The following is a 54,666-nucleotide window of genomic DNA, read 5'->3' on the forward strand; positions in this document are numbered from 1 at the left end:
GGCCATCGGGTTCTTGTAGAAGTTGCGCAGGGCTGCCTGGAGTTCGAAGTCGAGCGGGTCGCCCGGTTCTTCGTACCAGAACAGGTCGTACTGCGACAGGGCCTTTGCATAGGCGATCGCGGTTTCGAGGTCGAAGCGACCGTTGGCATCGACGCAAAGCTTCTGGCCGTCCTGCAGCACTTCCATGATCGAGTCGATCCGGCGCAGATCCTCGTCGAGCGAGGCGCCGCCGATCTTCTTCTTGACGACGGTGTAGCCGCGATCGATGTAGCTGCGCATCTCGTCCTTCAGCTTGTTGTGGTCCTGCCCTGGGTAGTAGTAGCCCCCGGCCGCATAGACGAAGATCTTGCGGTTCGGTTTCCCGTCGCCGTATCGGTCCGCGAGCAGTTGGAAGAGGGGCTTGCCTTCGATCTTCGCGACTGCATCCCAGACCGCCATGTCGATCGTGCCTATCGCCACCGAACGTTCACCATGACCGCCCGGCTTTTCGTTGGTGAACATCGTGTTCCAGATCTTGTGCGGATCGAGGTTGTCGCCGGTGGCATCGACGAGGGATGCCGGATCGGCTTCCAGGACACGCGGAATGAAGCGCTCGCGCATCAGCTTGCCTTGGCCATAGCGACCGTTCGAGTTGAAGCCGTATCCGATCACTGGCTTGCCGTCGCGGATCACGTCGGTGACCACGGCGACGAGGCTCAGCGTCATCTTGCTAAAGTCGATGTAGGCGTTGCGGATGGGCGAACTGATGGGGATGGTTTTCTCGCGAATTTCGACGATCTTCACATTGGCTCCAGAGGTTTTGGGTTGAGGACCTGAATGGTCTGCGCCGTGCGCTTTTTCGGCCAATGCTCTTTTTCGCTGCTTCTATGCGCTGGAAGAACCGCCCATGAATCTGATATGGCTTGAAGACTTCGTGGCCCTGGCCGCCACCGGCAATTTTTCGCGCGCGGCGGAGGACCGCCACAGCTCGCAGCCTGCGTTCAGCCGGCGCATTCGCGCGCTGGAAGAATGGGTGGGTGCAGACCTGTTCGACCGCAGCTCTCAACCGGCCCAACTGACCGAGGTCGGCGAGTGGTTTTCAGGCGTGGCCCAGGAGCTGATCGCCAAGGTCGCACGGGTGCCGGGTGAGGCCAGGAAGGTCGCCGAAGCCAGTTCGGTCACCTTGCGCATCGCATCCACGCATGCGCTCTCATTCACCTTCCTGCCGCGATGGCTGCGAAGCCTCGAATCGAATACGACGCTCGGGCCCGTGCAACTGATGTCCGACGTGCTCCAGCGTTGCGAAGCGCTGATGCTGCAGAGCAAGGTCCAGTTCGTCTTGACCCACGCGCATCCGAAGGCGCAAGGGGCCCTGGATGCGGAGCCTTACAGGTCGGTCCGGATCGGTGAGGATGGCCTGATCGCCATGTCCGCGCCGGACGCCGAGGGCAAGGCGCGTCATCAACTCACGCCTCATGGGGGATCGGCCTTGCCGGTGCTTCAGTACACCGACGAGTCAGGGCTGGGACGCATCATGCGCGCCGTGATCGGCCGCCGCTTGGAGACGATGCCCGTTCAGATCGTCTTCACCGCGCATCTTGCCTCGGTCCTCAGGACCATGGTGCTCGATGGGAGAGGGGTGGCGTGGCTGCCGCGGACGCTCGTCGAGGAAGACATTGGCGAGGGGCGGCTGGTCACGGCAGCGAGCAACGACTGGAACGTCCCTCTGGAGATCAGGCTCTATCGCGACGCCGAGCCTCTCGGCAAGGCGGCCGATGCGTTCTGGAATGCCGCCGCCGGGAGGTGATCGTTGCTGGAGGCCCGGTCAGGCGCGCAGCATCAAGTTCAGCTGATCGACGACCTCTGCCCAATCGGCATCCTCGCTGATTTCCTCGCGCAGGAACTGCGCCTGTCCGGCACTCCAGAACGGCGCATCCGCCAGTTGGAGCGAATTGCTCAATGGACGGTGCTGAGCGACGAACTGCTCGATTTCAGCGGACGTGTTGCCGAGCCCAAGCTGAGCGAACAGATCCTCGATTGTGTGGTTGCCTGAGTCCAATGGAATGCTCCTCGGTTTGCTTCGCTCACCAAAAGCGCCAGAACGGGCGCCGACGCGGTGACGAAGACTCCAGCGTGGCGCTCATCGTCGACGGGGGACCAAAGCGGCGCCGCACTTCGGTTTCGTGGCGATGGGCGGCTCCTCTCGCATCGCGGTGGCCGCGCAGGGCCAGCAGGCGAAGCTGGTGCGCGCGATCGAGCAACTCTTCGTCGGACAGTTCACCGGGCTCAGTCATGCCGCAATTCTGCACAGGGCCGGGCTCGCAGGCCAGTGCCGGCTGTCTCGCAGTTGCTTTTTCATCAACCGTCGTGGCGGTGCGTGCGTGGCGCCGGGCTATGGCAAGCTTGCGTGCTTATTCGAACGAGGGCACCGTTTGCCGATCCTCCAGGGCATCCGACAGTGGGCGCGCCGCGTCAAGCGTGACGCGGTGACGCTCTGGTTCGCCTATCGCCACCCGGCGACCACGTGGGTCCCGAAGGTGATGGCTGCCGTGGTCGTCGCCTACGCGCTCAGCCCCATCGATCTCATCCCCGACTTCATCCCGGTGCTGGGTTATGTCGACGATGCGCTCTTGCTGCCTGCGCTGATCTGGGTGACGATCCGCATGCTGCCGCAAGACGTGCTCGCCGACTGTCGCAACAAGGCCGATCAGTGGTTGGACAGTGGCAAGGCAAAGCCTCGCAGTGCCTGGGGCGCCGCGCTGGTCATCGCGATCTGGACGGGTGTGACCGTGCTTTTGTGGGCCTGGTTGCGAAGGCACTAGTCGCTTCGCGGGGACTTGCCAAACAAGGTGCCTAAAAAGGAAAAAGCCCGCTACAAAAAATGTAGCGGGCTTTCCAGAGGCCTTGCGGCTTGTAGTGGCTCCTCGACCTGGGCTCGAACCAGGGACCTACGGATTAACAGTCCGGCGCTCTACCGACTGAGCTATCGAGGAACAAGCCTCAGATTATAGCGTGCTTTTTTTGGCTCCTTCGGCAGACACCCATCGAATCTGCAACTTCTTCACAAGAATTTTTGAGCATCGAGTCGCTGGAGAAAGAGCACGTAAACGTAATCGTTCATTTTTCGTCGCAGATGGCCATCAGTCGGGCCGCTGCGGCCTCGGGATGGGTATCTGCCACCAGTGCGCGAACCACCGCCACGGAGCCCACGCCCGTTGCCAGCACTTCGGGCATGCGCGCCTCATCGACGCCGCCGATGCCCACTTGCGGATAACCGCGCAGGAGACGCGCGTAGGCGCCCAATCGCGCGACGCCTTGCGGCGCCGTCGCCATCTGCTTCAACGTGGTCGGGTAGACGGCGCCCATCGCGATGTAGCTCGGACTCACGGCGTCGGCGCGCACCATCTCTGCGTAGCCATGCGTGCTGACGCCCAGCCGAAGACCGGAGGCCCGAAGGGTCTGGAGGTCCGCCGGCGAGAGGGCATCGAGATCTTCCTGGCCGAGATGAAGCCCGTAGGCGCGGGCAGCGATGGCGGCGCGCCAATGGTCGTTGATGAAGAGCAGGGCCTTGGTGCTTCGCACCGCCTCGACGGCTGCATGCACCTCGCGCTCGATGGCTTCGGCGTCGCCGGACTTGCAGCGCAATTGAACCGTGGGGACACCAGCGCGCGCCATGCGCGCGACCCATTGCGCATCGGGAAGCACGGCGTAGAGGCCGAGGTTCATGGGGCATTGGGGGAATGCGTCGTCTCGCGAGGACGGCGGGAAAGGGCGCATGCCGAAGTCGGCAGGGTTCTCGGGCCACGCATTCGCTTCGAACGAACCGGTGCGTTGCGTTTGTGCGCGCCATGCGTTGGCGAGGCATTCGGCGTCGACTTCGATGAAGCCGAGCGCCGCACAGGCCTGCTTCGCGCCGCGATACACGGCGTCGTCGGACGAGAAGGACGCTGCGGTGTCGGAGCTTTCTCCAAAACGCGGCGCGTGCGCCGCAACGATGGCTTGCGCGATGTCGTTGGAATCAGTCATTTGCGGTGATGGCGTCCATTGCATTGATCGAATTCATTGCGCTCATTGCGAAGCAGCGTGATGCCAGAACGGCGTGCCGAGGACCGGCGTGCTCGGCTGCGCGGATTCTTGTGCCGCCATCGCACCCGCACGATGCGCGTCCCGTCCGGCCTGCACCGCGTCCGCAAACGCACCGGCCATGGCGATGGGATCCTGCGCCAACGCGACGGCCGTGTTCAAGAGAACACCGTCGTATCCCCACTCCATGACCTGGCAGGCATGCGAAGGCAAACCCAGGCCGGCGTCGACGAGCAGCGGCACCGACAACCGTTCGCGCAGTACCTGCAACGCATAGGGATTGACGGGGCCGCGGCCGGTGCCGATCGGCGCTGCCCACGGCATCACCGCCTGGCAGCCGACGTCGACCAGACGCTGGCACAGGACCAGATCCTCGGTGCAATAGGGCAGCACCTGGAAGCCGTCGCGAATCAACTGCGACGCGGCGTCCACGAGGTTCAGTGTGTCGGGCTGCAGGGTGTAGTCGTCGCCGATCAGTTCGAGCTTGATCCACGGCGTGTCGAAAAGCTCGCGCGCCATCTGTGCTGTCGCGATCACCTCCTGGACGCTGTGGCAGCCGGCCGTGTTCGGGAGCACCGGCACGTCGAGACGTCGCAGCAGTTCCCAGAAGCCGTTGTCGCTGCCGGAAGCGGTGGGCGTCGCGGTCTGGCGTCGCAGCGAGGCTGTGAGCATCGCGGGCCGCGCGCGGCGGACAGCCGCTTCGAGCACATCCGGCGACGGATAGCGCGCGGTGCCCAGCAGCAGGCGGCTCTGGAAGGTCTGGCCGTACAGGACGAGCGGGTCTTGGGTGGATGCAGTGGTCATGGCGTTGCCTGGGTTCTAGCCGCCCGTCACGGGGCGGATCACTTCGATGCGGTCGTCCGGTTGCAGCGGGTGCGATGCGTAGTTCGAGCGCGGTACGAATTGACGGTTGACGGCCGCGGCAAAGGGCGGCGTCGCGTTGATGAGGACGAGCGCGTCCGACAGCTTCGCCTCGGGCGGCAGCGTGTGGGGCTCGTCGTTGATCAGGATGTTCATGGCGTTGTGGGTTCCAGGCTGGGCGCCATGTCGAAGCGGCTTGCAAGCGCGGAATGGCCGGTCGCGAGCAGTTCCATGACGACGTCGAGGATGGCGGGCGCGATCATGAAGCCGTGGCGATAGAGGCCGTTGACCTGGATCACGCCCGGCCGCGGCTGGCGCACGGCCGGAAGATTGTCGGGCAGGGTGGGCCGGCATTGCGTCGCGATCTCGACGATGCGTGCTTCCGCGAAACCGCTGTGCACCGAGTAGGCGGCGCTCAGCAGTTCGAGCGTCGATCGCACGCTGGCGGGCGACATGTCGTCCGATTCGATTTCGGTCGCGCCGATCACGAACACGTTGTCGGGCTTGGGCGCGATGTAGAGCGGATAGCGTGGGTGCACGAGGCGTGTAGGCCGCTGCAATGTCACCTCGGGCGCGTGAACACGGATGACTTCGCCGCGCACGCCGCGCAGGGCGTTCCATTGGGGGCGCGCGCCGAGGCCACGGCAGTCGATCACGCGTTCGGGCTGGCCGGGCTCGCCCGGTGTGAAGTCATCGGTGGTTCGGGGCGCGTGCCAGTGCAGGCGAACTTGGGACGACGCCTGCAGCGTCGCGAGCAGGGCGGCGAGCAGCGCGCGGTTGTCGAGCTGGCCTTCGTCGGGCAGCAACAGCCCCTGTGCAAAACGCTGGCCCAGCGAAGGCTCCAGCGCCGCGATGCCGGCCGCGTCGAGCGATTTCATCGCAGGCAGTTCGGGCACGACTTCGCCGGTACGCGCGAGGACACGGGCGAGGCGCGCGGCCTCCGATGCGTCCTGTCGATGCCACAGCACCAGCGTGCCTTCGCGCTGGAAGAACGCGGGCGCGGCCAGCGATGCAATCAGTGTCGGCCAGCGGTCGAGCGCGTAGTGGCCCATGCGCACCACCGAAGCCGGCGCGACGGCGGATTCCGCCAGCGGCGCCAGCATCGCAGCCGCGACGCGGGCGGCTGCGCCTTCGGCCTCGGGCCCGCCTGCTTCGAAAAGTTCAACCCTGCAACCGGCCTGCACCAACGTCACCGCGAGCAGGCGCCCCATGAGGCCGGCGCCGAGGATCGCGGCAGATCGGAACGGAAGATCGACAGCCATGCTCATATCAGTCCCACCGCGCGACAACCAAAACCCGCGCGCGCAAGAGAAGCCAGGAATACCGCGGAACCGGCTCCGCCGGGCCGCCGGTATTGCCCCCCGGAGAGGGGTGCCCGAGCCACACGAAGTGGGCGAGGCTGGGGGTAAGCTTCCGGCCATGACTATTGCATTTTCCCGCTACGCCCGCGTGCTCTCGATCGCAGGTTCCGACAGCGGCGGCGGCGCCGGCATCCAGGCCGATCTCAAGACTTTCGCGGCGCTGGGCTGCTACGGCATGACGGCCATCACCGCGCTCACCGCGCAGAACACGCTCGGCGTGTCGTGCATCCACGGCGTGCCACCGGCCTTTCTGAAGGCGCAGATTCAGGCGGTGGTCGAGGACATCGGCGTCGATGCCGTCAAGCTCGGCATGCTGCATGCGCCCGAGATCGTCGAAGTCGTGGCCTGGGCCATCGATCACTACAAGCTTCCGAACGTGGTGCTCGATCCGGTGATGGTCGCCACCAGCGGCGACAGGCTGATCGCTGCGGAAACCGTTCAGGTGCTGGTGCGCGACCTCTTTCCGCGCGCGGCGGTGGTCACGCCCAATCTGGACGAGGCGGCGCTGCTCATCGGCCATGCGATCGACGGCGTCGATGCCCTGGACGAAGCGGCCAGCGAACTGCTCGCGCTGGGTGCCAGCGCCGTCTTGCTCAAGGGTGGGCATCTGCCGGGCGACGACGTGGTTGACCTGCTGGCGGAGGCCGGCGGCGACAGGCTGCGGCTCTCGTCGGCGCGCATCGCCAGTCGCAACCTCCACGGCACGGGCTGCACGCTGTCGTCCGCCATTGCCGCCCACCTGGCGCTCGGCTACGCATTGCCCCAGGCGGTGGAACGCGCGCGCGGCTACGTGGTCGCCGCCATGGAGGCGGGCGCGGATGTCAAGGTGGGTGCGGGCCACGGACCTCTCAACCACGGCTTTGCGCCAATGCCGACGGTCCGCTTGCCGGCGACGGACGCGTGACCCACGCCAGCACGAAGGTGATCGCCAGGGTCGGCAGCGCGGAGCCCCACTGAGGCGCCCAGGCAGCGCAGCCGTGATAGATGGCGATGCCGCCGATCCAGATGGCCGCAGCGGCAATGTCCACGCGGCGCGCGCCGACCGCCACGACGGAGCCGCCCGAGCCCAATCGCCCGAGGATCACGCCGTAGAGCGGCACGAAGACCGAGCTCAGCAGCAGCAGGAAGGGTTCGAGCGAGTGCATCGGCAGCACCAGCGCGAAGCCGATGCAGACCACGCCGAGAAGCAGGCCCCAGCGCCGCACGCTCCAGCGCGGCTGCAGACTGTGGGCCGAGACCGAGCCTGAATAGACGTCGCCATAGGCGTTGTCGAGTTCATCGATCAGGATCAGGCCCAGTGCAACCAGCCCGCCTTGCGCCAGCAGCAGCGCCGTGACCAGGCCGGCGCCGGGCTCCGCAACGCTCACCACCATGACGCCGAGCGCATAGCACCAGATGTTGGCCACCGCGTAGCCGATCCACGTTCCGCTGAACGCGCCGCCCAGTCTGCCCGAACTGCGCCTGCCGTGGCGCGCGTAGTCGGCGACCAGCGGAAGCCAGGACACAGGCATCGCGATCACCAGGTCGAGCGCACCGAACATCCCCATGCTTCCGTCGCCCGGTCGCGTCCAGAAGGCGTCCAGGCCCTTGGCATGGAGCCGCGTCGCGAACTGCCACGTCAGCCACAGGAGAGAGAGCACCACCAGAGGCAGGCCGAAGCGACTGACGAAGCGGCGCACCAGCTTGACCATGGAGCCTGCCAAAAGGGCGAGCAGCACGGCGCCCCAGAGCAGCGTCGTCACCAGCGAACCCAGGCTGCCGTCGAGCGACCAGCCGAACGCCTGGCGGCCAATGGCCTGGGTGCCCTCGCGCATGATCACGATCTCGAAAGTGGTCCAGCCGATCAGCTGCAAGATGTTCAGCACCACCGGGAGGCGAGCAAAGGCGCTGCCGTAAGTGGCGTGCATCAGGCCCGCGCTGGCGAGCCCGCTCTCGCAGCCCAGGCGCGCGGTCCATGCCAGTAGGCCGGCGCCGATGCACGAGCCCAGCACGATCGCGAAGACCGCGTCACGCGTTCCGACCGCCGGCACCAGGTAGGCGCCGATCTGCATCACCAGCAGGCCGACCCCGAGGCTGAACCACAGCGCCATGTGGTCGTGCCACCGAAAGACGCGTCCGGCCTCCTGCAGGGGCGTCAGCGCCTCGTTGGCGCCGTTGCGTGCGGCATCGTTGTTCGTGTTTGCCATCCATTTGCTCCAATGCAAATTGTTTGGCAGGTGGGCGAGGCCCGGCGGTGGGACCGGCACGCGAGAAAACGTGGCGGCCGCCGGACCAGCTTCCCTGCGCGAGGATTACCTCAGTCAGGTTCAAAGGGACTCTCTCAGCCGGCCCACCGCATGGCGGGTCGGCACCCCTAGCGTTGCTTCAGTCTGGCGAAGCAGTGTGAATTGTAGAGCGGTGCGTTCCCCCGCAGCGCGGCGGCGTTCCGCCGGGGGCGACGGCAAGGGGATCGGGATTCAGGCGTGGCGGACAGCGGTCGGCGCAACGCCCTGTTTTTCCGAGCCCTTCGGTCGAAGGGCGGTTGGCGCATCATCGCGAACGAGCCGCGGGATGATGAAGCGCTGGCTCAAGCGCACAAGCGCCCAGAACACCGCCGTGATCGCCACGGCCAGAATCAGACCGGCGACGATGTCGAAGGGGAAATGAACCCCGACGTAGACGCGCGCCCATCCCGTGAAAACCGCGATCGCAAGCATCGCGAGCCCCGCACCCCGCAGGGAAGACCGCATGCAGAAGATCAGCGCAACGGTGAACATCACGGAGGCATGCGCACTCGGCAGGGAGCCGCGCGCGCCGTGCACGATGTGCGGCGGGCTCAGGCCGAGCGCGAAGGGGCGTGGCAAGTTGATGGCGTCCGCCAGCGCGTGGGCGATGAGTGCTGTCACCCCGGCGGCGACGAGCGTCCCCATGGCGTACGCCCTTTGCGGCGGGCGTCGCCAAGCCACCCAGCCCATGATCGCGACGCAGGCCCAGGATGCTCCTTCGGCGATGACTGACGCGATCCACAGCAACTGCGGATGGGGCGTGTGGCCCGCGGCCAGCCACTGAAAGAGGGAGATGTTCAGTGCCTGCATGCGGGCATCGTAGGCCCCCACGGTGTCGATAGCATGAATCGGATGTTCACACCTCGTTCAGGATCGCAACGATCTGCTTGCGGGGCGTCCCGCAGCGGCGAGGGGCTAGTGCCCGACGCCGAGCAGGGTGTGCAGCCGCGTGCTGGTCGTGGTGTATTGCAGGGGGATCGACTTGCCGGGGAACACGATCGCCGTCGCACCCCAGGCCGCCAGCGTGGCTTCGTGGAAACCGCAGACGATCAGCTTCCTCTTGCCCGGATAGGTGTTGATGTCTCCGACGGCGAAGATGCCGCGCTCGCGCGTTTCGTACTTCTCAGTGTCGACCGGCACTTGCTTGCGCACGAGATCCAAGCCCCAGTCGGCGATGGCGCCGAGCCGAGGCGAAATGCCGAGGCAGCCGACGAGGGCATCGAAGGGCAATGAGACAGCTTGCGCGTCGGGCGTGGCGATCTGCAGTTGGGCGTCGTCGAAGGCGACGGGCTGACCCACGGTCAGGCGCATCGTTCCTGCGGCGACGTGCTCGCGCAAGGCTGCGACAGTGGTGTCCTCGGCCTGGAAGACATCACGCCGGTGCAGCAGCGTGACTTGCTTCGCGATGGGTGCGAGCGCCAGCGCGGTATCGAGCGCGGCATCATCGCCGCCGTTGACCACCACGGTCTGGCCGGCAAAGCGAGCGAGTGCATCGGGGTGATAGAAAAGCCGGGTGCCTTCCAGGCGCTCGATGCCTTCGACGGCGATTCGCTTCGGAACGAAAGCGCCGACACCTGCGGCGATGAACACGGTCCTGGCGAGGAAAGCGCTGCCCTTGTTCGTGCCCAGCAACAGACGACCGTCACTCTGACGCGCGAGCGACGCGACCTGCTCGCCAAGGTGGAGTTGCGGCTTGAAGGGTGAGATTTGCTGCTGCAGCGATTCCACGAGGCCACGGCCAGTGGTCACCGGGGTGCCGGGAATGTCGTAGATGGGCTTGTCGCCATACAGCTCGACGCATTGGCCGCCGGCACGGGGCAGGGCGTCGACGATGTGGCAGGAGATTTCAAGCAGGCCGAGCTGGAAGGCCTGGAACAGCCCGACCGGGCCCGCGCCGATGATCAGCGCGTCGGTTTCAATGGGGCGTGCTGTCGTGCTCAGCGCACCAACTCCGAGACCTTGTCGGTCTTGTCTTTCCACTCTTCGGCATCGGGCAGCGCCGGCTTGCGCTTGGTGATGCTCTTCCAGCCATCGGCCACGGCCAGCTCGGCATTGAGCTTGATGAAGGCCAGCTGGTTGGCGGGAAGATCTTCCTCCGCGTAGATCGCGTTGACCGGGCACTCGGGAATGCAGACCGCGCAATCGATGCACTCGTCGGGATCGATCACCAGCATGTTCGGCCCTTCACGGAAGCAGTCGACGGGACACACGTCGACGCAATCGGTGTATTTGCAGCGGATGCAGGATTCGGAGACGACGTGGGTCATGATTCTTGGCTGACGGGAGAAATGATCGGGAAAACCCCGAATTTTAGGGCTTTGTGGCCGGGGGCCGCACGAGCACGGCGGCGGAGGTCCGGTGAGAGGCGGTGTCGACGAGGATCAGCGAACCGAGCGTGCGCGATTGCGTGAAAGGCAGCACAGCCAGCGGCTGCTGCAGGCTCAGCACCACGTCGCCGATGGCGTTGGCTTCGAGCTGGTCCGTCGGCTCGGAATCGAGCGTCGTGATGTTGACGCGATCCACGATGCGCGCCACCTTGGCCTTGACCCAGCGATGGCCCTGCAGCGCCCAGTAGACGCGGCCCGCCACGAGCGGCTCGTCGTCGAGCCAGGCGATGGTGGCCGTGATCTCGCGCGCCGGTTCGAAGGCGCCGGGCTCCAGCAGCCAGTCGCCGCGCGACACGTCGAGTTCGCGGTCCAGCACGATGCCGGCGCTGTGGCCCGCATGCACGGCCTTCGGCTGGCGGGTGTGGCTCAGCACCTGCGCCACGGTAGCGGTCTGGTTGCTAGGCAACACGGTCACGCGCTGTCCGGGCTCGATATGCCCGCTCGCGACGCGGCCCCAGAACACGCGGCGGCCTCGTGAGGTGTCGGCCGAGGCGGAGAACTTCTCGACCCACTGCACCGGGAAGGCAAAGGGCACGGCCTCGTCCTGTGCGGTGACCGGCAGTTGCTCCAGCAGTTCGAGCAGGCTGGGGCCTTCGTAGCCGGCCCAGTCCGGATGGCGCGAAGCGACGTTCCAGCCCTTGAGCGCCGAGATCGGCACCGTGGCGGCAACCTCCACGCCGGCGGCTTCGGCGAAATTCGCGAGTGCTTGCGAAATGCGCTCGAAAGCCAGTTCGGCGTCGTCGATGGCATCGAGCTTGTTAACCGCGAACACGATCGACTGCACGCGCAACAGATGACACAGCAGCGTGTGCCGGCGGGTCTGAGGCAGTAACTCGCGCTTGACGACTTCGCCGTCGCCGACCTCGGATGCCCAGGCGAGCTTGGTCGCATCGACCAGCACCACCGCCGCATCGGCGCTCGACGCGGCCGTGACCATGTTGCGCGTGTACTGCTCATGGCCGGGCGCATCGCCGATCACGAACTTGCGGTGCGCAGTCGAGAAGTAGCGGTAGGCCACATCGATCGTGATGCCCTGTTCACGCTCGGCAGACAGCCCGTCGGTCAGCAGCGCCAGATCGGTCTCGCCGCCGCGCTGGACGCCGGCCAGTTGATCCTGAAGCACCGTCTTGCTATCGACCAGCAGGCGGCCGATCAGCGTGCTCTTGCCATCGTCCACGCTGCCGCAGGTGATGAAGCGCAGCGCCGCGCCGGTCTCGGCGTGCAGCTTGGAGGCAGCCGGGGATTGGGTAGCGGTGCTCATCAGAAGTAGCCGTCCTTTTTGCGTTTTTCCATCGAAGCTTCGGACGTCTTGTCGTCCATACGCGTGGCACCGCGTTCGCTAACGTCAGCCGCCAGCGTTTCGATGACCACGTCGCCGGCATCAGCCGCAAGGCTGTCGACCGGGCAGGTGCAAGTGATGTCGCCGACGGTGCGGAAGCGCACGTCGCGGACCTGGATCTGCTCGCCGTCACGCGGCGGGGTGAGTTCGGTCACCGGCACCAGCAGGCCGCGGCGCTCCACCACTTCGCGCTTGTGCGTGTAGTAGATCGAGGGCAGGGCGATGTCCTCGCGCTCGATGTACTGCCACACGTCGAGTTCGGTCCAGTTCGAAATCGGGAACACGCGGAAGTGCTCGCCGGGCGCGAGGCGGGTGTTGAACAGCGTCCACAGTTCCGGGCGCTGGTCCTTGGGCTGCCATTGGCCGAAGCTGTCGCGGTGCGAAAAGATCCGTTCTTTGGCACGGGCTTTTTCCTCGTCGCGGCGGGCGCCGCCGATGAGCGCGTCGAAGCGGAATTCCTCGATGGCTTCGAGCAGCGTGACCGACTGGTGCACGTTGCGTGATTCGTCCGGGTGCGCCAGGCGCACCGTGCCGCGTTTCATCGAATCCTCGACATTGCGCACGATCAGTTCGGCGCCGAGTTCCTTGGCGCGGGCATCGCGGAAATCGGTCACTTCGGGGAAGTTGTGCCCGGTGTCGATCATCAGCAGCGGGTAGGGGATGCGGCCGATGCCGAAAGCCTTTTCCGCGCACTTGAGCAGCACCAGCGAATCCTTGCCGCCCGAGAACAGCAGCGTCGGCCGCTCGAAGGATGCGGCGACTTCGCGCAGGATGAAGATGGTCTCTTCTTCCAGTGCGTCGAGCTGCGCGTTGGAGAGGCGCGCGAGCGACTGCGATGTGGATTGCAGCAGCAGGTCGGTGTCGGTACGGGCGTTCATGAAGCGGGGTTCAGTTCGGGATGGCACGAATGGGGATGGCGCGGTTCGGAAGGGGAGAGACGGGTGAGACGGCGGACAGGGGCTCGAATGCAGCGGGCTCTTCGCCCTCGTGGCTGCCGTCGGCGGCCACGTGCAGTCCGCATTCCTTGGCGCTTTCCTGCTCCCACCACCAGCGGCCCGACCGGAAGTCTTCTCCGAGGGTCACGGCGCGGGTGCAGGGCGCACAGCCGATGCTCGGGTAGAACTGGTCGTGCAGCGGGTTGTAGGGCACGTTGTGGATGGCGATGTAGTGCCACACGTCGCCCCAGGTCCAGCGCGCCAGCGGATTGATCTTGACGCGCTCGGGCTGCTGCTCGATGAACTCGACCTCGGCACGCGCGCCGGACTGCTCGCGCCGGAGGCCCGTGATCCAGGCGCGCTTGCCGGCGAGCGCACGCTCCAGCGGCTCCATCTTGCGGATGTGGCAGCAGGCCTTGCGCAATTCGAGGCTGCGGTACATCGCTTCCTCGCCGTTTTCCTTGACGAAGGCGGCCGCATCTTCCTCGACCGGGCGGTACACCTCGATCTCGCGGCCGTAGTGCGTCTGCAGGCGGTCGAGCAGGCCCAGCGTTTCAGCGTGCAGCTTGCCCGTTTCCAGCACGAAGACGCCGCTCTGAACCTGGAAGCGATGGAGGATGTCCGTCACGACCATATCCTCAGCGCCCAAGCTGGAAGCCTGCGTGATCGGCGTGAATTCGGCCGCCGCGCCTCGCAGCAGCGCCACGCTCTCGGCGAGCTTGTCGTCGAAATCGGCGGAGGGCTTGGCGTAGAGCGAGATGGCGTTCATGTCGAAATGGCTGGGCGCGCAGGGCGCTGGCTGGTTGTGGAAGTTCAGGCGGTTTCGCGTTTGAAGATCGGTGTGGCTTGCACCGCGTCACCTTGATAGAAGGCCGCAAAACGATCGAACTGGCGCTGTGCGGCGGAGGCGTCGACGCCTTCCTTGAGCACGGCACTGGAGAAGCCGGTGCGCTGCATCTGCACGAGCTGGTCGATCAGCACGTCGCCGGTGGCGCGGATATCGCCCTTGAAGCCGAGTCGGCGGCGTAGCAGGAAGGCCTGGCTGTAGGCGCGGCCGTCGGTGAACTTCGGGAAGTCCAGGTCGATGCGTTCCACGTCGTCGAGGCAGACCTCGATCGCCAGCGGATCGGCGTCGTTGGCCAGTTGCAGGACGTTCGGGTCGCCGTTGTCCACATGGTCTTCGGCAGCGATGAGTCGAAGCGTCTTGTTCATGCGGCCACCTCGACCTTGAAGCGCGCGCCGTTGGCGGCGGCCTTGAAAGGCTCGATGCCGACGCGCCGCAGCGCGTCGATGAAGGTCTCGCCCGCCTCGCGGGTATCGCGGTAGGTGTTGAGCACGGCCTCGATCACGTCCGGCACTTCGGCCGCGGAGAAGGAGGGGCCGACCACCTTGCCGGGCTGCGCCGCACCGCTGAGCGCGGAGCCGTCGGAACCGCCCAGCGTGACCTGGTACCACTCCTTGCCGTCCTTGTCGACGCCGAGGATGCCGATGTGGCCGCTGTGGTGGTGACCGCAGGAGTTGATGCAGCCGCTGATGTGCAGGTCGATCTCGCCGAGATCATCGAGCTCGTCCAGATCCTGGTAGCGCTCGGTGATGGCTTCGGCGATGGGGATCGAGCGCGCATTCGCCAGCGCGCAGAAGTCGCCGCCGGGGCAGGCGATCATGTCGGTCAGCAAGTGCACGTTGGCGCTGGCAAAGCCGGCTTCGCGCGCTGCGAGCCACAGGGCATGCAGATCTTCGGCGTGCACCCAGGGCAGCAGCAGGTTCTGGTCGTGCGTGACGCGCGCTTCTCCGGCGCTGAAACGGTCCGCCAGCAGAGCGGCCGTATCGAGCTGGTCGGCAGAAGCATCGCCCGGTGCCTGCAAGCGGCGCTTGAACGACAACGTGACCGCGCGCAGCGCCGGGTTCTTGTGCGGCGCCACGTTGCGCGCCAGCCAGCGCGCGAACATCACGTCGTCGGCGGCCTGGGCGCGCAGATCGGCGTCGGTTTCCTCGGCGCTGCGGAACACGCGGGTGGCGAGCGTCGGCGGCACGAAGGAGGCGCTCACGCGGTCGAGCTCGGCCTGCGTGACCGTGTGCGGCGCGCCGTCGTGCTCGATGATCTGCTTGTACTCGGCCTCGACGTCGTCGATGTAGCGTTGGCCCTCGGCCTTCACCAGGATCTTGATGCGCGCCTTGTAGATGTTGTCGCGCCGGCCGTAGCGGTTGTAGACCCGAATCACCGCTTCGAGGTAATTCATGATCTGGCTCCACGGCAGGAACTCGCGCAGCACGGTGCCGATGATCGGGGTGCGGCCCATGCCGCCGCCGACCTGGACGCGGAAGCCCAGGTCGCCCGCGTCGTTCTTCACGAGGTGCAGGCCGACGTCATGCCAGCCGGTGGCGGCGCGGTCTTCCTTGGCGCCGCTGATCGCGATCTTGAACTTGCGCGGCAGGAAGGCGAATTCAGGGTGCAGCGTGCTCCACTGCCGCATGATTTCGGCGAAGGGGCGCGGATCGGCGATCTCGTCGATGGCCACGCCGGCGCGCTCGTCGCTGGTAATGTTGCGGATGCAGTTGCCGCTGGTCTGGATGCCGTGCATGTCGACCGAGGCCAGCAGGTCCATCACGTCGGCCGACTTGGACAGCGGGATCCAGTTGTATTGGACGTTCTGGCGCGTCGTGAAGTGGGCGTAGTGCGTCGGCAGCTTGGCCGTGCCGAGCTTGCCCTGCGTGGCCAGCGCGGTCTTGTAGACCTCGGCCTCGGGTTCGTCGTAGACGCGCGCGATCCTGGCCAGCACGCGCAGCTGCCGGCTCGACAGCTCGCCGTAGGGCACCGCGACGCGCAGCATCGGCGCGTAGCGCTGCACATACCAGCCGTTTTGCAGCCGCAGAGGACGGAATTCGTCCTCCGAGAGCTTGCCCGTTTGCCAACGTTCGAGCTGGTCGCGGAATTGCGCCGCGCGCAGGTGCACGAACTGGCGGTCGAAATCAGTGTATTGGTACATCGTGTTGTCAGTTGCTGGAAGGCAGTGCGTCCACGGCCTCGTCAACGGGATCGAGGAATGTAGAAGCGAGCCTTATGGAAACAAACTATTTTTTGGTTCGCGCTTTATGCGGATAAGCATATTCACCAGTCCCCATGCGGGTTTGCGGGCGATTGAATGCTTATTCCGGATAAGGCGAGCGACGTCCGGATCGCCGTTGGAGCGACGAGTCCGGGTCCGAATCCCGGGGTGATTCTAGGAAAGGACGCGCCTGCGCGTGCGCGTCATTGCGTCGCGTTGATGCCGCCGTCCAGGTACAGCACCTGCCCGGTCACGAAGGACGCCGCCGGTGCGCAGAAGAACACGGCAGCGCCGGCCACGTCCTTCGGGTCGGCCACGCGGCCGAGCGGGATGCGATCCAGCAGTTGCTTGTGCGTGTCGGGGTTCGCCAGCCAGTGGCGCGCCATCTCGGTGCGCACGACGGTCGGCGCAACCCCATTGACCGTGATGCCATGCGGGGCCAGCTCGGCGGCGTGCTGGCGGATCAGCATGACCAGGCCCCCCTTGCTGCTCGCGTAGGCCGAGTAGCCGCGGCCGCGAAGCCCCAATTGCGAGCGCACCGACAGCAGATGCACCTGTGCACCGCCGCGCCCGCCGGCCATTTGATGCTTCGCCGCCGCTTGTGCCAGGAACATCGCGGACTTGAGATTGACCTGGACGACCTCGTCGAAGGCCTCTTCGGTCACGTCCAGCAAGGCCTGCTCGCGCTGGATGCCGATGCAATTCATCAGCACGTCCAACCTGCCGAAATGCGCTGCGACGGCGTCGACCGACGCCTGCATGTCGGCAACCGAATGCGCGTCCATCGCGAGACCCAGTGCGTCGTGACCGGCTTCCCTGAGCGATGCCGCCAGGGCCTGCGCCTTGGCTTCATTCCGCCCCGACACCGCCACCTTGGCACCTGCCAGCGCCATCGCCCAGGCGATGGCCTCACCGATTCCGCCATAGCCACCGGGAACGTAGGCCACCTTGCCTTCGAGTCTGAAGAGCCCCGAGAGCTCGCGAGGGAAGTCGATGCGCGGCGTGAGTTCGTCCATGGGGGTCAGTCCATTAGCAGGCCGCCGTTGAGATCGATGATCTCCCCGGTGATGAAGCCCGAGAGCGGCGAGGCCAGGAAGCGCACCACATGTGCGAATTCCTCCGGCTCGCAGAAGCGGCCGACCGGGATGTCCTTCAGCAGGGCTTGCCGCTGCTGCTCCGTGAGTTGCTCGGTGATCATGGGGGTCTTCACGTAGGCTGGCGAGATGCCGTTGGCGGTGACGCCGAAGGATGCCAGTTCGCGCGCCAGCGAGAAAGTCAGCGAGGTCAGCGCGCCCTTGGACACCGAATACGCCGTGCCCGCCGTCAACCCGCCGGTCTTCGCCGCCAGCGAGCAGGTGTTGATGATCCGGCCAGCGCGCCGTGCCTTCATCGACGGCACAACCTGCTGCGACAGGTAGAACGCGCCGTCCAGGTTCACGGCCAGCACGCGCCGCCATTCCGCCGCATCGGTCGCTTCCGCCTTGTTGTTCGACAGGATGCCCGCGTTGTTGACCAGCACGTCGATCGGCCCCAATGCTTCGACGACCTGGGCGTGGCCGCTTCGCACCGCCTCTGCGTCGCTGATGTCGAAGCAGAAGGGCTGGGCGTCGGCGCCGAGTTCCTCCGCAAGGGCCAGGGTGCGTTCCCGGTTCGCATCGACGAGCGCGACCTTGCAGCCGTCCTCCAGCAGGAACCTGGCGGCCGCGAGGCCCATGGTGCCGGCCGCGCCGGTCACCAGCGCGACCTTGCCCTGCAAGGGCTTCGAGTGAAGTTCAGGCATCGAGCACGCTCTTCTTTCCAAACAGTCCGCGCGAGCGGAAGGTGACCACCGCGATGAACAGGAGGTACATCGACATCAGGGACCATTCCGAGGCGTAGGAGCCAGTGAGCCCGACGACCATGCCGACCATCAGCCCCGCGATCACCGCGCCCCACAGCGACCCCACTCCGCCCAGCACGATGATGAGAAAAGCCGGCACCACCGCGTCCACGCCCACATGGGGCCGGATTCCCCAGATCGGCGCCATCACCACGCCGGCGATCGCCGCCAGCGCCACGCCGAGCCCGAAGACGAACAGCCGCAGGCGCGACAGATTGATGCCCAGGGCGCGCACCATCTCGCTGTCGTGCGCGCCGGCCTTGATGATTGCGCCATAGGGCGTCTTCTGCAGGAAAAGCCAAAGCAGGAAGATCATCAGTACCGCGAAGGCGCTCGCGAAGAAGCGATAGCGCGAATAGATCAGGTCGCCCATCATCACTGCACCCGAGATCGCCTGGGGCAGCGGAATCTGCTTCTCGGACGAACCCCAGACGAGCCGGATGCCCTCCTCGATCACGAGCGCGGCGCCGAAGGTCAGCAGCAGGCCGTAGAGTGGATCGCGCCCGTAGGTGCGCCGCATGCACAACTCCAGCAGCATCCCGAAGATGCCGACGAAGATCGGCGCCAGCACCAGCGCGAACAGGTAGCGCAGCTCGATCGGCAGGGCCATGTACGCCGCCTGCAACGCCGGAAACATGCCAAGCTGCGGCGCGACGATGAAGAGCGCTACGTACATGCCCAGCGCGAAGAGCGAGCCGTGCGCGAGGTTGATGGTCTCCATCACCCCCACGATCAGCATGAAGCCCAGCGCGATCAGCGCGAACAGGAGCCCGAGCGAGACGCCGTTGACCAGATGCGGGACGAGCTGCGTGAGCATTTCTTTTCAGACGTCGTAGCTCGGCGTGGCGTCGTAGCTCTCGAGCTTGCAGGTGCCTTGCGCTTGCGTGTCCATCACGTCCTTCGGATTGGCCTGCGTGATGATCTTGAAGATGTCGTCCTTCTCCACCGGCTTGTCGTTGTACTTCGCCATGTAGATGGTCTGCTGGCACTGGTGCGTGACGGGGTCCATCCAGGCGTCGAAGTGCTGCAGCCGGTCCACCGCCTTCATCTGCCGGCCTTCGAGTTTCTTGATGACCGCGATGTTCTGCGTCGTGCCGGCTTCCTCGGTGCAGCGCAGCAGCTCGCGCGTCGCCATGTAAGTGTTGTGATAGACGTTGCCGGGAACGCGGATCGCAACGCCCGGGTACTGCTTCTGGTAGGCGGCGACGAACTCCTTCACGCCCGGCAGGTCGAGCCGGTAGTACCAGGTGGTGCCGAAGACGCCGAAGATCGCGTCGGGGCCGAGGCCATAGACGTCGGGCCAGTCCTGCTGGTTGTTGATCCAGGCCATCGATTCGTTGAGCTTGAGCTGCACCACCTGCTGGCGCAGCGCCTTGATGTCGTCTCCGCCGACCGCGGTGGCCACCACGTTGGGCTTGAGTTGTTGAAGCTTCAGCAGATAGGAAGAGAAGTCGCGCGTGTTCTGCGGAATCAACAGCTCGTCGATGATCTTGCCGCCGTTGGCCTCGACGATGTCGCGCGTGGCCTTCGAGGTCGTGTGGCCCCAGACGTAGTCGTTGGTCAGCAGCACCCAGTTGCGGCCGTTCGCCGTGATCGCGTTCTTGACGATCGCGTTGGAGAAATTGGTGCCGTTGCCGTCCCAGACGAACTTGGTGCGGTGGCAGTCCTTGCCGGCCTCGGTAGGTGAGCTGGAGTTGGTGTTGAGGAAGACGGTGCCGTACTTCTGCGCCACCTGCGAGATCGCGTTCGACACGCCCGAGTGCACCGCGCCGATCAGGAAGGCGGCCTCGTTGCGCGTGATCATGCGTTCGGCGATGCGCGAGCCTGTCGCGGGGGTGGTCTCGGTGTCCATGTGGATCGCCTCGATGCGCCGGCCGAGCACGCCACCCTTGTCGTTGAACTCCTTGATCGCCATCATCGCGCCCAGCCGCTCCTCGCCGCCGGAGGCTGCGTACATGCCGGAGGTGTCCATCGTGAGCCCGATCACCAGCGGCTTCTTCTGCGCTGACTGCGCCCAGACGCGGTTGTGCTTCCACGGCCCCATGAACGGGGCGACGCCGTAGAGACCGGCGCCGGCGAGCGCGAGGCCGGCGCCCTTGAGCAGCTTGCGGCGGGAATCCGATGGGTTGTCTGTCTTGCTCATGGTGTTTGTCTCCTGCAGTTGGTATGGACTAGCGCGGAACGATCTTCACGTCGTTGATCTTTTCCTGGGCCTCGAAGAGCGAGGCGATCAGCTTGTCGCCGAAGCCCAGGTTCACGGCCTGGACCAGGCTCTGGTGCGTGGCCTCGCCCATGAAGCTCGACACGGGCAGGGCCTCGGCCAGGTGGGTGTAGTAGCGCAGGTCCTTCTGCGCATTGGCGATACCGAACTTGAAGCCGTCGACGGAGCCATCGACCAGCGTCTTGGCGGTCATCATCTGGAAGATGCCGCAGTTGACGCCGCCGACCGACACCACGTCGTAGAGGCGCTTCAGGTCCAGCCCCGACTTGGCGGCGACAGCGAAGGCCTCGGCGATGCAGCTCGCGAAGCTCATGGCCATCATGTTGTTCACCAGCTTGAGCACGTGGCCATGGCCCGGCGGGCCGACGTGGAAGATGTTTTCGCAGAAGGCCTTGAGCACGGGCTCGATGGCCGCGAAGTCCTCGGCGTCGGCGCCGACCATGGTGTTGAGCCGGCCTTCCTCGGCTTCCTTCGGCGTGCGCGCCAGTGGCGCATCGATGAAGTTCACCCCCTTGGCCGCAAAGTCGGCGCGGATTCGCGCGCTCGACGATGGCTCGGCCGTGGAGCAGTCGACCACTCGCAGTCCCGGTCGTGCGGCGTCGAGAAGGCCGTCGGCACCGTAGACGATCTCCTCCACCTGCGGCGACCCGGTGACGCAGATGAAGACGACGTCGACATCGGTCGCCGTGGCCGCGTGCGTGTCGGCCTCGGTGGCGCCAGCGGCCAGCAGGTCCTCGAGGTTGGTGCGGTTGCGGTGCGCCTTGAGCTTGACCGGAAAGCCCTTCGCGAGCAGGTTCCTGGCCATGCCGTGCCCCATCATGCCGATGCCGATGAAGCCGATCCTTGCGGTGGTCATGGGATGTTCCTTGGAAAGTTTCAAACGAGACTGGTGGTGTGGCCGGCCCGGGCGTCGCGCCAGAGCCGGATGAGCCCGGCGTAACGGGCGCCGACGTGGTCGATGACCTGCGCGTCGTCGAGCCGGCGCGCGAACCATCCGGCGGCGGCATCCGCGAAGATCGAGCGGCCGACCGCGAAACCGCGACAGATCGCATGGGGCGCAGCCGCTTCGAATCCCTGCCGCAACACTTCTTCGCTGGCTTCCAGGCCCAGCAGCAACACACCGCGGCAGTGCGGGTCGTGATCCTGGACCACGGCGGCGATGCGCTCCCAGGCTTCGGCCGATGCGGAGGGTGGGAGCTTCCACCAGTCGGGACGAATGCCGGCCTCGTAGATCTGGCCCAAGGCCCGCGCCAGCGTGTCGTCGTCGGCGGGCATGTCGCGCGGCGGAATGACCTCGACCAGGAATTCGTGAAAGGTCGCGACGCTCGCGGCCTGCAGTTCGGTGAGGCGCGCCAGTTGCGTGGCGCGCAGTGCGGCTGGATCGTCCGGATGCCAGGCCACCAGGCATTTGGCGACATGCTCGGCCGGCCAGTTGCGCATCTCCAGCATCAGCGGCTGGGCCGACTCGAAGGCCAGGGGCCGCGAGCCAGGCAGTTCGACCGGCCGCGCGACCCACCAGCCCTTGCCGGTGAGGGCCGGCAGGATGTCGAAACCGAAGCGGGCGTCGAGGATCATCCCGGCGTCGAGGTCGCGATCGGCTTCAGCCCGAGCGACGCGGCGTGCGGCCTCGGCCACCAGGGATTTGAAAGCCTCGATGCGCTCGCGGCCGCCGCCATGCCGCGCGGCGAGTTCGTCGAGCTGGACCCGATGGTCGAAGGCCAGAATGCAGAGCTCTTTCCAGCGGCGGGTGCGGGTGCTGACGCGGTGCAGATGCTCCAGGTCCACGTCCTCACGCAGCCGCCGCGTTCGAGAGCCGACCGCCAGGAAATGCTGCAGTTCTGTCCAGCTCGGCATCGCCGGCGCGCAGCCATGGCGCGACACCACGAGTGCGCCGCAGGCGTTGGCGTAGGTGCAGCAGCGTTCCAGCGCCTCGTCCTTGAGCCAGCCTCGGAGGAATCCCGCCATGAAGGCGTCGCCGGCGCCGAGCACGTTGAAGACATCGACGGGGAAGCCCGGACCGCGCAGGCCGTCCTCGATCCGCTCGGGGATGGCGCCGTCGAATACCACGCAGCCCATGGGACCGCGCTTCACCACGATCGTGCCGGCCGTGAGCGAGCGAAGGCGGCGGATGGCCGTCAGAGTGTCCGAGCTGCCGCCCGCGATGTGGATTTCCTCTTCGGTTCCCACCACCAGATCGCACGACGGAATCACCGTCTGGAAATGCGCGCTGACCTGCTCCGAGGGCACGAAGCGTTGCTCGCCCATGCCGGGACTGGTCAGTCCCCAGAGCACGGGGCGGTAGTCGATGTCGAGCACCACGCGCGTCCCACTCGCTTTCGCTTGCCGAATGGCCGTGCGGCAGGCCTGGTAGGTCTGCGGCTGCGACAGGTGCGTGCCGGAGAGCAGCAGGGCGGTCGCAGAGGCGATGAAGCCGGGGGTGATATCGGCTTCGTCGATCGCCATGTCGGCACAGTTGTCGCGGTAGAAGACGAGAGGGAAGGTCTCGCGGTCCTGGATGCCGAGGAACACCAGCGCCGTGAGCCGCTTCGGATCGGTCTTCGCATGGCTCACGTCCACGCCCTCTGCCGCCAGCGTCTCGCGCACGAAGCGTCCGTTGTGCTCGTCGCCGACCCGCGTGAGCATCGCGGGCTTGAGCCCCAGACGTGCCACGCCGACTGCCGTATTGGCCGGCGACCCGCCCAGGTACTTGGTGAAGCTCAGCATGTCTTCCAACCGGCCGCCGATCTGCTCCCCATAGAGGTCGACCGCGGCCCGCCCCATGCAGATGACATCGAAAGGTCTTGTCATGACAGCTTCTTGGCTGCGGGCGTCTTGCGGGCCCGCGGGTGGCTGGCCTGCTCGGCCAGGAGATGTCCGGTGCTGACGACGAGTGCCTGCGCGAGGCACAACGGCGCTACCAGGGAACGGAACGGTTTCGATGAATCGTCGGCCAGCTCGAAGCAGACCGTGGCCGACGCCTTCAGCGGCGACAGCGGCCCATCGGTGATCGCGATCACCGCCGTGCCGCGCTCGCTCGCCGCCTGCGCCGCGTCGAGCACCTCCGGCGAGTAGTTGCGAAAGCTGGCGACCAGCAGCACATCGCCTGGCGCCACTGCGCGCAGGCTCTCGCGCAGCATGCCGCCGGCACCGTCGAGCAGGTGCGTGCGCAGTTCGAGCTGGCTCAACGCGTAGGCAAGGTAGCCGGCGACCGGAAAGGCCCGGCGCTGCGCGAGCACATGGATGTGCGGCGCGCTGGCAATCAGCTTGACGGCCTGCGTGAGGTCCGCCTCATGGATCATCTCTTCGAGCTGGCCCAGCTCGCCGACAGAGTCCATCGCCAGTTGATGCAGCACGCTGCCCGGCGCGCGCGCGCCGTTGGTCTGCTTGCGGCGCATCTCCACGATGCGTTCGCGGTAGCTCGACGAGCGCTCCACCAGATGGCCGCGAAAGACCTGCTGCATCTCGGAGAAACCGCCATAGCCCACCGCGTTGGCGAAGCGGATCATGGCGGACGGCTGGACCTCGGCGGCTTCGGCAATGGCGGCCACCGTGCCCAGCGCGAGATCATCCGGACGCTCCAGGGCGTGGCGGGCGATGCGCTGCAGCTGCTTCGACATACCGGGGTAGGCCTGCGCGATCCGGTTCTTCAGTTGCTCGTAGGTGGCGATCGGGTCCATGTCGAAAAAAATAGAATGAATATTCTTGAACGTTTCGATATTAGAACGTACATTCTGTTTTGTCCAACGTCAAATTTCAAGAATCTGGAGACAAGTCGTTCATGCAACTCGCTGCTGGTCGCGCCGCACTGTTTCCTGCGCCCATGGTCTTGCTACTGGCCTTCCTGGTGTCCACGCCGCTGTGGATTGCGCAGGTGGGGCTCTATCAGTACCTGGCGCTCGAAATCATGATCTGGATGATGTTCGCGCTGGGCTACAACCTCCTGCTCGGTTTCACGGGGTTGCCGTCCTTCGGGCACGGGGCCTACTTCGGCATCGGCGCCTACGCCTTCGGCCTGCTGCAACTCAAGGTGTGGCCCAACCTGTGGTTCGACCTGTTCGGCGCGGTGCTGATCGCTGCCAGCCTGGGCGCGCTGGTCGCACTGTTCATATCGCACCGGCGCGGCATCTACTACGCGCTCCTCACCATCGCTTTCGGGCAGGTGTTCTGGTTCGTCGCCAACAAGTGGCACTCGATGACGGGTGGTGAAGATGGCCTGCTCAATATCCGTCGACTGCCGGTGGACCTGGGCTTCGCATCCTTCAGCCTTGCAAGCAACAACGCGCTGTTCTATTTCTGCCTTGCCGTCTTCGCCGTGGTGCTCGTGGCACTGTGGCGGGTGGTCCATTCGCCGCTGGGACGCGTGCTGAGCGCGATCAAGCAGAACGAGACGAGGGCCGCTTTCGTGGGCTACAACGTCTGGCTCTACAAGTGGCTGGCCTTCACCTTGTCGGCTGGTGTGGCGGGCCTCTCGGGCGCGCTGTTCGCCATGGCGCAGCAATCGGCCTATCCCAACGTGATGAGCCTGCACAACTCGGGCTTCGTCGTGATGATGGTGCTGGTGGGCGGCGGCCTCGTCAGCTTCTGGGGGCCGGTGATCGGCGCGGCCTTCTTCATCCTCGCGCGCGACTTGCTGGGTGTCTACACCGAGACGTGGCTGCTCTGGTATGGCCTCATCTTCATGGCGATGGTGATCTTCAAGCCCGATGGCATCGCCGGGATCTGGCAGGCATGGCGACATCGGCCGTCGGCCGGCCGGCGGGTGTTGGCGGCCACGGCGGCGGTGCCGGTGGCATTGGTTCAGCGAGGTGCAGATGAAGCTGTTTGAAGCAACAGGACTGTCCAAGCGGTTCGGCGATCAGGTGGTGCTCGAAGACATCACGCTGGACTGCGAGGAGGGTGAACTCGTCGGCATCATGGGGCCGAACGGCGCGGGCAAGACGACCTGCTTCAACGTGCTCACGGGCCGCTTCAAGCCTGACCGGGGCACCGTGCGCTTCGCGGGCGAGGACATCACCGGACTCGCACCGCGCGAGATCGCACGCAGGGGCATCTCGCGTTCCTTCCAGATCATGAATCTGTTCGACGACTACTCGGCTCTGGACAACGTGCTGATTGCGACGCCGCACGTGCGCAAGCAAGGATTCAATCCGTGGCGCGACCTGGGCGCGGACAGCACCGCGCAGGACCTCGCCGCAACGGTGCTCGACAGCGTGGGTCTCGCGGGCAAGGAGCGCTCGCAGGCCAAGAGCCTGTCGTATGGCGAACGCCGGGCGCTGGAGATCGGCGTCGCGCTCGCGGCCGAGCCACGCATGCTCTTCCTCGACGAGCCGACGGCAGGACTCGGTGCGGAGGGCACGGCGCGCCTGGCGGAACTGGTGGCGCGCTTGAGGAAACGACTGACGATCATGATCATCGAGCACGACATGAAGTTTCTCTTCGGGCTGGCCGACCGGATCTCGGTGATCCACTGGGGCCAGGTCATTGCGCAGGGCACGCCGGATGCGTTGCGGCAGAACGAGTGGGTCGCGCGCTCCAATCTGGGGACGCTCGCATGAGCGCGGTCGCCATCTCGCGCGCGCAGCCGTTTGCGGAAGCAGGGCAGGCTGCGCTGCTTTCCATCGACCATATCGACACCTACTATGGCGAGACGCAGGCGCTGTTCGATGTTTCGCTGCGCGTCGGCGCGGGCGAAGTGGTTGCGTTGCTCGGCCCGAATGGCGCGGGCAAGACCACCACGCTGCGCTCGATCCTCGGCCTGACGCCGCCCGGTGTCGGCACGGTCCATTTCGACGGCCGAGACATCACACGGGCGTCCACCCACGAAATCGCCCGCTGCGGCGTCGGCTGGGTGCCCGACGACCGACGCATCTTCCCGACGCTCACGGTCGCGCGCAACCTCGCGATCGCGCGCAAGAAGTCCCGTTTCCGCGCATGGAGCGAGAAGGAGTGCTTCGAGATCTTCAGCGCGCTCGAGTACCTCATGCACCGTGAATGCGAAAACCTCTCCGGTGGCGAGATGCAGATGGTCGCCATCTCTCGCGCTTTGCTCGGGTCGCCGGGGCTCGTGCTGTTCGACGAGCCGAGCCAGGGGCTCGCGCCGAAGGTGGTGCAAGACGTGATGAAGACGATCACGCGTCTCAAGGCCGAAGGCGTCGCGGTGCTGGTCGTCGAGCAGAACGTGCAGAGCGCGCTGGACGTCGCGGACCGCGTGTATGTGATGAACCTGGGCAGCATCGTCCACGAAGGCCCGGCCGATGCGCTGCGGCGCGACGCGACGCTGCGGCGCCAACTGCTGGGAGTGTGAGGACGATGAGTGCACCGCTTCTCCGCGTCGTACAGGTCGGCAAGCAATACACCCGCGGCCTGATTCGGCCGCAGGTCACGTTCTCGCTCGCAGCCGATTTCGAGGTCGCCGAGCCCACCGTGGTGGGCGTGCTCGGGCCCAACGGCTCGGGCAAGACGACGCTGTTCGAACTCATGACCGGCAGCAACCTGCCTGACGCCGGCCACGTGCTGGTCAACGGGCAGGACATCCACCGCGTGCGAACGCGCGAGCGCGACCGGCTGGCGATCCACTACCACCAGTCCTACCAGGTACGTTCGTTCCAGCGCACGCGGCCGAACTTCATGCTCGAACATTCGCTCAGCGATTCACCGCTGGTGCATCTGTTCGACGAGCCTCAGTTCAACACGCAGGACGGCTACATCGGCTTCATGCTGGAGTTCTTCAAGAAGCTGCGGGGCGCAGGGCGCGTGGTGTTCCTCTGCCTGCATCCGAACGAGCCGTATCACATCGATATCCTGCGCGAGAGCTGCGAGCGATTCATCTTCGTGCAGAAAGGCGTGGTGACGCAGGTGCCGAGTTTCGCGGCGCTCATGGGCGACGACCGCGTGCGTGGCTACCTCGGCGCACTCGCGCCGGTGCGCGAGCGATAGCTCGGTTAGAGCACGAACTGCGTCACCGTGATGTAGTGGCAGAGCGTGCCGCCGAGCACGAACATGTGCCAGGTCCCATGCGCGTGACGCCACCCCCGGGGATTGCGGTAGAAGACCGTGCCCGCCGAATAGAGCGCAGCGCCGACCATCAGCCAGGCCAGCCCTTCGCTGTCGAGCCGCATGATGAGCGGCGCGCCGACCAGGACGCCGAGCCAGCCCATGCCCATGTAGAGCAGCAACGATGTCTTCGGTGGCTCGGCGGGGCGCAGCTCGCGACCGATGCCGAAGATCGCCGCGCCCCAGATCGCGGCCAGCAGCGCCCACCCCCATGCGCCCTGCAGCGTGACCAGCGCAAAGGGCGTGTAGCTGCCCGCAATGAGCAGGTAGATCGCGCAGTGGTCCATCCGTTGCCAGAACAGCTTCATGCGACCGCGAGTGCTGTGGAAGAGCGTCGACGCCGCATAGAGCGTCATCATCGAGATCGCGAACACCAGAGCGCTGGCCATCTTCGCCGGATCGCCGTCCGGCATCGTCTTTGCGATCAATACGGCCGAGCCTGCCGTCGCCAGCAGCAGCCCGAGCAAGTGGCTGTATCCGTTGAAGCGTTCGCCGTGGTACATGGTGGCCGCCGAGTCATGTGGATAGAAGGTGTCCAGTGGGCCGAAGCATTGCTGCAGCCTGATGACATGAGACACGACTCCGCGTCGCCGCGCATCAACCGTTGGCGCTGGCGAATCGGCCAGCGCGCGGCACCTGCCTCTGTCCATCGACAGACCGTGTGCGTATGCACTCCGGTCATCGGCGAGGTCAGCGTCGGTCGCGATAGACCATCATCAGTTGACTTGCCGAGAACTTTTGCTCACTTCCGACCGGATCGGCGTCTTCGTCTTCATCGCCGGGCCCGCTGGAGCGGAGGGTGTGATGCGGTGTCGCTTCGACCTCCGTCGGGAAACGAAACGCGCTGAGATGGCGCGCCAGGGAGGGCTCGAAGTCGGACTGGGGCATGGCGAGCGGCATGGTGGATTCTCCTGTTGCCTTTGCCACTACCGTAGATGCGTCGGCCCGCTGCGGGTGTAGGCGCCTGGCGCCGCGCAACGACGCTTCGGCTGATTTGCGGCTTCCTGCGGTCCTACGAAATCGCTTCCTTGTCCGCCGTGTCGTACATCGCTTTGCGCCAAACGGCCGGGTGAAGTGAAATCGTGAACTGCTGCCCACAAGTACAGGAGACCTCATGCCAGCGTTCAACACCGTTCTCATCGACAGGGACGCCCAGCATCCGCGCATCGCACGGCTGCTGCTCAACCGCCCCGACAAGCTCAATGCCATCGGCAACACGACGCCCTCGGACATCCGGCGCGCGGTCGAATGGGCGCAAGCCGATGACGAAGTACACGTCATCGTCGTCGAGGGCGTCGGCCGGGCTTTCTGCGCCGGCTACGACCTGAGTGAATACGCCGAAGGCAAGGACCTCGAAGGCAGTTCCGACCATCCCTGCCGCCAGGAAAAGACACCTTGGGACCCGATGCTCGACTACGCCGCGATGAAGGCCAACACCGACGACTTCATGTCGCTGTGGCGCTGCGCCAAGCCCACCATCGCAAAGGTACACGGCTACGCGGTGGCCGGCGGCAGCGACATCGCCCTGTGCTGCGACCTGCTGGTGATGGCGGACGACGCGAAGATCGGCTACATGCCCACGCGCGTCTGGGGCTGCCCGACGACCGCGATGTGGACCTACCGCCTCGGCGCGATGCGTGCCAAGCAACTCATGTTCACCGGCGACACGATCACCGGAGCGCAAGCCGCTGAATGGGGGCTTGCCAACTTCTCGACGCCCGCCGAGCAACTCGACGAAGCCACGCTGCAACTGGCGCTGCGCATCGCGGGCGTGCCGCGCTCGCAGCTGATGATGCACAAGCTCGTCGTCAACCAGGTCTGGCACTCGATGGGCCTGGAGCAGTCGCAGATGTTCGCGACCGTGTTCGACGGCATCACGCGCCACAACCCCGAGGGAATGTGGTTCCGCCGCCATGCGGAGGTGGAGGGCTTCAAGAGCGCCGTTGAATGGCGCGACAGCGGCAGGGCGATTCCCGAGGGGGACGAAGCCAGGGCGCTGGTGAAGGATCTCGAAGCGCGGCTGGCCCGGGCCAGGGCCGCGCTCGACGGTGCGTAGGTCAGCAGCAGCGAGCGCCGCCCTTGCCGTACCGGCGCTCGATCACCCGCGCGCAGTATTCGCTGCGCGACAACACGGGCGCGCCCGGATGCAATCCCGCTGCATGCGCGAGGTAGCGCTCATAGTCCGGCATGCCGAAGACCTGGCGGCACACGGAGCAGATGCTTCGGATGTTCTGGCCCAGCCAGCGTTGTGCACCGGCTTCGCGTTCGTCGCTCATGGCAAGGCTCCCTGTGCGCCGGTCAGTGGCGGAATCTCCTGGGCGGTCGGCTTGGCCTGCTTCAGCGCCTGCATGCAGATCTTGGCCGCGAAGATGCACATCGCGACCACCAGCAGTACGAAGAATCCGCAGACGAACGCATCGAGGTAGTTGTTGAAGGCAACGCGCTGCATTTCCTCGATCGACTTGGCCGGCGCGATCACCTTGCCTTGCGCGGCCGCATCGCCGAACTTGTGCGCCAGTGCAAGGAAGCCGATGGCAGGGTCGGGATGGAAGATCTTCTGCACGCCCGCCGTCAGCGTGGTGACGAGCAGCCAGGCCGTGGGCACCAGCGTGACCCACACGTAGCGCTGGCGCTTCATCTTCACGAGCACGCTGGTGCAGAGCAGCAGGGCGATGCCGGCCAGCATCTGGTTGCCCACGCCGAAGAGTTGCCAGAGCGTGTTGATGCCGCCGAGCGGATCCACCACGCCCTGGTACAGGAAATAGCCCCACATTGCGACGCACAGCGCGGTGGCGATGAGGTTGGCGGGCAGAAATTCCGTGTTGCCCAGCGGCTTGTACACGTGGCCCAGCATGTCCTGGATCATGAAACGGCCCACGCGCGTGCCCGCATCGACCGCGGTCAGGATGAACAGCGCCTCGAACAGGATCGCGAAGTGATACCAGAACGCCTCCATCGACTTGCCGCCGAAGGCCTGCCCGAGGATCTGCGCCATGCCCACCGCCAGCGTCGGTGCGCCGCCGGCGCGCGAGAGGATGCTGGTCTCGCCGATGTCCTTGGCCGTTTGCGTGATCAGTTCCGGCGTGATGACGAAGCCCCACCCTGAGATCACCTGCGCCGCGCTGGCAGCCGTCGTGCCGATGACCGCGGCCGGCGCGTTCATCGCGAAGTAGATGCCCGGATCCAGCACGCTCGCGGCCGTGAGCGCCATCACCGCGACAAAGGATTCGGCCAGCATGCCGCCGAAGCCGATGAAGCGCATGTGTGATTCCTTCTCGACCATCTTGGGCGTCGTACCCGAGGAGATCAGTGCATGGAAGCCCGATACCGATCCGCAGGCGATGGTGATGAAGAGAAACGGAAAGAGTTTGCCCGAGAACACCGGTCCGGTGCCATCGATGAAGCGCGTGGTCGCCGGCATTGCCAGCATGGGTGCGACGTAGTAGATGCCGAGCGCCAGCGCGACGATCGTGCCGATCTTCAGGAAGGTGCTCAGGTAGTCGCGCGGCGCCAGCATCAGCCACACGGGCAGGCTGGCGGCGATCGCGCCGTAGATGATCAGCGCCCAGGCAAGCTGCGGGCCGGTGAGCGTGAACAAGGGCGCCCAGGTCGGGCTTTCGGCGACCGCACGCCCGAGAAAGATCGACAGCAGGAGCAGCACCACGCCGAAGGCCGAGGCTTCGCCGACCTGTCCGGGGCGGATGATGCGCATGTAGATGCCCATCAGCAGCGCGATCGGGATGGTCGCGAAGATGGTGAAGAGGCCCCACGGGCTTCCGGTCAGCGCCTTGACGACGATCAGCGCCAGCACCGCGAGGATGATGATCATGATCGCCAGCACGCCCACCAGCGCCAGCGTGCCGGGGATGGGGCCCAGCTCCATCTTGATCATCTCGCCGAGCGATTTGCCGTCGCGCCGCACGGACGCGAAGAGCACGATGAAATCCTGCACGGCGCCGGCCAGCACCACTCCTGAGAGGATCCACAGCGTTCCAGGCAGGTAGCCCATCTGCGCGGCGAGCACCGGGCCGACCAGCGGACCGGCGCCAGCGATGGCGGCGAAATGGTGGCCGTAGAGCACCCATTTGTTCGTCGGAACGTAGTCCATGCCGTCGTTGTGGCGGATGGCCGGCGTGGGGCGCGAGTCGTCCAGACGCAAAACTTTGTCGGCGATGAACTTGCTGTAGAAGCGGTAGGCGATGAAGTAGACGCAGAGCGCCGCGGTCACCAGCCAGACCGCATTGACGCTTTCGCCGCGCCCCAGCGCCAGCGCGCCGAAGGAGATGGCCCCCACGATGGCCACCGCCGGCCACAGCAAGAGGGATGTGAGCTTGTTCATGGCGCCGCTCCTCTCAAAAAGAACAGGTCCGGGCCGAGCGGACGTCAGACGACTCCTTGGGCGGTCGCCATCATCCTGCCGCGGCGTCCCGCGCGCAAGGCGAAGGAGTGTCCGGCCTGCAACCGGGCGAAATGACTACCGCCTAAGCGATATAGACCTACACACCCACAAGGTAATACATAAGTAGTCTGGAAAGGAACACTCAGGGAGCCGTCGTGCAACGATTGAGAAAAGGCGAAATGACACGGCTGCACCGCGCGGTCGTCATGAGCCGTCTCGCAGTCGACGCGGCACGCGGAGAACTCATCGAGGCGCTGGGCGACTGGATGTGCGGGAGCCACAAGCCGCCGCCGAGTCCCGAGGAGATCGCGGAGTTGGCCCGCCTTGTCGAGACACAGGAACAGGCCGAGGCAAACTACGCGCGGTGTATCGCCGCGCTGTCCGACGAGTGGGTCTCGCACGCGCGCCGCAAGGCCGGCTGAGCGTCAGGCGCGCTTCAGAAGGATCCGAAGGCTGTACCGAGCGCGATCACGGCGATCAGCGCGATCAGCGCGCCGACGATGCCCACCATCACGATGTCGAAATAGCTTTCGCGGTGACCCGTGCCACACACCGCAAGCAGGGTGACGACCGCGCCGTTGTGCGGCAGGCTGTCGAGTGTGCCCGCGCCGATCACCGCCACGCGGTGCATCAGGGCCGGGTCGATTCCGGCCGTCGCGGCCAACTGCATGTAGGTGGCGCCCAGCGCATCGAGCGCGATCGTCAAGCCGCCCGAGGCCGATCCGGTCAGCGCAGCCAGGATGTTGGTCGACAGCGCCAGCGACACCAGAGGGCCGCCGCCGATGCCAAGCACCCAGTCGCGCACCATCTCGAAGGCCGGCATGGCGGCGACCACCGCGCCGAAGCCCACCAGGCTGGCCACGCACACGACCGGCAGCACCGAGGCGTTCGCGCCCGCGTCGACCGTTGCGCGCAGCGAAGGCAGGCGATTCCAATTCAAGACCACCAGCAGGACGATGGCAGCAGTCAGCGCGACAAGCACCGCCCAGACGCCGCCCACGTTCGCAAGAGTGATGCCGCCGAACCGTGGCTCTTCGAGGTAGCTCGTGTCCAGGCTTGGCAGCACCACGAGTGCCATCAGAAGATTCACGAGGACGACCACGACCAGCGGCAGTAGCGCGACCACGATGCCCGGCTGGCCAGCGCCATGCTGGCCATGGGTGATTTCGGCCGGGTCGAAGCTGCCGGAAGTCGTCGCGCGTTCGCGCACCACCGGGTCTTCGGCGGCGCCCACGTGCTTGTCGACCGCAACGGGGGCGTAACTTTCGCCGGACCGGCGTGCGCCGCCCTCGGCGCGGCGCAGCCACCACATGCCGAAGCCGAGCATGATGGCCGCCGCGATCACGCCGAGCCCGGGTGCGGCGAAGGCTGTGGTGCCGAAGAAGGGCATCGGGATCGCGTTCTGGATGGCCGGCGTGCCCGGCAGCGCGGACATCGTGAAGGTCGACGTGCCCAGTGCAATGGCCGCTGGCATCAGGCGCGCCGGAATGTCCGCTGCGCGGAACAGCGCGTGCGCCATGGGCGCGAGTACGAAGAAGGCGACGAAGAGACTTACCCCGCCGTAGGTCACGAGCGCACCAGCGAGCACCACCGCGAGCATCGCGCGCTTGGGGCCGAGCTTTTCGGTCATGAAGCGCGCGATCGTCTGCACCGAGCCGCTGTCGTCCATCAGCTTGCCGAAGACCGCGCCGAGCAGGAAGAGCGGGAAGAACTGCGCCAGGAAGCCGGCGGCCGAGCTCATGAAGGTTTGCGTCCAGTGCGCGAGCAGCGGCTCGCTCGCGAAGAGCGCCGCGATCAGCGCCGCGGCAGGCGCCAGGACGAGCACGCTCCAGCCGCGGTAGGAGAGCCAGATGAGCAGGCCGAGGCCTACGAAGATGCCTGCGAGTCCCATGGCTCAGACTCCTTCCAGCAAGGCGTCGAGATCGAGCGTCGAACGCTTGCCGATGTCGCCTGCGTGCGCATCGATGAACGCGCTCGCGGTGTGCCGTCCTTCGTCGCGCAGTTTGCACAGGAAGGCCCACTCCGTGATCATCTTCGACGAATAGCCGAGGTCCAGCATGGCCTCCGTGGCGATGCGATGGATGCGCATGCGCGCCCAGGCAGCGCCTTCGCCGCGGCCGGGGTCCGCCACCTGATGCAGCAGGGCGATCATGCGAAGTTCCTTCAACAGCGGCGAGTTGAACGAGATCTCGTTGAGCCGGTTCGTGATGTCCTGCGCGCTGCGCGGCACGCCCGGACGCTCGACCGGATTGATCTGCACGAGGATGGTGTCGCTCGACTGGCACTCGCGGATCAGCGGCGTCATCGTCGGATTGCCGGCGTATCCGCCGTCCCAGTAGGGATCCCCGTCGATTTCGACCGCATGGAACATGGTCGGCAGGCACGCCGATGCCAGCAGAACGTCAGGGCCGATCTCGGCATTGCGGAACACGCGCCCTCTGCCGGTGCGCACATTGGTCGCCGTCACGAAGAGCTTGATCGGCGAGGAGGCGAGGCGCTCGAAGTCGATCAGGTCGGCCAGGATGCCGCGCAGCGGGTTCATGCCTTGCGGATTGAGGTCGTAGGGCGACCACAGGCGCGTCGCCATCTCGATCGCCACGAAGGCCGGCGAGCTATCGAGCGACCAGGTCCCGGTCATCATCTCCGTCCAGCCGCGTCGGAAGGGGCTGTAGCGGGCCGCATCGGAGACGCCGCGCCAGAAGTTCTCCAGGGCTTCGCGTGCGCCCTCGGGGCCGCCTGCGGCGTGACCGCAGGCGAGTACGGCCGCATTCATCGCGCCGGCCGAAGTGCCCGAGATGCCGTCGAGGCGCACCCAGGGTTCTTCCAGCAGGCGGTCGAGCACGCCCCAGGTGAAGGCGCCATGGGAGCCGCCGCCTTGCAGTGCAAGGTCGATAGGTAGAGTTTTCATTGGTTCCTCCAAATCTGCAGCGAAGTCCGCCGCCGAACTGCATGTCCTCGCAAGGATCTGCCCTCGCAAGGATCGTGCGTGGTTTGCGTCACCTGCACGAGAACACGAAATCGAACCGAACGTCAATTGGCACAAGGTGCAAGGTAGTCCCGGACTGCAACGGCGCGTACTTTCTTGCCCATCGCCATCTTTGAGGCGACATTAGCGATTCAACAACAGCCTTGGCTCGGCCCGGGTCGCTCGCCTGCTCCAGTGCCGTCGTCCGACCCTCCGAAGCAGGAGGAGCGCGGTCTCATGGGTTTGCATCTCGTCGGAACGTGGCCTCGCGCGTGCAGTGCGGCGCTTGCACTTGCATTCCTTGTTGCATGCTCGAAGAAGGAGCCGGAGAAGCCACCCCCGCAGGCGATCGACGTATCGGTGCAGGTCGTCAAGGCGCAGACCGTGCCCGTCACTTTCGAATTCGTGGGCCAGACCGAGAGCTCGCAGCGGGTCGAGATTCGTGCGCGCGTCTCAGGGTTTCTCGAAAGACGCGTCTACACCGAAGGCGCTTTCGTTCAGCCGGGCCAGGTGCTCTTCCTTATGGACGCCAAGCCCTTCGAAGCCAGCCTGAAGGCGGCGCGCGGAGAGCTGGCTCAGCAGCAGGCACGCCTCAACACCGCGCGCGCCAATCTTGCGCGCGTGAAACCACTCGTCACGGACAACGCACTGGCGGCCAAGGACCTCGACGATGCCACGGGGCAAGAGCAGGCCGCGGCGGCCGCCGTCGAGTCCGCCGCGGCGAAGGTCACCGATGCGCAGTTGAACCTCAGCTACGTCACGATCACGTCGCCCGTCGCGGGCCAGTCGTCGTTCGCCAAGGTGCAGGACGGTGCTTATGTGAGTTCGGCTAACAGCCTGCTGACCTATGTGGCCAAGCTCGACCCGATGCGGGTCAACTTCAGTCTCTCGGAGAACGAATCGCTGCGCAGGCAGGACGAGGTCGCGAAGGGAACGCTGATCAAGGCACCACACGACGACTACACGGTCGAGATCGTCCTCGCAGACGGCACGAGTTTTCCGGCGCAAGGGCGCATCACCTTTGCGGATGCGTCGTACAGCCAGGAGACCGGCACTTTCCTTCTGCGCGCGGAGGTGCCCAATCCCAAGGGAGACCTGAAGCCGGGACAGTTCGTGCGCGTCAAGGTCCACGGCTTCACGCGGCCGAATTCGATCGTCGTGCCGCAGCGGGCCGTGCAGCAAAGTCCGCGCGGCGAATTCGTCTGGACGGTCGATGGCGAAGGCAAGGCCAGCCAACGTCCCATCCAGGTCGGCGACTGGATGGGCGATCAATGGCTCGTGACCGGCGGGCTCAAGGATGGGGAGCGGGTGGTGGTCGACGGATTCATGCGGCTGGGGCCAGGCGCGGTCGTTCGCGCCAAGGAAGTGCCCGCGACGTCACTGCCGGCGAGCGGCATCGCGCAGGTAACGACGGCGGCGTCTTCCGCATCGGCAGGTGGGGCCGGCGCTGGGGCCGCGCAGCCTTCGTCGGGCAAGGCCGCGGCTCCCTCCGCCGCCGCTGCCGCTGCCGTCGCTGCCGCTGCGGACAAGGATGCCGTGTACTTCGATCGCGGCCGGACTTCGCTGGATGCCACCGGTCACGCGCGTCTCATCGCGGTCGTTGCCGCGTTGAAGGCCAAGCCTGAACTCCGGGTCGAGCTGCATGGCTATGTCGATTCGAGCGGTGACATGACACGCAATGCAGCCTTGGCCAAGCAGCGCGCCGAGTCGGTGCGCGATGCGCTGCTGGCGGCCGACGTGCCGCCCGATCGCATCGTGCTGAAGGCGCCGGCCAATATCGTGGGGGGCGCTTCGCCCGCGCTGGCACGTCGTGTGGATGTCGTGCTCGCGGGGGCACGATGAAGTTCGCGCACTTCTTCATCGACCGGCCGATCTTCGCGTCGGTCATCTCGGTCATCCTCGTGCTTGCAGGGCTGGTCGCGATGCTGAATCTGCCGATCGCGCAGTTCCCGGACATCACGCCGCCGCAGATCTCGGTCAGCGCCACCTATCCGGGCGCCAGTTCCGAAGTGGTGTCTCAGAACGTTGCGGCGCCGATCGAGCAGCAGGTCAACGGCGCCGATCGCATGATGTACATGAACTCCACGTCGAGTTCGACCGGGAACATGACGCTGTCGGTGTACTTCGAGATCGGCACCGATCCTTCGCTGGCGCAGGTCGACGTGCAGAACCGCGTGAACCTCGCGCTGCCCACGCTGCCTTCGGCCGTGAGCAGCCAGGGCGTCTCGGTCGCGAAGAAATCGCAGGCCTTCATGATGATCGTGGCGATCTATTCGCCCGACGACAGCCAGAACCCGACCTTTCTCGCGAACTACGCCAACATCAACGTGCTTGATGCAATCAAGCGCGTGCCGGGGGCGAACCAGAGTTCGATCTTCGGCTCTCCGGACTATGCGATGCGGCTGTGGCTCAAGCCCGACCGCATGGCCGGCCTCAGCCTGACGGCGACCGACGTGCAGGCCGCGGTGGCCGCGCAGAACCAGCAATACGCCGCCGGCCGCCTCGGCGCGTCGCCCACGACCGCGCCGGTGCAGCAGACCATTCCGGTCGCGACCTCCGGCCGCATGACCGAGCCGTCGCAGTTCGACAACATCATCCTGCGTGCGCAGCAGGGCACGGGCGCGATCGTGCGCGTCAAGGACATCGGCCGCTCGGAACTGGGTGCGAAGGACTACTCGATCCGCTCCAAGTACAACGGCAAGACGGCCACGCTGATCGCCATTTACCAGCAGCCGGGCGCCAATGCGCTGCAGGTCGCCAAGGACGTGAAGGCGCTTCTTCGCGAACTGAAGCCCACCTTCCCCGACGGCGTGGACTACGACATCGCGCTGGACACGACCGTGTTCGTGCAGGAGTCGATCAACGAAGTGGTGCACACCTTCGTCGAGGCGGTGGTGCTGGTCGTGCTGGTGGTCTTCATCTTCCTGCAGAGCTTTCGCGCCACGCTGGTGCCCATCCTGGCGGTGCCGGTGTCCATCCTCGGCGCTTTCATCGGCATGATGGCGATGGGCTTCTCGATCAACATGCTGACCCTGTTCGGCATGGTGCTGGCCATCGGAATCGTGGTGGATGACGCGATCGTCGTGGTCGAGAACGTCGAGCGCAACATGGCCGAGTTCGGCCTCGGGCCGAAGGAGGCCGCGAAGAAGGCGATGGACGAGGTCAGCGGTCCGGTGGTTGCCATCGTGCTGGTGCTGTGCGCGGTGTTCATTCCGGTGGCCTTCCTCTCGGGCATCACCGGGCAGCTCTACAAGCAGTTCGCCATCACCATTGCGGTGTCGGTGGTGCTGTCGGGCGTCGTCGCGCTGACGCTCTCGCCGGCGCTGGCGGCCATCCTGCTGAAGCCGCCGGAGCCGGGCGAGCACGAGAAGAAGGGCTTCTTCGGTTGGTTCAACCGGCGCTTCGAAAGGCTCACCGAGCGCTACACCTCCACCACGCGGCTGGCCATCCGGCGCGTGGGCATGTCGGTGCTGCTGATCGTCGGGATGATCGCCATCATGCTAGGCCTGTTCAGGCACGTGCCGTCGACCTTCCTGCCGGTGGAAGACCAGGGCTACATCTTCACCGCGGTGATCATGCCGGACGCGGCCAGCCTGGACCGCACCGAAGCGGCGACCGATCGCGCGCAACAATGGTTCAGCAAGCAGGCGGCCGTGCAGTCGGTGGCCTCGGTGCCGGGCTTCAGCCTGATCGACTCGCAGCTCAAGTCCAACGCGGGCGTTCTATTCGTTTCGCTCAAGGGCTTCGCGGAGCGCCAGGCGCCGGCCGACAGGGCCGATGCGCTGATCCGCAGCGCGAGCGCGGAGTTCGCGACCTTCGAGGACTCGGTGATGATCCCGGTCAACCCGCCTTCGATTCCGGGGCTGGGCACGACCGGCGGCTTCGAGTTCTGGGTGCAGAGCGAGGGCGATGCCACGCTGCAGCGCGTCGAGGAGGTGACGCGCGCCATCATTGCGAAGTCGCGCGAGCGGCCCGAGTTGCGCGGCGTGAATTCCACCATCAACACGCGCTCGCGGCAGTTGCTCGTGGATGTGGACCGCGACAAGTCCGAAAGCCTCGGAGTGCCGGTGCAGGACGTGTACTCGACCTTGCAGACGCTCTTCGGCTCGCTCTACGTCAGCCAGTTCCCGAAGAACAGCCGGCTGTTCCAGGTCATCCTGCAGGCAGAACCGGATTACCGCATCAAGCCTGAGGACCTGCAGAACATGTACGTGCGCAACCGCAGCGGCCAGATGGTGCCGTTGAAGGCGGTGGCCACCACGCGCTATGTGACAGGTGCCGATATCGTCACACGCTTCAACAACTTCACCGCGGCCAAGATCTCGGGCGATGCCGCTCCCGGGTACAGCTCCGGCCAGGCGCTCGATGCCATGGAAGCCATCGCGAAGGAGGTGCTGCCGCAGGGCTTTTCCTTTGCGTGGTCCGGGCAGGCGTACGAAGAACGCAAGGCCGGATCGACTGCCGGCTTGGTGTTCGCGTTCGCGCTGGTGATGGTGTTCCTGATCCTCGCGGCGCAGTACGAGAAATGGACCTTGCCGATCGGCGTGTTGTTGGCGGTGCCCTTCGCGCTCTTCGGTGCGATCGCCGCGATCTGGATGCGCGGCATCCAGAACGACGTGTATTTTCAGATCGGGTTGACGGTACTGATCGCCCTGGCCGCGAAGAACGCGATCCTGATCTTCGAGTTCGCGGTCGAGTTGCGGCACAAGGAAGGGATGTCGCCCTACGACGCGGCGGTCGGTGCGGCGAAGCTTCGCCTGCGGCCGATCATCATGACCTCGCTGGCCTTCATCCTGGGCTGTATTCCGCTCGCGATCGCGAGCGGCGCCTCGGCGGCGAGCCGGCAGTCTCTGGGCACGGGCGTGATCGGCGGCATGCTGGGCGCGACGGCGATCGCGATCTTCTTCATTCCGATGTTTTTCTGGGGTTTCGAAGTGCTCAGCGATCGCGCGGCGGGGAAGAAGGCGGTGTCTCATCCGGCCCGCGAATCCGGGCCGGACGGGGAGGGGGGTGCCCATGGTGCGCATTGATCGGGATCGACGCGCCAACATGTGCCGTAACGGTGCCGTGCCGTTGCTTGCAGTGTTGCTCGCGGGCTGCATGCTCGGGCCGGACTACCGGCGGCCTGACCTGGTCATTCCGGCTCAGTTCACGGGTGAGCCGAAAACTGCCTCGCCCACGGCGGCCGACACGGCATGGTGGAATCAGTTTGGCGATCCCCAACTCGACGCTCTGATCAGCGAAGGCCTGCGCAACAACCAGGACCTGGTCGCCGCCGCGGCGCGCGTGGAGCAGTTCTACGGCGCGCTCGGCACGACCCGCGCGCCCTTGTTTCCGCAGGTCGGTGCGCAGGCGGCCAGTAGTCGCACGCGTGCCAGCGAGCAGACCATCAGCCCGGCGCCGACGATCAATCCCTACAACGCGACGCAGATCAACCTGCTCGCGAGTTGGGAGATCGATCTCTTCGGGCGCACCCGCCGGCTCACAGAAGCGGCGACGGCCGAGCTGCAGGCGAGCGAGTCCTTCCGGCGCGGCACGGTGCTGTCGGTCGTGGCGGCGATCACGACCGGGTACGTCGACCTTCGCGAACAAGACCGCGAACTGGAGGTGGCCATCGAGACGCTGGCGCTGCGCAAGGACACATTGAACCTGTTCGAAAGGCGCTTCCGTGGCGGCGTGGTGTCGGACGTCGAAGTCAGCCAGGCCCGATCGGAATACGCAGCCGCGTTGCGGACCATATCGGCACTGCACCAGGCGATCACGGAGCGGGAGAACGCGCTGTCGAATCTGCTGGGCCGCAACCCGGGGCCGATCGCCCGTGGCCGGGCGGTCAACGAGCTCACAGTGCCTGTGGTGCCCGCGGGCTTGCCCTCCGATCTGCTGGAGCGGCGTCCCGATATCCGGCAGGCGGAGGAAGTGTTGATGGCAGCCAACGCGCGCATCGGCGCGGCCAAGGCGGCGTACTTCCCGACCATCAGCCTGACCGGCGCGTACGGCCAGGCGAGCCGTTCGCTGTCCGACCTGTGGGGTGGCGCCGCGCGTGTCTGGACTTACGGTGTCGACATCGCCGTGCCGATCTTCACGGCGGGCGCCATCGCCGGCCAGGTGCAGAGCGCTGAGGCGCAGCAGCGCGCATCGGTGGCGCAATACCGCAAGGACGTGCAGGCCGCGTTCAGCGAGACCGAAAACGCGCTGATCGGCATCGGCAACGCGCGCGAAGGCCTTGACGCGACGGTGCTGCAAGTCAGCGCGCTGTCCAACTACGCGCGGCTGGCACGCAAACGCTTCGAGGGCGGCTACACCAGCTATCTCGAAGTGCTCGACGCCGACCGCAGCCTGTTCAGCGCACGGCTGCAACTGGCCCAGGTGCAAGGTGATGTGCTGCTGAAGGCGGCAGCGCTCTACAAGTCGATGGGTGGCGGATGGATCGGCCTGGCGGACCAGGAAGCGCCGCAACCCGACGTGCGCCTGAGCGAGCGGCCGACGATCTTTCCGTGATCGGTCAGCTCGATACGCGCCGCACCACCACGGATGCGTCGAGGCCATCGTAGGCTTCGGGTTCGCCATACCAACTGCCGGAGATGGGGGCTGCCAACGTCGGATCGCGCGCGACGCCAACGCGGATGAGCTGGCCGCCGCTGCCCATGAGGTTGTTGGTCGGATCGAAGGCGATCCAGCCCGCGCCCGGCAGATAGGCGTGCAGCCATGCATGGGTGCTGCCTGCGCCCGTCATGGAGTCGCCGGGTTCGATGCTGCCCGTGTCGAGCGCAGAGTCATACAGATAGCCGGAGACGAAGCGAGTCGCGACGCCCAGGCGCCGCGCGGCTTCCATCATGAGCAGCGCGTAGTCGCGGCAGCTTCCGCTGCCGAGCGCGAGCGTCTGTAGCGGCGTCTGGGTGCCTTCCTCGTCGCGCGGGACATAGCGCAGGCTCTGCCCGATGTGCGCGTTCATCCGCGACAGCACGTCGCGCGTGCTGTTGACTCCGTCGGCGTACAGGAACTGGTGGGCCCAGCGGATCAGCACGCCCTCCGGATCCTCGTAGTGGGGGCGCAGGTAGTGCTCCAGGTCGAGCCGCTCCTGCACCGCATAGGCGAAGGGCATCATTTCCGCGGCCGGGTCCAGCGACAGAGTGTCCAGCGGTGCCGACACGTGCTCGATGCTGAACGAGCAGACGATGCGCAGCTCCGTCGCTTCGCCCATCGGCTGCACCATCGCGATCGAGTTGGAATAGGGGTCCTGGATCATCCGCACATGCGCCTGCGGACTCACCTGCAGGTCGGTGGCGAGCACCCGCAGGTCATGGCTGTCGCGCGGCCGGAACATCACCCGGTGCAACCCAAAAGTCACCGGCGTCTTGTAGCGGTAGATGGTGGTGTGGGTGATGTCGTAGTGAGTAGGCATTGCGGATGAGTCACCGGTGGCGTTGTTGTCTAGTTCTTCTGGAGGATTTCAGGAGCGGGCAATACATTGTGAAATGGTTGCCCGCGTCCCGCGAGACCTGGAGAGGCTGATGGACAAGGAATCGAAATCTGGGTCCGGAGGGTTTCCCAACAACGGCATCGTCGCCATCGTTCTGCTCGCCGCGGGTGTTCTCTTCGTGCGTGAGTCGCCATTGCAGACCACCCGTCTTCCGGTCAATGAGCCGCGCCTGGAGCAGCATTACTCGAAACAGGACGTCGATGCGCGCCTGTGGCAGGACCCCTTCGGCGCAGTCGCCAAGTATCGCTCCGAACTTCGCAAGAACAATCTCGAAAAGCTCAGGAAAGAAGACGTTCAGCGCACGGCCGGTGACTTGGCGAAGGAAGTGGCGGCCATGGTCGCGAAGGCGCCCGACAAGCAGCCGCAGATCCTGGCCGTCATGCTGGCAGGCGGGCCCTATTCGGAGAACGTCGAGAGCCGCAGGCGCGGGCGCTACGCCGTGCTGGCCGCGCTCAACGCGAGCCGCCTGTCGCCGGTGGATACGGAGCATCTGGGCTATTTCATGCCGGCACCCTCGGGCGGCGATGCGGCTCTGGAGCCGGTTCCTTACGAATGGTTCGAGCCGGCGACCGATGTCCAGGTCCGGGAGTTGTCCAGAACCGGTCTGCAGTCCCCGGTGCTGGTCATGTGGCTGCAGACCGAGGCGTTTGCGGACTCCCCGCTGAAGCGGATGGCGGAGTTCGCGGAACCTTTCATCAAGGCCGGGGCGAGCTGGCGCGTCCTGGGACCCAATGGATCGGACGGCCTGAAAGCGATGATGGACGAGGCTGGCGCGCCAGGCTTCGAGGGCGGGCCGATCCACGCGGCCATGCGCTTCTATTCGCTCTATGCGACCGTGCCCGACGCGGTGCTGCTCGAAAACCGGAAGGACGAGCAGGAACGCAAGGGCGGCATCTCGAAGTTTCTCGAGGACCGCAATGTCGCCCTGGTGCGGACCATCGGCGATGACGGGCGCCTGGCCGACGGGCTGATCGAGGAATTGCGACTTCGCGGCCTGAAGCCACGCAAGTTGCTCAAGGGTTCCGGCGACGAAGCCCAGCGCTACCAGGAAGCCTGCAGGACGCGCAGCGACGACGATGCGCCGAGCGAGGTCGCCGTTGTCGCCGAGTGGGACACGCTCTATGGCCGCAGTCTGCGGCGCGAGTTCAGGGCGAAGAAGGACGAAGCCGGTTTCTGTGTCGAGCGCTTCAACTACGTGCGGGGCCTGGATGGCCAGTTGCCAGCCGCGGGCGACGGTGCTTCGGCTTCGGGGAGCGCAGCAAAGCCGGGCCCAGGTGACAAGGACGCTGGCCGCCGCAAGGACGGCACCTTCGTCGAGGTGGCCGAAGGGCAAGGGCAATTCGACTACCTGCGCCGGCTGGCGGTGCAGATGCACATTCGGGACGAGCAGGTGCGCAAGACCAGTGCCGACGGCCAGGGATTCCGTGCCATCGGCGTGCTGGGCAACGACATGCACGACAAGCTGTTGGTGATGCAGGCGCTGCGGCCGGAGTTTCCTGACGTCATCTTCTTCACCACCGACATGGATGCGCGCCTGCTGCACCCGCGCGAGCAGGCGTGGACGCGCAACCTGATCGTTGCATCCAACTTCGGATTGCGCCTGACCGATTCTCTGCAAGGCGGCGCGCCCCCGTTCCGTGACAGCTACCAGGTCTCGGCCTTCCTTTCGACGCGCCTGGCGATGGACGACGCGCGTCGTGCGCTGCAATTGGAAAAGGGTGCGGGCGACGCCATGGAGCCCTTGTCGCAAGCCACGGTCCGCAAGTGGTTCAAGGAACCGCGCATCTTCGAGATCGGTCGCACCGAGGCTTTCGATTTCAAGGGCCAATGGCCCAAGGGCATCGACAAGGACAACTGCCGCGGGCTCGCTTGGGCGCAGTGCGACGACATCCATCCCGCCGGTTCGCCTCTTTACCCCGCACCGGGCGTTGCAGTCATGTTCCTGATCTTCAGCGTGCTGATGCTCGCGATCTGGATGCCGCCTCTGGTCGTCAGCCGTGGTGCGAAAGCCCGCCTTTCGGACTTCGTGACGGACGACGAGGATTTGCGTGCACGCCGGGTGCGATGGGTGCGGCTGGCGCTGCTCGTGATCGTCGTGCAGATTGCCTTGCCGCTGGGAATGGCCTTGGGCTGGGAGTCGTTCGCGGAGTGGCTCACCCGAGGCGGCAAGCCGCTGGTCGCGATCGAGGGCATCAGTCTCTGGCCCACCGAAGCACTCCGCGTCTTCACGCTGCTGCTGTGCTTCTACCTGCTCTTGAGGGGGTGGCTGATGTTGACCTACAACCTGGAGGAGATTGGCAGGGACTTCGAAGCCGACGTTGCTCACGCGGACATGATCGCGCGACAGGAAAAGGCCGACCGCAAGCAGAGCCGATGGTGGAAGCTCGTTCAGATGTTTTCGATGCGCTTCATTCCTCCACTGCATCGCCAGCGCCGCACGGGCGACGACCACGGCATGACGCCCGAGGCCATCGATTTCTGGGGCCGCCACATCGTGCAGAACAGGCTGGTGGCACGGCTGGTTCGCACCGGTTCGTGCGTCGTGCTCGCCACGGTCTTCAGCGGCTTGCTCATCGTTGCGGTCAGCGAAACGCGCTTCGTGCCACAGCGGGGCGACCTGTCGTTCGCGGTGCATGAATTGCTGCGCCTTCCGGCACTGGTGATGATGTTCTTCCTGGTGTTCTTCGTTGTGGATGCGACGGTGCTGTGTGTGCGATTCGTGCGAGGGCTGCTGCGCCTGCGCCGCCTGCACGAGGTCGCCGCCAACTGGCCGGAGCCGACATTGAAGAAGTTCGAAGACGAGATGGGCATCCCGCGGGCCTATCTCGAAAACTGGATCGACCTGCAGTTCGTCGCACGGCGGACCCACACCGTGACCCTGCTCATCTACTACCCGTTCGTGGTGATCTCGCTGTGGCTGCTGTCGCGTAGCGCCGTCTTCGATCGCTGGACGATGTCCGTCAGCACCGTGGGACCCGCTGCCGTGGGCGCCGCCGTGGCACTGGGTTGCGCGGTGGCGTTGCGGCTCGCCGCCGAGGATTCGCGTGCACACGCGCTGGAGCAGGTCAGGAATGCCGTGTCGTGTGCCAGCGCCAAGGTGGCGCCGGACGGCGGGACACCGCAGCCGTCGCCTTCCGTCGACCAGCTCAAGCTGCTACAGGGACGCATCGAGAACCTTCGAGAGGGAGCCTTCGCGCCGTTCTGGCAACAACCGTTGCTCAAGGCTGTGTTGCTGCCGTTCGCGACGCTGGGCGGCACCACGGTGCTTGACTACATGGCGCTGGCCAACCTCTGAGACGTCTCCTTTTCGGGCCAGGCGCGCCGCGCATCCAGCGCTTGCGCGAGCTTCGCGGGCAACGGCAGCGGTTCCCGGTGCCAGTGGGCCGCCAGCAGTTCGGCGCACAGCACGGCAAAGCTGAGTCCGCGCGAACCCAGGGCGGTGCAGAGCCAGATGCCGTCTGCCGAGTCGGGAGATAGCGGGCCGACCAGTGGGCGGCGGTCGCCCGAGGCGCAGCGTATGCCGGCCCATGCGTGTGTTTCGCCGTGAGCGAAGGCAAGGGCCAACTGCGCCGCCGCGTCGGGGTGAAGCCGCGCCAGGCGCTCGCGATTGAACTCGGTGTCGGAGGCCCGCGGCGTGACATCGCTGCTGTCGCGGTCGAAGGTGGCGCCGGCGAGCCATAGCTTGCCTTCGACGGCCGGTACGCCGGCAATGAGGTGACCATTGCCATTGAGGGGTGTGGCCGGCAGTCGAGCGTCCTCGGGCATGCAGCCCCATTCGACCTGGCCGCGCACGGCCTGCAGCGGGAATTCCGGCGCGAGCGCATGGCTTTCAATGCCGCCCGCGATGACGATTCGATCGGCTTCCGCGAGCAGTGCGCCATCCGCGTCGCGCACTGCCCAGCGTGCGACCGAGCCATCGATGCGCTCGATGTGGGCCGCACGGCATCGCGCCCTGACGCGAATGCCGGGCAGCGCGAGCCAGGCCTCGATCAGTCGCGACGGCCGCACCCAGGCGCCGCGCGCATGCCAGAGCGCGACTGCGTCCGGCGAAAGACCTGCTTCGGCAAGCTGCGTCGGGCTAGCGTGCCATGACTCGTTGGGCCCATCGGCGGTCCAGCCTTCCGGCAAGCGGTCGTCGCCAGCGGCGCGTCGTTCGAGCACGCCGCTGGCACGCCAGTCGTCGCCTTCCGCCAGCAAGTGCTCCAACTGCTGCCATGTCGCACGGATGCCTGCGCGCGTCAGCCGGGAAAGCAGGGCGTCGTCGGGCGATACGTGCGGCGCCAGCATGCCCACCGGCAAGCCCGAAGCACCAGCTGCGGGGCGATCGGCCGCTTCGAGCACTTCCACTTCCCAGCCGCGCCGCGCGAGACTTGCCGCAACAGCCCCGCCGGCCAACCCCGCGCCGATGACCGCGCACCGTCCAGCCAGCGCTGCGGGCGAGGGCGCAGGACCACGCCGGCGAACCTGCCACGTGGGCTCGAACACGCTCTGCAGGCAATCGCGCTTCGGCGGCAGTCCCGGCGCCTTTTCCACCTGGAAGCCGTTTTGAGCGAGCGCGTCGCACACGGCGCGCGCAATCGTCCATGTCGCGACGCGCGTCCCGCGCCGGGCAAAGCGCGACACGGCCTTCAGCGTCTCCGCCGACCACATCGCCGGATTGCGTTGCGGGCTGAACCCGTCAAGAAAGATGCTGTCCGCCTCGAAGCGCTGCGCGCGCAGCATGGCCTGCACATCGCCGATGCAGAGGGTGAGCAGCACCCGCCCTTCGTCGAGGCAGAGCCGATGAAAGCCCGGCAGCAGCCCGTGCCATTGCGCCGCGAGGCTTTCCGCCAGTCCCAGCAGATCAGCATGTCCGGCTGCCGCGCGCAGCAAATCTTCGCGCGAGACCGGGAATGCCTCGATCGAAACAAAATGCAGCAGCCGCGGACGCTGCGGGTCGGCGCGCCACGCCTGCCAGGTTGTCAGGAAATTGAGGCCAAAACCGAAGCCGGTTTCGAGAATCCGCCATTGCGGCTGTCCGGCCCAGGCACCAGGAAGCCCGCAGCCCCCCAAAAAGACGTGCCTGGCCTGTGCAGGGGCGCCGGTTTCCGTGTGATAGATGTCATCGAACCGCGCGCTGCGCGGAATCCCATCCGCACGCCAGTCGACCGGCTCGGCCATGCGGAGGGCTGGAGCTCAGTTCGTGGGGGGAACGTAACCCTGCGCGACATCGGCGCCGTCGCCGAAGAAATGCTTTTCCATCTGGCGCGCCAGATACTGACGGGCACGCGCATCGGCCAGATTCAGGCGGTTTTCATTGACCAGCATGGTCTGTTGCTTGAGCCAGGCGGCCCACGCTTCCTTGCTGACGTTTTCCCACAGGCGTTTGCCCAGTTCGCCCGGATAGGGCGGGAAGTCGAGACCTTCGGCCTCTTTGCCGAGCTTGATGCACTGAACCATGCGTGCCATTGGGATGCCTTTGTGGGTGTCTTAGTTGATTTCGCTATTTAGAACTGAGAACTCAGTCGTTCCCGTTTCCATATGCCGTATCCAGAATACGTGGCTTCAGCTTTATGCCATTTGTGAGCACAAGACCATGAGCCTTCGCCGCGACTTTATCAAGCTTTCCCTCGGCGCCGCCGCAGCAGCCAGCATCGCCCTGACGTCATTGCCGTCGTTCGCGCAGGGCGTGACCCTGCTCAACGTGTCGTACGACCCGACGCGTGAGCTCTACGTCGACTACAACCAGGCCTTCGCCAAATACTGGAAGGGCAAGACCGGCCAGGACGTGACGATCAAGCAGTCGCACGGCGGCTCCGGCAAGCAGGCGCGCTCCATCATCGATGGCATCGACGCCGACGTCGCGACGCTGGCCCTGGCCGGCGACACCGATGCGCTCGTCACGCACGGCGGCCTGGTCAAGCCCGACTGGCAGAAGCGACTGCCGCTCAACTCGGCACCCTATACCTCGACCATCGTATTCCTCGTGAAGAAGGGCAATCCCAAGGGCCTGAAGGACTGGGACGACCTGGTGAAGCCCGGCGTCCAGGTGATCACGCCCAATCCCAAGACCTCCGGCGGTGCCCGCTGGAACTACCTGGCCGCATGGGAATTCGCCAAGCGCAAGTACGGCGGAGACGACAAGGCCAAGGAGTTCGTCGGCAAGCTCTACAAGAACGTGCCCGTCCTCGACACCGGTGCGCGCGGCTCGACCATTACCTTCGTCCAGCGTGGCGTGGGCGATGTGCTGCTGGCGTGGGAGAACGAAGCCTTCCTCGCATTGAAGGAATTCGGCCCGGACAAGTTCGACATCGTCGTGCCCTCGATCAGCATCCTGGCCGAACCCACGGTGACCGTGGTCGACAAGGTCGTCGACAAGAAGGGCACACGTGCCGTCGCCGAGGAATACCTGAAATACCTGTACTCCGACGAAGGCCAGGACATCGCGGGGCGCAACTACTACCGACCGACTTCCGAGAAGGCCAAGGCGAAGTACGACAAGCAGTTCCCGAAGCTGACGCTGTTCACGATCGACCAGGCCTTCGGCGGATGGACGAAGGCCGACAAGGCGCACTTCGCGGATGGCGGTTCGTTCGACCAGATCTACACGAACAAGTGACGCGCGCCTGGCCATGACTGTTCTTCTGATTGCCGGCAGCCCCTCCGCGCCCTCGCGCTCCGCAGTTCTGCTCGACGCGGTGGCGGCGCGGCTCTCCGAGCGCAACGTGCCTGTAGAACGTCTCGCAATCCGCGAACTCGCCGCACATGCGTTGCTGTTGGGCGAGGCCTCGCATCCGTCGGTGCAACTGGCGGTGGAGCAGGTGCGGCGTGCCGATGTGATCGTGGTTGCGACGCCGGTCTACAAGGCGGCGTACAGCGGCGTGCTCAAGGTGTTCCTCGACCTGCTGCCGCAGTCGGCGCTCAAGGGCAAGACAGTGCTGCCGCTGGCCACTGGCGGCAGTCCGCATCACATGCTGGCGCTGGACTATGCGCTGCGGCCGGTGCTGCAGTCGCTCGCGGCGCGGCACATCCTGCCGGGCGTGTATGCGACCGACGGCCAGGTCACGCTGCAGCCCGAAGGCGCCTACCAGTTGCAGGCGGACCTGTCGCAGCGGCTGGACGATGCGGTCGAGACGCTGGCGAGCGAAGGGCTCAAGCTGCCCCCGACCTGGGGCTTCGAGTCCGTGGCCTTCGAACAGGTGCGATGTAGCGTCTGACGGCGCTCTCCACTTTTTCGTCCCCCCATACCGTTTCGATTTCTTCGCCGCAACGCGGCGCGGGATCGGCGTTGCCTGAAAGAAAACCATGCCACCCGTTCTCACCGACAACTTCCAACCGCCGCGCCGTCCTCGGCGGGTGCTGGCCGATCTCGCGATCGGCGTGCTGGTGGTGGTCGCGCTCGCGCTCATCACCAGTTTCATCGCGGCCACTTCGGCCCCCCTGTGAAGTCATCCATCGATACGGAAGCACGCACATGACACAGCATTCATCGACACGCCGGCAACTGATCCAGGGCGCCGCTGCGGCCATCGCGCTGCCTTCGTTTTCCGCCTTCGCACAGACGCCGGCGCGCCAGTTGCGCATCGGCAACCAGAAGGGCAACCTGAGCCTGCTCAAGGGTAGGGGCGCGCTGGAAAAGCGCCTGGCGCCGCTGGGCGTGTCTATCAAGTGGACGGAGTTCACCGCAGGGCCGGTGCAGCTCGAAGCGCTCAATGTCGGCTCGATCGACTTCGGCGACGTCGGCGAAGCGCCGCCGATCTTCGCGCAGGCGGCCGGCGCGCCGTTGGCCTACGTCGGTGCGACGGTGCCGCGTCCGCATTCCGAGGCGGTGCTGATTCCCAAGGGCTCGACGATCCAGTCGGTGGCTGACCTGAAAGGGAAGAAGGTAGCGCTCAACAAGGGCAGCAATGTTCACTACTTCCTCGTCAAGCTGCTCGAAAAACATGGGCTGAGCTACGGCGACGTGAACGTCGTCTTCCTGCCGCCGGCCGATGCGCGCGCCGCCTTCGAAAAGGGATCGATCGACGCGTGGGTCATCTGGGACCCCTTCCTCGCCTCGGCGGAGAAAACACTCGACGCCAAAGTGCTGGCCGACGCCGCGGGCGTGGTCGGCAACCGCGCCTATTACTTCTCGTCGCTGGACTATGCGCAGAAGAACCCGGACGTGATCAAGATCCTCATCGAGGAGCTCGACAAGGTCGACCAGTGGGCGCAGGCCAACCAGGGCGCGTTCGCGACCGAGCTTTCGGCGATCTGGGGCATTCCCAAGCCCGTGGTGGACATCACGGTGGGGCGCACGAAGTTCGGCACGACGCCGATCACCAAGGCGATCCTGGGCGAGCAGCAGCAGATCGCTGACACCTTCTTCGCGCTCGGATTGATCCCGCGGAAGATCCGCGTGCTCGATGCGGCCGCGGGCAACCTCGCCTGAACGGGCGACCACCATGACCGTGTCGCATACGAAGGCGTCCACCGCGCGCCGCCGCCTGCTTCAGTTGCTCGCACTCTCCGCTGGGAGTTGGGGACTGGGCGCCCCCGTAGCGCTGGCACAGCCGGCCGCTGCGTCGTCCCAGGCATCCGAGCCTTTGCAGCAGTTGAGGATCGGCTACCAGAAGGCCGCGGCCAACCTCGTGATCGCCAAGCAGTCGGGCTGGCTCGAAAAGCGCTTTCCGCAAACAAAGATCGCGTGGATCGAGTTCCCCGCAGGGCCCCAACTGCTCGAAGCCCTTGCGGTCGGCAGTCTGGAATTCGGGCTCACCGGCGACTCGCCGCCCGTCTTCGCCCAGGCGGCCGGCAAGGATCTCGTCTACGTCGGCGCCGAGCCGCCGAAGCCCGAAAGTTCTGCCGTGCTGGTGCTGAAGGATTCGCCGCTCAAGACGCTCGCAGATCTCAAGGGCCGCAAGGTGGCGCTGCAGAAGGGATCGAGCGCGCACTACCTGCTTGTGCGGGCGGTCGAGAGGGCCGGCCTGCAATGGGGCGACATTCAGCCTGTCTACCTGACGCCCGCCGATGCGCGTGCCGCCTTCGAGCGAGGGAGTGTCGATGCCTGGGCGATCTGGGACCCGTTCTACGCGGCGACGGAGCTCGCGATCCAGCCACGCGCTCTGACGACGGGCCGAGGGCTCTCCGGCAACAGCTCGTTCTACCTGGCATCGCGAGCGCTCGCCGAGCGGCATCCCGCCGTCATTGCGGCGCTGTTCGAGGAACTGACGCGCGCGGACCGCCTGGTCCAGCAAGACCGCCCGGCCGCCATCCGCCTGATCGCCGATTTCAGCGGGCTCGATGCCGGCATCGTCAGTCTCTTTCTCCAGCGGCGGCCGCCTTCGCCTGTCGGTCCGATCCAGCCTGCGACGGTGGCGGACCAGCAACGGGTCGCGGATGCCTTTCACAAGCTGGGGCTGATTCCGAAGCCTGTGGAGATCGCCCGCATCGTCTGGCGGCCCGACAACGGCCGCATTGCAGCCGCCAAACCCTGAGAGCACATGGTCATGAACATCCTCTGGTTCCTCCCCACGCATGGCGACAGTCGCTACCTAGGCTCCACCGAAGGCGCGCGCACGGTCGACCTGGCCTACCTGCAGCAGATCGCCGGTGCGGCCGACAAGCTCGGCTATGAAGGCGTGCTGATTCCCACCGGTCGCTCGTGCGAAGACCCCTGGGTGATCGCGTCGAGCCTGATCGGCGCGACCTCGCGGCTCAAGTTCCTTGTCGCAGTGAGGCCGGGTCTGCATCAGCCGAGCCTTGCTGCACGCATGGCGGCGACCTTCGACCGGCTCTCCGGCGGAAGAGTGCTGGTGAACCTCGTGACCGGTGGCGACCAGGCCGAGCTCGAAGGCGATGGCGTCTACCTCGACCATGCCGCGCGCTATGAGCAGTCGGCCGAGTTCATCCGCATCTGGCGCGAGATCATCGCGCGCAGCCATGACGGACAGAGCTTCGACTATGAAGGCAAGCACTTGAGCGTGAAGGGCGCGAAGCTTCTGTTTCCGCCGACGCAGAAACCGTATCCGCCGGTGTGGTTCGGTGGATCGTCCGCTGCTGCGCATGAATTGGCAGCCGAGCAGGTCGATGCCTACCTCACCTGGGGCGAGCCGCCGGCCGAAGTGGCGAAGAAGGTTGCCGACGTGCGCGAGCGCGCCGCTCGCCGGGGTCGCACCGTGAAGTTCGGCATCCGGCTGCACGTCATCGTGCGCGAGACCGAGGACGAAGCGTGGCGCGCCGCCGAATCGCTGATCAGCCGCGTGGACGACGAGACGGTGATTCGCGCGCAAGCCGCCTTCGCACGCATGGACTCCGAAGGCCAGCGCCGCATGGCCGCGCTGCATGCGGGTGGCGCCAAGCGGACGCGTGCGGACCTGGAAATCAGTCCGAACCTGTGGGCCGGCGTGGGCCTGGTGCGCGGCGGCGCAGGCACGGCGCTGGTGGGCGATCCGAAGACAGTCGCAGCACGCATCGAGGAGTACGCGGCGCTGGGCATCGACAACTTCATCTTCTCGGGCTATCCGCATCTGGAGGAGGCGTATCGCTTTGCCGAACTGGTGTTCCCACTGTTGCCGCGAAGGCAGGGGGCAGGTCTGCCGGGTGAAGCGCTCACGGGCCCGTTCGGCGAGGTCGTCGCCAACCTGGATGCGCCATCGCGCCTTCTCTCGCAAAGCTGATCGCGAATGCGATTCAAAGGATTTTCAATGACTGAAGAAGTGCAGACCCTGCCATCCGCCGCACCTTCGCTGAACGCCGTCAAGGCCTTCGGCATCGGTGTCGCCAAGCGCCTCGTGCCCTGGCTGGTCCCGGTAGGCCTGATCGTGGTGTGGCAGATCGCCTCGTCACAGGGCTGGCTCTCGACCCGTGTGCTGCCGGCGCCTATCGACGTGGTAAAGGCTGCATGGACGCTCGCCGCGTCGGGCGAACTGTGGACGCACGTGAAGGTGAGCGCAGGGCGCGCGCTGGCCGGACTCGCGATCGGCGGCGGTCTCGGGCTCGCGCTGGGCCTGCTGACGGGCTCGGTCAAGTTCTTCGAGACGCTGCTCGACTCCAGCATCCAGATGGTTCGCAACATCCCGGCGCTGGCGCTGATCCCGCTCGTGATCCTGTGGTTCGGCATCGACGAATCGGCCAAGCTGTTCCTGATCTCGGTGTCGGTGTTCTTTCCGATCTACCTCAACACCTTCCACGGCATCCGCAACGTCGATCCGCAACTCATCGAGATGGGCCGCACCTATGGGCTCTCGCGCTGGCAGCTGTACAAGGAAGTGATTCTTCCGGGCGCGATGTCGTCGATCCTCGTCGGCCTGCGCTTCTCGCTGGGGCTGATGTGGGTGATCCTGATCGTGGCTGAGACCATCTCCGCGCAATCCGGCATCGGCTACCTCACGATGAATGCGCGCGAGTTCCTGCAGACCGACATCGTGCTGGTCGGCATCCTGCTCTACGCGTTGCTCGGCAAGCTGGCCGATCTGTTTGCGCGGGGACTGGAGCGCTGGTGGCTGCGTTGGCATCCAGGCTATCAAGTCTCGAAGTGACGGAGCAACAAAGATGACTCACACACTCTCCCTCACCCGTCGCGGTGCGCTGGGCGCGCTGGCATCGGTCGCAGGCTGCTTGGCCTTCGCGCAGAACAACGCGCCGTCGACCGTGCGCATCGGCTACCAGAAGTCCTCGACGCTGATCGTGGTGCTGAAGACGCAGGGCACGCTCGAACGTCAACTGGCGCCGCTGGGCGTGAAGATCGGTTGGCACGAGTTCACCAGCGGATTGCCGCTGCTGGAGGCGCTCAATCTCGACAACCTCGACTTCAGTGCCGACGTGGCCGACACCGTGCCGGTGTTTGCCCAGGCCGCCGGTGCCAAGCTGACCTTCGTTGCGCAAGAGGCGCCTTCGCCATCGGCGCAAGCCATCGTGGTTCGCGCTGATTCGCCCCTCCGCTCGGTCGCGGATCTCAAGGGCCGCAAGGTCGGCTTCGCCAAGGCCGCCGGCGTGCACTACCTGTTGATCGCCGCACTCGACAAGGCGGGCCTCACCTTCAAGGACATCGAGCCCGCCTACCTCACCCCGGCCGATGGCCGAGCCGCCTTCGAGCGCGGTGCGATCGACGCGTGGGTGGTGTGGGATCCATTCCTCTCCGCGGCGCAGCGCCAATCCAGCGTGCGTGTGCTGGCGGACGGAACGGGCATCGCGTCGTACCAGCGCTACTACCTGGCGGGCACGCCTTTCGCGCAGTCCCGGCCGGATGTGCTGCGCGTGCTCTACGGCGAGCTGCAAAAGGCGGGCGCGTGGGTCAAGCAGAAGCCCAAGGATGCCGCCGCGCTGCTCGCGCCCGTGTGGGGACTGGATGCCGCGACGGTCGAGCAAGCCAATGCGCGTCGCAGCTATGAAGTGCGCCCGGTCGTGGCTGGCGGACTCGGCGAGCAGCAACGCATTGCCGACGCCTTCTTCGC

General features: G+C 65.9%; 53 protein-coding genes, 1 tRNA gene and 1 riboswitch (2 of these 55 only partly in view). Of the genes, 22 read left to right on the plus strand and 32 right to left on the minus strand.

Annotation, left to right across the window (positions count from 1 at the left end; genetic code table 11):
* On the minus strand, positions 1-783 hold the 5' portion of the coding sequence (locus QTI24_RS02985; RefSeq protein ID WP_286598226.1) for a mandelate racemase/muconate lactonizing enzyme family protein. 384 nt of this gene lie to the left of the window's left edge; the window shows 783 of its 1,167 coding nt (coding positions 1-783); its start codon is at positions 781-783; the stop codon falls past the left edge of the window.
* A gap of 103 nt (positions 784-886) precedes the next feature.
* Here QTI24_RS02985 and QTI24_RS02990 point away from each other — a divergent pair, with 103 nt between their 5' ends.
* Complete coding sequence (locus QTI24_RS02990) at positions 887-1,786, plus strand: LysR substrate-binding domain-containing protein (protein ID WP_286598227.1); 900 nt, start codon at positions 887-889, stop codon at positions 1,784-1,786.
* An 18-nt stretch (positions 1,787-1,804) separates the two neighbouring features.
* Here QTI24_RS02990 and QTI24_RS02995 read toward each other — a convergent pair whose 3' ends face one another.
* Complete coding sequence (locus QTI24_RS02995; protein WP_286598228.1) at positions 1,805-2,038, minus strand: DUF2789 domain-containing protein; 234 nt, start codon at positions 2,036-2,038, stop codon at positions 1,805-1,807.
* A 373-nt stretch (positions 2,039-2,411) separates the two neighbouring features.
* On the opposite strand from QTI24_RS02995, the gene QTI24_RS03000 reads away from it, so the two are divergent.
* Positions 2,412-2,801 carry a YkvA family protein gene (locus QTI24_RS03000; protein WP_286599251.1) on the plus strand — a complete coding sequence of 130 codons (390 nt, stop codon included), beginning with the start codon at positions 2,412-2,414 and terminating at the stop codon, positions 2,799-2,801.
* A 95-nt stretch (positions 2,802-2,896) separates the two neighbouring features.
* Here QTI24_RS03000 and QTI24_RS03005 read toward each other — a convergent pair.
* From QTI24_RS03005 to QTI24_RS03025, 5 genes are all read right to left on the minus strand, one after another.
* Positions 2,897-2,972: transfer RNA gene (locus tag QTI24_RS03005), tRNA-Asn, on the minus strand.
* Positions 2,973-3,096: 124 nt separating this feature from the next.
* Positions 3,097-4,005: a thiamine phosphate synthase gene (locus tag QTI24_RS03010; RefSeq protein ID WP_286598229.1), complete on the minus strand. Its 909-nt coding sequence runs from the start codon at positions 4,003-4,005 to the stop codon at positions 3,097-3,099.
* A 42-nt stretch (positions 4,006-4,047) separates the two neighbouring features.
* Positions 4,048-4,866, minus strand: coding sequence for a thiazole synthase (locus QTI24_RS03015; protein ID WP_286598230.1), 819 nt, complete (start codon positions 4,864-4,866; stop codon positions 4,048-4,050).
* A gap of 15 nt (positions 4,867-4,881) precedes the next feature.
* Positions 4,882-5,079 carry a sulfur carrier protein ThiS gene (gene thiS, locus QTI24_RS03020; RefSeq protein WP_286598231.1) on the minus strand — a complete coding sequence of 66 codons (198 nt, stop codon included), beginning with the start codon at positions 5,077-5,079 and terminating at the stop codon, positions 4,882-4,884.
* Positions 5,076-6,185, minus strand: a complete 1,110-nt coding sequence (locus QTI24_RS03025) for an FAD-dependent oxidoreductase (protein ID WP_503011189.1) — start codon at positions 6,183-6,185, stop codon at positions 5,076-5,078. Before QTI24_RS03025 ends, thiS begins: the two co-directional genes overlap by 4 nt.
* A gap of 157 nt (positions 6,186-6,342) precedes the next feature.
* Between QTI24_RS03025 and thiD the strand changes: the two genes are divergently transcribed.
* Positions 6,343-7,188, plus strand: coding sequence for a bifunctional hydroxymethylpyrimidine kinase/phosphomethylpyrimidine kinase (thiD, locus tag QTI24_RS03030; protein ID WP_286598234.1), 846 nt, complete (start codon positions 6,343-6,345; stop codon positions 7,186-7,188).
* Here the strand turns inward: thiD and QTI24_RS03035 are convergent.
* Together QTI24_RS03035 and QTI24_RS03040 are read right to left on the minus strand one after the other, a co-directional pair.
* Positions 7,133-8,470 (minus strand): purine-cytosine permease family protein, encoded by a 1,338-nt coding sequence (locus QTI24_RS03035; protein WP_286598236.1) that lies wholly within the window; start codon positions 8,468-8,470, stop codon positions 7,133-7,135. The genes thiD and QTI24_RS03035 overlap by 56 nt on opposite strands.
* A 74-nt stretch (positions 8,471-8,544) precedes the next feature.
* Positions 8,545-8,649, minus strand: a riboswitch (TPP riboswitch).
* A gap of 91 nt (positions 8,650-8,740) precedes the next feature.
* Positions 8,741-9,193: a phosphatase PAP2 family protein gene (locus QTI24_RS03040; protein ID WP_503011190.1), complete on the minus strand. Its 453-nt coding sequence runs from the start codon at positions 9,191-9,193 to the stop codon at positions 8,741-8,743.
* Here QTI24_RS03040 and QTI24_RS31610 point away from each other — a divergent pair.
* Entirely contained in the window at positions 9,192-9,332 is a 141-nt protein-coding gene (locus QTI24_RS31610; protein ID WP_503011191.1) for a hypothetical protein, read from the plus strand. The two genes, QTI24_RS03040 and QTI24_RS31610, sit on opposite strands and share 2 nt — an antisense overlap.
* Before the next feature lie 131 nt (positions 9,333-9,463).
* Here the strand turns inward: QTI24_RS31610 and QTI24_RS03045 are convergent, their stop codons facing one another.
* From QTI24_RS03045 to QTI24_RS03110, 14 genes are all read right to left on the minus strand, one after another.
* On the minus strand, positions 9,464-10,528 hold the full coding sequence (locus QTI24_RS03045; protein WP_286598239.1) for an NAD(P)/FAD-dependent oxidoreductase: 1,065 nt from the start codon (positions 10,526-10,528) through the stop codon (positions 9,464-9,466).
* Positions 10,486-10,815 (minus strand): ferredoxin FdxA, encoded by a 330-nt coding sequence (fdxA, locus tag QTI24_RS03050; protein ID WP_286570019.1) that lies wholly within the window; start codon positions 10,813-10,815, stop codon positions 10,486-10,488. The genes QTI24_RS03045 and fdxA overlap by 43 nt, the downstream gene beginning before the upstream one ends.
* 43 nt (positions 10,816-10,858) lie before the next feature.
* On the minus strand, positions 10,859-12,196 hold the full coding sequence (locus QTI24_RS03055) for a sulfate adenylyltransferase subunit 1 (RefSeq protein ID WP_286598240.1): 1,338 nt from the start codon (positions 12,194-12,196) through the stop codon (positions 10,859-10,861).
* Complete coding sequence (gene cysD, locus QTI24_RS03060) at positions 12,196-13,152, minus strand: sulfate adenylyltransferase subunit CysD (protein ID WP_286598241.1); 957 nt, start codon at positions 13,150-13,152, stop codon at positions 12,196-12,198. Before cysD ends, QTI24_RS03055 begins: the two co-directional genes overlap by 1 nt.
* Before the next feature lie 10 nt (positions 13,153-13,162).
* Positions 13,163-13,978, minus strand: a complete 816-nt coding sequence (locus QTI24_RS03065) for a phosphoadenylyl-sulfate reductase (protein ID WP_286598243.1) — start codon at positions 13,976-13,978, stop codon at positions 13,163-13,165.
* Between the two features lie 44 nt (positions 13,979-14,022).
* The gene (locus tag QTI24_RS03070) at positions 14,023-14,421 is read right to left on the minus strand and encodes a DUF934 domain-containing protein (protein WP_286598245.1); all 399 of its coding nucleotides are present in this window, start codon (positions 14,419-14,421) and stop codon (positions 14,023-14,025) included.
* Positions 14,418-16,196: a nitrite/sulfite reductase gene (locus QTI24_RS03075; RefSeq protein WP_286598246.1), complete on the minus strand. Its 1,779-nt coding sequence runs from the start codon at positions 16,194-16,196 to the stop codon at positions 14,418-14,420. Before QTI24_RS03075 ends, QTI24_RS03070 begins: the two co-directional genes overlap by 4 nt.
* A 263-nt stretch (positions 16,197-16,459) precedes the next feature.
* Positions 16,460-17,272 (minus strand): SDR family NAD(P)-dependent oxidoreductase, encoded by an 813-nt coding sequence (locus tag QTI24_RS03080; RefSeq protein ID WP_286598248.1) that lies wholly within the window; start codon positions 17,270-17,272, stop codon positions 16,460-16,462.
* Between the two features lie 5 nt (positions 17,273-17,277).
* Positions 17,278-18,036, minus strand: coding sequence for an SDR family NAD(P)-dependent oxidoreductase (locus tag QTI24_RS03085; RefSeq protein WP_286598249.1), 759 nt, complete (start codon positions 18,034-18,036; stop codon positions 17,278-17,280).
* Positions 18,029-18,952, minus strand: a complete 924-nt coding sequence (locus tag QTI24_RS03090; RefSeq protein ID WP_286598250.1) for a branched-chain amino acid ABC transporter permease — start codon at positions 18,950-18,952, stop codon at positions 18,029-18,031. The genes QTI24_RS03085 and QTI24_RS03090 overlap by 8 nt, the downstream gene beginning before the upstream one ends.
* Before the next feature lie 6 nt (positions 18,953-18,958).
* On the minus strand, positions 18,959-20,278 hold the full coding sequence (locus tag QTI24_RS03095) for an ABC transporter substrate-binding protein (protein ID WP_286598251.1): 1,320 nt from the start codon (positions 20,276-20,278) through the stop codon (positions 18,959-18,961).
* 28 nt (positions 20,279-20,306) lie between these two features.
* The gene (locus tag QTI24_RS03100; protein ID WP_286598253.1) at positions 20,307-21,212 is read right to left on the minus strand and encodes an NAD(P)-dependent oxidoreductase; all 906 of its coding nucleotides are present in this window, start codon (positions 21,210-21,212) and stop codon (positions 20,307-20,309) included.
* A gap of 20 nt (positions 21,213-21,232) precedes the next feature.
* On the minus strand, positions 21,233-23,164 hold the full coding sequence (locus tag QTI24_RS03105) for a bifunctional 5-dehydro-2-deoxygluconokinase/5-dehydro-2-deoxyphosphogluconate aldolase (RefSeq protein WP_286598255.1): 1,932 nt from the start codon (positions 23,162-23,164) through the stop codon (positions 21,233-21,235).
* Positions 23,161-24,033, minus strand: a complete 873-nt coding sequence (locus QTI24_RS03110) for a MurR/RpiR family transcriptional regulator (protein ID WP_286598257.1) — start codon at positions 24,031-24,033, stop codon at positions 23,161-23,163. Before QTI24_RS03110 ends, QTI24_RS03105 begins: the two co-directional genes overlap by 4 nt.
* Before the next feature lie 101 nt (positions 24,034-24,134).
* On the opposite strand from QTI24_RS03110, the gene QTI24_RS03115 reads away from it, so the two are divergent.
* From QTI24_RS03115 to QTI24_RS03130, 4 genes are read left to right on the plus strand one after another with little or no spacing between them, the layout of a single operon-like run.
* Positions 24,135-25,181 carry a branched-chain amino acid ABC transporter permease gene (locus QTI24_RS03115; protein ID WP_286598258.1) on the plus strand — a complete coding sequence of 349 codons (1,047 nt, stop codon included), beginning with the start codon at positions 24,135-24,137 and terminating at the stop codon, positions 25,179-25,181.
* Entirely contained in the window at positions 25,168-25,911 is a 744-nt protein-coding gene (locus tag QTI24_RS03120) for an ABC transporter ATP-binding protein (RefSeq protein ID WP_286598259.1), read from the plus strand. The genes QTI24_RS03115 and QTI24_RS03120 overlap by 14 nt, the downstream gene beginning before the upstream one ends.
* Positions 25,908-26,660 (plus strand): ABC transporter ATP-binding protein, encoded by a 753-nt coding sequence (locus tag QTI24_RS03125; RefSeq protein ID WP_286598260.1) that lies wholly within the window; start codon positions 25,908-25,910, stop codon positions 26,658-26,660. The genes QTI24_RS03120 and QTI24_RS03125 overlap by 4 nt, the downstream gene beginning before the upstream one ends.
* A 5-nt stretch (positions 26,661-26,665) precedes the next feature.
* Entirely contained in the window at positions 26,666-27,292 is a 627-nt protein-coding gene (locus tag QTI24_RS03130) for an ATP-binding cassette domain-containing protein (protein WP_286598261.1), read from the plus strand.
* A 5-nt stretch (positions 27,293-27,297) separates the two neighbouring features.
* Here QTI24_RS03130 and trhA read toward each other — a convergent pair whose 3' ends face one another.
* Together trhA and QTI24_RS03140 are read right to left on the minus strand one after the other, a co-directional pair.
* Entirely contained in the window at positions 27,298-27,912 is a 615-nt protein-coding gene (gene trhA / locus QTI24_RS03135; protein WP_286599252.1) for a PAQR family membrane homeostasis protein TrhA, read from the minus strand.
* A gap of 187 nt (positions 27,913-28,099) precedes the next feature.
* Positions 28,100-28,309 (minus strand): hypothetical protein, encoded by a 210-nt coding sequence (locus QTI24_RS03140; protein ID WP_286598262.1) that lies wholly within the window; start codon positions 28,307-28,309, stop codon positions 28,100-28,102.
* 214 nt (positions 28,310-28,523) lie between these two features.
* On the opposite strand from QTI24_RS03140, the gene QTI24_RS03145 reads away from it, so the two are divergent.
* A complete protein-coding gene (locus QTI24_RS03145; RefSeq protein ID WP_286598263.1) occupies positions 28,524-29,465 on the plus strand; it encodes a crotonase/enoyl-CoA hydratase family protein in 942 nt (313 codons plus the stop codon).
* Between the two features lies 1 nt (position 29,466).
* Here QTI24_RS03145 and QTI24_RS03150 read toward each other — a convergent pair whose 3' ends face one another.
* Both QTI24_RS03150 and QTI24_RS03155 read right to left on the minus strand, forming a co-directional pair.
* Positions 29,467-29,685, minus strand: a complete 219-nt coding sequence (locus tag QTI24_RS03150) for a CstA-like transporter-associated (seleno)protein (protein WP_286598264.1) — start codon at positions 29,683-29,685, stop codon at positions 29,467-29,469.
* Positions 29,682-31,748 carry a carbon starvation CstA family protein gene (locus QTI24_RS03155; protein WP_286598265.1) on the minus strand — a complete coding sequence of 689 codons (2,067 nt, stop codon included), beginning with the start codon at positions 31,746-31,748 and terminating at the stop codon, positions 29,682-29,684. The genes QTI24_RS03150 and QTI24_RS03155 overlap by 4 nt, the downstream gene beginning before the upstream one ends.
* A gap of 239 nt (positions 31,749-31,987) precedes the next feature.
* On the opposite strand from QTI24_RS03155, the gene QTI24_RS03160 reads away from it, so the two are divergent.
* Complete coding sequence (locus QTI24_RS03160) at positions 31,988-32,230, plus strand: hypothetical protein (protein ID WP_286598266.1); 243 nt, start codon at positions 31,988-31,990, stop codon at positions 32,228-32,230.
* Between the two features lie 14 nt (positions 32,231-32,244).
* On the opposite strand, the gene QTI24_RS03165 is transcribed toward QTI24_RS03160, so the two are convergent.
* Both QTI24_RS03165 and QTI24_RS03170 read right to left on the minus strand, forming a co-directional pair.
* Positions 32,245-33,699: a GntP family permease gene (locus tag QTI24_RS03165; RefSeq protein WP_286598267.1), complete on the minus strand. Its 1,455-nt coding sequence runs from the start codon at positions 33,697-33,699 to the stop codon at positions 32,245-32,247.
* Between the two features lie 3 nt (positions 33,700-33,702).
* Positions 33,703-34,716, minus strand: a complete 1,014-nt coding sequence (locus QTI24_RS03170; protein WP_286598269.1) for a patatin-like phospholipase family protein — start codon at positions 34,714-34,716, stop codon at positions 33,703-33,705.
* Between the two features lie 294 nt (positions 34,717-35,010).
* Between QTI24_RS03170 and QTI24_RS03175 the strand changes: the two genes are divergently transcribed.
* From QTI24_RS03175 to QTI24_RS03190, 3 genes are read left to right on the plus strand one after another with little or no spacing between them, the layout of a single operon-like run.
* On the plus strand, positions 35,011-36,615 hold the full coding sequence (locus QTI24_RS03175) for an efflux RND transporter periplasmic adaptor subunit (RefSeq protein ID WP_353506078.1): 1,605 nt from the start codon (positions 35,011-35,013) through the stop codon (positions 36,613-36,615).
* Entirely contained in the window at positions 36,612-39,803 is a 3,192-nt protein-coding gene (locus QTI24_RS03185) for an efflux RND transporter permease subunit (protein WP_286598270.1), read from the plus strand. Before QTI24_RS03175 ends, QTI24_RS03185 begins: the two co-directional genes overlap by 4 nt.
* Positions 39,790-41,271, plus strand: a complete 1,482-nt coding sequence (locus tag QTI24_RS03190; protein ID WP_286598271.1) for an efflux transporter outer membrane subunit — start codon at positions 39,790-39,792, stop codon at positions 41,269-41,271. Before QTI24_RS03185 ends, QTI24_RS03190 begins: the two co-directional genes overlap by 14 nt.
* Positions 41,272-41,275: 4 nt before the next feature.
* Here QTI24_RS03190 and QTI24_RS03195 read toward each other — a convergent pair whose 3' ends face one another.
* Positions 41,276-42,175, minus strand: a complete 900-nt coding sequence (locus QTI24_RS03195) for a transglutaminase family protein (RefSeq protein WP_286598272.1) — start codon at positions 42,173-42,175, stop codon at positions 41,276-41,278.
* 109 nt (positions 42,176-42,284) lie between these two features.
* Between QTI24_RS03195 and QTI24_RS03200 the strand changes: the two genes are divergently transcribed.
* Complete coding sequence (locus tag QTI24_RS03200) at positions 42,285-45,548, plus strand: hypothetical protein (protein ID WP_286598273.1); 3,264 nt, start codon at positions 42,285-42,287, stop codon at positions 45,546-45,548.
* On the opposite strand, the gene mnmC is transcribed toward QTI24_RS03200, so the two are convergent.
* Both mnmC and QTI24_RS03210 read right to left on the minus strand, forming a co-directional pair.
* Positions 45,524-47,413, minus strand: a complete 1,890-nt coding sequence (mnmC, locus tag QTI24_RS03205) for a bifunctional tRNA (5-methylaminomethyl-2-thiouridine)(34)-methyltransferase MnmC2/FAD-dependent 5-carboxymethylaminomethyl-2-thiouridine(34) oxidoreductase MnmC1 (RefSeq protein WP_286598275.1) — start codon at positions 47,411-47,413, stop codon at positions 45,524-45,526. The genes QTI24_RS03200 and mnmC overlap by 25 nt on opposite strands.
* A gap of 15 nt (positions 47,414-47,428) precedes the next feature.
* Positions 47,429-47,701 (minus strand): oxidative damage protection protein, encoded by a 273-nt coding sequence (locus tag QTI24_RS03210; protein WP_286570053.1) that lies wholly within the window; start codon positions 47,699-47,701, stop codon positions 47,429-47,431.
* 127 nt (positions 47,702-47,828) lie between these two features.
* Here QTI24_RS03210 and QTI24_RS03215 point away from each other — a divergent pair, with 127 nt between their 5' ends.
* The 8 genes from QTI24_RS03215 to QTI24_RS03250 form a co-directional block, all read left to right on the plus strand.
* Positions 47,829-48,851: a sulfate ABC transporter substrate-binding protein gene (locus QTI24_RS03215; protein ID WP_286598276.1), complete on the plus strand. Its 1,023-nt coding sequence runs from the start codon at positions 47,829-47,831 to the stop codon at positions 48,849-48,851.
* A gap of 13 nt (positions 48,852-48,864) precedes the next feature.
* On the plus strand, positions 48,865-49,449 hold the full coding sequence (ssuE, locus tag QTI24_RS03220) for an NADPH-dependent FMN reductase (protein WP_286598277.1): 585 nt from the start codon (positions 48,865-48,867) through the stop codon (positions 49,447-49,449).
* A gap of 88 nt (positions 49,450-49,537) precedes the next feature.
* Positions 49,538-49,678: a hypothetical protein gene (locus QTI24_RS03225; protein ID WP_286598279.1), complete on the plus strand. Its 141-nt coding sequence runs from the start codon at positions 49,538-49,540 to the stop codon at positions 49,676-49,678.
* 28 nt (positions 49,679-49,706) lie between these two features.
* Positions 49,707-50,663 (plus strand): sulfonate ABC transporter substrate-binding protein, encoded by a 957-nt coding sequence (locus QTI24_RS03230; protein WP_286598281.1) that lies wholly within the window; start codon positions 49,707-49,709, stop codon positions 50,661-50,663.
* A gap of 13 nt (positions 50,664-50,676) precedes the next feature.
* Positions 50,677-51,708: a sulfonate ABC transporter substrate-binding protein gene (locus QTI24_RS03235; protein WP_286598282.1), complete on the plus strand. Its 1,032-nt coding sequence runs from the start codon at positions 50,677-50,679 to the stop codon at positions 51,706-51,708.
* 12 nt (positions 51,709-51,720) lie between these two features.
* Positions 51,721-52,890, plus strand: coding sequence for an FMNH2-dependent alkanesulfonate monooxygenase (ssuD, locus tag QTI24_RS03240; protein ID WP_286598283.1), 1,170 nt, complete (start codon positions 51,721-51,723; stop codon positions 52,888-52,890).
* A 27-nt stretch (positions 52,891-52,917) separates the two neighbouring features.
* Positions 52,918-53,751, plus strand: a complete 834-nt coding sequence (ssuC, locus tag QTI24_RS03245; protein WP_286598284.1) for an aliphatic sulfonate ABC transporter permease SsuC — start codon at positions 52,918-52,920, stop codon at positions 53,749-53,751.
* 13 nt (positions 53,752-53,764) lie between these two features.
* Positions 53,765-54,666, plus strand: partial view of an aliphatic sulfonate ABC transporter substrate-binding protein gene (locus tag QTI24_RS03250; RefSeq protein ID WP_286598285.1) — the 5' portion only. 64 nt of this gene lie beyond the right edge of the window; 902 of the gene's 966 nt are visible here — the first part of the coding sequence; the start codon lies at positions 53,765-53,767; the stop codon falls past the right edge of the window.

The organism is Variovorax sp. J22P240 (assembly GCF_030316855.1).
In the GTDB taxonomy this organism is placed as follows: Bacteria; Pseudomonadota; Gammaproteobacteria; order Burkholderiales; family Burkholderiaceae_C; genus Variovorax.

What these genes read in the sequence shown, in the direction of transcription:
- QTI24_RS03110 (WP_286598257.1), bottom strand. Translation starts at nt 24,033, where the DNA reads ATGGACCCGATCGCCACCTACGAGCAACTGAAGAACCGGATCGCGCAG.
- QTI24_RS03040 (WP_503011190.1), bottom strand. Translation starts at nt 9,193, where the DNA reads ATGGGGACGCTCGTCGCCGCCGGGGTGACAGCACTCATCGCCCACGCG.
- QTI24_RS03015 (WP_286598230.1), bottom strand. Translation starts at nt 4,866, where the DNA reads ATGACCACTGCATCCACCCAAGACCCGCTCGTCCTGTACGGCCAGACC.
- QTI24_RS03100 (WP_286598253.1), bottom strand. Translation starts at nt 21,212, where the DNA reads ATGACCACCGCAAGGATCGGCTTCATCGGCATCGGCATGATGGGGCAC.
- QTI24_RS03090 (WP_286598250.1), bottom strand. Translation starts at nt 18,952, where the DNA reads ATGCTCACGCAGCTCGTCCCGCATCTGGTCAACGGCGTCTCGCTCGGG.
- QTI24_RS03140 (WP_286598262.1), bottom strand. Translation starts at nt 28,309, where the DNA reads ATGCCGCTCGCCATGCCCCAGTCCGACTTCGAGCCCTCCCTGGCGCGC.
- trhA (WP_286599252.1), bottom strand. Translation starts at nt 27,912, where the DNA reads ATGTACCACGGCGAACGCTTCAACGGATACAGCCACTTGCTCGGGCTG.
- QTI24_RS31610 (WP_503011191.1), top strand. Translation starts at nt 9,192, where the DNA reads ATGGCGTACGCCCTTTGCGGCGGGCGTCGCCAAGCCACCCAGCCCATG.
- QTI24_RS03075 (WP_286598246.1), bottom strand. Translation starts at nt 16,196, where the DNA reads ATGTACCAATACACTGATTTCGACCGCCAGTTCGTGCACCTGCGCGCG.
- QTI24_RS03085 (WP_286598249.1), bottom strand. Translation starts at nt 18,036, where the DNA reads ATGCCTGAACTTCACTCGAAGCCCTTGCAGGGCAAGGTCGCGCTGGTG.
- QTI24_RS03120 (WP_286598259.1), top strand. Translation starts at nt 25,168, where the DNA reads ATGAAGCTGTTTGAAGCAACAGGACTGTCCAAGCGGTTCGGCGATCAG.
- QTI24_RS03010 (WP_286598229.1), bottom strand. Translation starts at nt 4,005, where the DNA reads ATGACTGATTCCAACGACATCGCGCAAGCCATCGTTGCGGCGCACGCG.
- QTI24_RS03190 (WP_286598271.1), top strand. Translation starts at nt 39,790, where the DNA reads ATGGTGCGCATTGATCGGGATCGACGCGCCAACATGTGCCGTAACGGT.
- QTI24_RS02990 (WP_286598227.1), top strand. Translation starts at nt 887, where the DNA reads ATGAATCTGATATGGCTTGAAGACTTCGTGGCCCTGGCCGCCACCGGC.
- QTI24_RS03160 (WP_286598266.1), top strand. Translation starts at nt 31,988, where the DNA reads ATGACACGGCTGCACCGCGCGGTCGTCATGAGCCGTCTCGCAGTCGAC.
- QTI24_RS03215 (WP_286598276.1), top strand. Translation starts at nt 47,829, where the DNA reads ATGAGCCTTCGCCGCGACTTTATCAAGCTTTCCCTCGGCGCCGCCGCA.
- QTI24_RS03195 (WP_286598272.1), bottom strand. Translation starts at nt 42,175, where the DNA reads ATGCCTACTCACTACGACATCACCCACACCACCATCTACCGCTACAAG.
- QTI24_RS03150 (WP_286598264.1), bottom strand. Translation starts at nt 29,685, where the DNA reads ATGAGCGACGAACGCGAAGCCGGTGCACAACGCTGGCTGGGCCAGAAC.
- QTI24_RS03025 (WP_503011189.1), bottom strand. Translation starts at nt 6,185, where the DNA reads ATGGCTGTCGATCTTCCGTTCCGATCTGCCGCGATCCTCGGCGCCGGC.
- QTI24_RS03125 (WP_286598260.1), top strand. Translation starts at nt 25,908, where the DNA reads ATGAGCGCGGTCGCCATCTCGCGCGCGCAGCCGTTTGCGGAAGCAGGG.
- QTI24_RS03155 (WP_286598265.1), bottom strand. Translation starts at nt 31,748, where the DNA reads ATGAACAAGCTCACATCCCTCTTGCTGTGGCCGGCGGTGGCCATCGTG.
- QTI24_RS03070 (WP_286598245.1), bottom strand. Translation starts at nt 14,421, where the DNA reads ATGAACAAGACGCTTCGACTCATCGCTGCCGAAGACCATGTGGACAAC.
- QTI24_RS03095 (WP_286598251.1), bottom strand. Translation starts at nt 20,278, where the DNA reads ATGAGCAAGACAGACAACCCATCGGATTCCCGCCGCAAGCTGCTCAAG.
- QTI24_RS03130 (WP_286598261.1), top strand. Translation starts at nt 26,666, where the DNA reads ATGAGTGCACCGCTTCTCCGCGTCGTACAGGTCGGCAAGCAATACACC.
- ssuD (WP_286598283.1), top strand. Translation starts at nt 51,721, where the DNA reads ATGAACATCCTCTGGTTCCTCCCCACGCATGGCGACAGTCGCTACCTA.
- thiD (WP_286598234.1), top strand. Translation starts at nt 6,343, where the DNA reads ATGACTATTGCATTTTCCCGCTACGCCCGCGTGCTCTCGATCGCAGGT.
- fdxA (WP_286570019.1), bottom strand. Translation starts at nt 10,815, where the DNA reads ATGACCCACGTCGTCTCCGAATCCTGCATCCGCTGCAAATACACCGAT.
- ssuE (WP_286598277.1), top strand. Translation starts at nt 48,865, where the DNA reads ATGACTGTTCTTCTGATTGCCGGCAGCCCCTCCGCGCCCTCGCGCTCC.
- QTI24_RS03080 (WP_286598248.1), bottom strand. Translation starts at nt 17,272, where the DNA reads ATGGACGAACTCACGCCGCGCATCGACTTCCCTCGCGAGCTCTCGGGG.
- QTI24_RS03165 (WP_286598267.1), bottom strand. Translation starts at nt 33,699, where the DNA reads ATGGGACTCGCAGGCATCTTCGTAGGCCTCGGCCTGCTCATCTGGCTC.
- QTI24_RS03210 (WP_286570053.1), bottom strand. Translation starts at nt 47,701, where the DNA reads ATGGCACGCATGGTTCAGTGCATCAAGCTCGGCAAAGAGGCCGAAGGT.
- cysD (WP_286598241.1), bottom strand. Translation starts at nt 13,152, where the DNA reads ATGAACGCCCGTACCGACACCGACCTGCTGCTGCAATCCACATCGCAG.
- QTI24_RS03170 (WP_286598269.1), bottom strand. Translation starts at nt 34,716, where the DNA reads ATGAAAACTCTACCTATCGACCTTGCACTGCAAGGCGGCGGCTCCCAT.
- thiS (WP_286598231.1), bottom strand. Translation starts at nt 5,079, where the DNA reads ATGAACATCCTGATCAACGACGAGCCCCACACGCTGCCGCCCGAGGCG.
- QTI24_RS03235 (WP_286598282.1), top strand. Translation starts at nt 50,677, where the DNA reads ATGACCGTGTCGCATACGAAGGCGTCCACCGCGCGCCGCCGCCTGCTT.
- ssuC (WP_286598284.1), top strand. Translation starts at nt 52,918, where the DNA reads ATGACTGAAGAAGTGCAGACCCTGCCATCCGCCGCACCTTCGCTGAAC.
- QTI24_RS03200 (WP_286598273.1), top strand. Translation starts at nt 42,285, where the DNA reads ATGGACAAGGAATCGAAATCTGGGTCCGGAGGGTTTCCCAACAACGGC.
- QTI24_RS03230 (WP_286598281.1), top strand. Translation starts at nt 49,707, where the DNA reads ATGACACAGCATTCATCGACACGCCGGCAACTGATCCAGGGCGCCGCT.
- QTI24_RS03185 (WP_286598270.1), top strand. Translation starts at nt 36,612, where the DNA reads ATGAAGTTCGCGCACTTCTTCATCGACCGGCCGATCTTCGCGTCGGTC.
- QTI24_RS03225 (WP_286598279.1), top strand. Translation starts at nt 49,538, where the DNA reads ATGCCACCCGTTCTCACCGACAACTTCCAACCGCCGCGCCGTCCTCGG.
- QTI24_RS03115 (WP_286598258.1), top strand. Translation starts at nt 24,135, where the DNA reads ATGCAACTCGCTGCTGGTCGCGCCGCACTGTTTCCTGCGCCCATGGTC.
- QTI24_RS03175 (WP_353506078.1), top strand. Translation starts at nt 35,011, where the DNA reads ATGGGTTTGCATCTCGTCGGAACGTGGCCTCGCGCGTGCAGTGCGGCG.
- QTI24_RS03055 (WP_286598240.1), bottom strand. Translation starts at nt 12,196, where the DNA reads ATGAGCACCGCTACCCAATCCCCGGCTGCCTCCAAGCTGCACGCCGAG.
- QTI24_RS03145 (WP_286598263.1), top strand. Translation starts at nt 28,524, where the DNA reads ATGCCAGCGTTCAACACCGTTCTCATCGACAGGGACGCCCAGCATCCG.
- QTI24_RS03105 (WP_286598255.1), bottom strand. Translation starts at nt 23,164, where the DNA reads ATGACAAGACCTTTCGATGTCATCTGCATGGGGCGGGCCGCGGTCGAC.
- QTI24_RS03035 (WP_286598236.1), bottom strand. Translation starts at nt 8,470, where the DNA reads ATGGCAAACACGAACAACGATGCCGCACGCAACGGCGCCAACGAGGCG.
- QTI24_RS03065 (WP_286598243.1), bottom strand. Translation starts at nt 13,978, where the DNA reads ATGAACGCCATCTCGCTCTACGCCAAGCCCTCCGCCGATTTCGACGAC.
- mnmC (WP_286598275.1), bottom strand. Translation starts at nt 47,413, where the DNA reads ATGGCCGAGCCGGTCGACTGGCGTGCGGATGGGATTCCGCGCAGCGCG.